The organism is Bradyrhizobium sp. BR2003, assembly GCF_009720285.1.
Classification (GTDB): Bacteria; Pseudomonadota; Alphaproteobacteria; order Rhizobiales; family Xanthobacteraceae; genus Bradyrhizobium; species Bradyrhizobium elkanii.
Window position 1 is genome coordinate 113,388 of record NZ_SMYJ01000028.1, and the last position, 57,671, is coordinate 171,058.

Sequence of the window (57,671 nt, forward strand, 5' to 3'; positions counted from 1 at the left end):
ACCGCTCGGCACTCCATGCATTGCGCGTCCGTCCGAACAGCGGCGAATCGGTCAGGCATTTGCTACCGAACTCCGGCGTCGTGGTCTTGCCGATCAATATGCCGCCCTGGGCACGGAGACGGGCCACCGCGACGGCATCATTGTCGGGCACGTTGTCCCGGTACGGCACTGCGCCGAAGGTCGTCCGGATGTCTTTGGTGTTGACGATATCCTTCACGGTGAAGGGGATGCCGTGGAGCAGACCTAGCGGCTCGCCAGCCGTGATTTGCCGCTCGGCGGCTTTTGCCTGCGCCATCGCCTCATCGCCGCACAGCGTGATGAAGCAGTTCAATTCGGGTTGCAGCCGCTCGGCACGGGCGAGCACCGCGCGCGTAACCTCGACGGGCGAAACCTCCTTGCGGGCGATGCGCCCGCGAAGCTCAACGGCAGACAGCAGACACAGATCGTCGCTCATTCGGGCAAGGACTCGCGTCAGACAGGGTCGACGCCCGCATCGTGCCGCGCGGCATGCGGCAAGTCCATCGGCTCGGACGCATGGCGCAACGCCGCGGCGCCGCGACGGCGCATGGCCTGCCGGGTGCCGGCGGTCCCTTCCCGGCCGCGCGGCTTGGCAGCGACGGAGGATCATGCGACGCTCGATCCGCCATACGGAGGAGCACGTCTTGTATCGCCGCATCGCCCTCGCCGCGCTGATCGTTGCCGGTAGCGTGCACGGCAGCCTCGCGGCGGCCGACCCGGCGCGGTGCCGCGAGCTGATCCGCAAATACGAAACCGACAAGGCCCGGCTCAGCGCGATCGAGATCTCGCTGTCGCTGTTCGCTGCCGCCAATGCCGATTGCATCAACCTTGCCACCGAGCTGCTCGATCACGGCGCCTCGGTCGATGCGCGGGACCGGCTGGGCGCAAGGCCGCTGAGCCACGCCGCCCGCTCCGGCCATCTTGCGATGGTCGACCTGCTGCTGGCGCGCGGCGCGCCGGTCGATGCGCGCAACCTCGCGGGATCGACCGCGCTGTATTTTGCCGCCGAGCGCGGCCATGTCGCGATCGTGCAGCGGCTGATCGACCGTGGCGCCGACGTCAATCTCACCGGACGCAGCGGCGCCTCCCCGGTCGCGGCCGCGGCCTATGCCGGCAGGGACATGGTGGTGCGCATGCTGCTGGCGCACGGCGCCGACGGCCGCAAGGCCGACGACACCGGCAAGCCGCCGGTCGTCTATGCCGCGGCGGGCGGCCAGCTCGGCATCGTCAAGCAGCTGCTCGCGCGCGAGATCGACATCAACGCGCGCTACGCCAACGATCTGACGCTCCTGATGTGGGCGGCCGGGCCGGATGAGACCGTGCCGGAGGCGCAGGCGCTGGAAGTCGTCTCATATCTGCTGGAAGGCGGCGCCAAGGTCGACGACCGCGATGCGCGCGGCCGCACGGCGCTGATGATCGCCGCCGAAGGCAATCATCCGGCGATTGCCAGGACATTGCTGGCGCATGGCGCCGACCCTGCGCTGGCCGACAAGGCCGGCAAGCACGCCGCCGATCTCACCATCCTGTCGGCGCTGCGCGAGGAGCTGACGCCGCGCTGAGGCATGATGAGTTGAATCGAGCAACAAGTTCCGCATCACCTCGCTCCGCTTGCGGGGAGAGGTCGGAACGCATCGTTAGATGCGTTCCGGGTGAAGGGGAGCTTCCACGAGCACGTTTATCACCGTGTTCGCGGAGAGAGCCCCTCACCCCAACCCTCTCACCGTAAGGACGGGGAGAGGGAGATCAGCCGCAACGAGGGGTGAACTTCAGCGCCGCTCACAGCCCCGCCAGATAGTCCACCAGCGCGGCAAGGTCGTCGGGCGACGTTGCCAGCATCAGGTCGGACATGCCGGGATTGTTGCCGCGCGCGCGGGTGCGGAAATCGGCGATGGTCTTGGCGAGATAATCCCGTCCCATTCCGGCCAGCCGCGGCACCGTGCCGTCGCCCTGGAAGCGATCGAGATGGCAGGCCGGGCAGCCGACCGAGCGGCTGGCGCTGACCGCCTTCTCCGCCACGTCCTTGGGCGCGCGCGGCTGGCCGAGGTCAGGCCACGGCTTCTGCGAGAAATATTCCGCGATCGCCAGCATGTCGTCGCGCTCGAACTGCGCCGCGATCGGCTGCATGATCTCGCTCTTGCGATCGCCGCGCTTGAAATCGCGCAGCTGGATATAGAGATAGCCGGCCTGCTGGCCCCAGATCGTCGGAATGGTCTTGTCGACCGGCTTGCCATTCTCGCCGTGGCAGCCGGCGCAGACCTGCACCTTGTCTTCAATCGTCTCCGCGCGCGCCTGTACCGCCATCAGCAGCAGCGCGACGCCGCAAATCATCAATCTACTGAACATCTGCTCATCCGTAGAAAACAGAAGCGGGACCGAACCGGTCCCGCCTCGCCGTCAATGTTCGCACGCGTGCTGACGCATCAGGCCCGGGCTCAGTCGAGCGTGAAGGCGATGATGTTGTTGCCACGCTTGTAGTCGAGCTGGGTGTTACCGCCCGCGCCGACCACCACATATTGCTTGCCGCCGACCATGTAGCTCGACGGCGGCGCGTTGACACCGGCGCCGGCCCGGAAGCTCCACAGCTCCTTGCCGTTCGACGAATTGTAGGCCGCGAACTTGCCGTTGCCTTCACCGGTGAAGACCAGGCCGCCGGCGGTGGCGAGGATGCCGCCGATCATCGGCTCGGGCGTGTTGACCTGCCATTTGATCTTGCCGCTGTTGTAGTTCACTGCGGTGATGTTGCCCGCCTGCTTCTCGCCCGGGATCACCTTGAAGGCGCCGCCCAGCCACAGCTTGCCGTTGGGATAGGCCGAGCTCTCGACGTGGTAGGTCATCGGCTGGTGCAGGTTGATGGCGTAGGCCAGTTCCTGTCCCGGATCGGTCGCGATCGGCGACCATTCGACGCCGCCATTGGCGCCGGGCAGCATGCGCGCGCCTTCCTTGGTCGGCAGCACCCACATGTTCTCCTGCGGCACCATCGCCTCGGAGAAGCGGATCAGGCTGCAGTCCTTGCGATCGTGCACATAGATGTGCCCGGTCTTGCCGGCATGAATGACGCCGGGAATCGTCTTGCCGCTCTTGTCCTTGACGTTGACCAGCACCGTCGGGCTGACCGCGTCGAGGTCCCAGACGTCATGGGCGATGTACTGGAAGTGGCAGACATACTTGCCGGTGTCGAGATCGAGCGAGACCAGCGAGTTGGTGTAGAGGTTGTCGCCGGGCCGGTTCGAGCCGTCGAGGTCGGGCGACGGGTTGCCGACGACGAAGTAGATCCGGTTGGTCGCGAGATCGACCGACGGGTTCTGCCACACGCCGCCACCGAGCTTGGCATAGGGATCGCCGATCTTGGCGAGCATGTCCTTCTCGGCCTGGATATTGCGATGCATGTCGCGGCCGGTGGCATCCTTGGTCGCCCAGACACCAACGGAATTCTCCGGAATGGTGTGGAAATTCCAGAGCTGCTTGCCGGTCTTGGCGTCGTAGGCGCGCACGAAGCCGCGGATGCCGTATTCGCCGCCGTTGGTTCCGATCAGGACCTTGTCCTTCACCACGGTCGGCGCCATCGTCTCGCTGTAGCCGAGCTCGGGATCGGCGATGTTGGTGGTCCAGACCACCTCGCCGGTCTTGGCATTCAGTGCCATCAGCTTGGAATCGAGCGTCGCCAGATAGACTCGGTCGCCGAGCACCTGCACGCCGCGATTGTTGGGACCGCAGCAATAAACCGTAATCGGACCCATCTTGTGGGCATAGTGCCAGAGCTGCTGACCGGTCTTGGCGTCGAGTGCATAGACATGGCTGAACGACGTCGTGACGAACATCACGCCGTCGACGACGATCGGTGATGTCTCAAGCGATTCCTTGACGTCGGTCTGGAAGATCCATGCGACGTGCAGGTCCTTCACATTGTCCCGGCTGATCTGCTTGCCCGGATAGAATCGCGTCTGGGCGTAGTTGCCGTTGGTGAGCAGGAAATCCCTGGTGTTCTTGTCGGCGGCGTTGAGCTGCTCCTGGGTCACCGGAGACACATTGGCGTTGCCGAGGACCGACTGCTTCTCCTGCTTGACTTCCTGCGCGATGGCAGCGCCCGACAACAGGCCAACGCCGAGCGCGGCGGCGAATGCCGCAATCCCTCTCACATACATGTCTTCCCCCGTTATTTCTTGGTTGCAATATTAGGGATGGGTGGCTGCTACTTCCCTTCGAGGCCCGGTTGCCCTGGCGAGCGCGCAACCCGCTGCGTGGCCTGGTTGCGCTGCAATAGACGATCAAAAAAGGACGACGACAGGTATCGATGGATGGGTTGCATGTTAGCGCGGCCTTTCACAAAGACAACCGATGCGCTCAATGCGAAGCGAGAACGGCATGCGTTCGCGCGACCGAAATGCAGCGATCGCGGGTTGGCATCAAATCCGAACGATATCGGGTGCTTCGTACACCTTCACGCATCGCCGGGCAGATTTGCCTTCGCAGGCGCAGCACGCAAAATGAGACTAGGCGTCAAGCGACGGCATCGCGCGAGACGCCGCGCCGGCTGAGGCAGTGCATGGCCTACCAATAGTCGGCCGGCAATTCCCGGCTCCGCGGCGGATCGGCGCCGGGCCGCGTGCAGGTGAAGGCGGCGCATTTGCAAGCAAAGGACAGCGCACGGGTCAGCTCGGCCGCAGAGACGTCGCGCAGCCGCGGTCGCGCGATCCGGCCCAACCGATGCAACGCGGCGAGCAGCGCGGCCTGAAAGCTGTCGCCGGCACCGATCGTATCGACGACGTTCACCACCGGCGCTTCGGCCGCGATCGGTCCGGTCTTGCGATGCCAGGCGCAGGCGCCATCATTGCCGCGCGTGATGACGACAAGCGATGCGCCGCCCGACAGCAGCGCCTCGGCCCTCGCAGCATGGGCCTCGTCACCGAACAGATAGGCGAAGTCGACGTCGGACATTTTCACGATGTCGGCCTTGTCGCAGAACGCCAGCATGCGCGCGCGATAGGCGTCCTTGTCCCTGACGAGATTCGGCCGGCAGTTCGGATCGAGCGAGATCGTCACGTTCGGCCGCGCATCCTCGATCAAGGCCAGCGTCTCCGCCGCACCCTTGTCAGGGACCAGCGTGGTCGAGCCGGTATGCACGCAGGTGACGCCGTCAAGCGCGACCGCATCGCGCCGATAGGTCCAGTTCCGCGATGCGGTGTCGGCGTCGTAGAAGGCGTATTGCGTCTCGGTGCCGGTGACGCGCGCAAAGGCCAGCGTGGCCTGGCGATTGCTGCGCGTGGCGCGGCTAAGATCAACGCCGGACTCTGCGGCATGATCGGCGATCATCCTGCCGAAGGTGTCGGTCGAGATGCCGCCGACAAAGCCGGTCGGAACATCGAGCCGCGCGCTGCCTATCGCGATGTTGAGGCAGGAGCCGCCGACCGCGGGCGTCAGGGCCTCGCGTCCATCCGCCGTCTTCGACGGCAGGAAATCGATCAGCGCATCTCCGCAACTCAGCAGCATGGGACAAACCTTACGTCGGCGCTTCGCCGGGCGCCCGCCTCATCGCCTCGCGGCTGTCGCGGTCCAGCTCTCGCAGCATTTTGTGCACGCGACGCTTCCTGCGGTGGAAATCGGCAAGCTCCGGCCTGGTCGGCTCGCTCAACCGTCCGAGCGCCGACATGCCGGCCATCGCCGCATTGATCGAGTTGTGCGCACCGCTGGCGACCGCGCCCAGCATCGCGGCGCCGAGCAGCACCGGCTCCTCGGTCTGCGGCAGCGCCACGGTGTAGCCCGTGGTGTCGGCCATGATCTGGCGCACCAGGGGGCTGCGGCTCGCGCCACCGCCGATCACGATGGTCTTGCCGCTGACGCCATGCGCCTGCAAGGCGTCGATGACGTCGGCAAGGCCATAGGCAAGCCCGCACAGGCCGGCAATGAACAGCCGCTCCAGCGCTGACACGTCGGTGTCGAGATCGAGCCCCGCGATCGCCGCGCGCGAGCCGGGATCGGCATAGGGCGAACGGTTGCCGAGAAATTCCGGCAAAACGTGAACGTCGCGCGCAAGCAACGCCGCGGCACCGGCATGGCCGCTGCGCGCCAGGATCCGCTTCTCGATGTACTCGATGACGTCGACGCCGTCGCGCTTCGCCGCGAGCACAACCTCGGCATGCGCCGGATGCGACTTGAGCAGGTGATCGATCGCAGCGCCCGCCGCCGATTGGCCGCCCTCGTTCAGCCAGAAGCCCGGCACCATGCCTTCGAAATACGGCCCCCAGACGCCGGGCACGAAGCAGGGATCGACCGTCGTCGCCATGATGCACGCCGACGTTCCCATGATGTAGGCGAGCCGTTGGCAGACATCGACCTCGGCGCCGGAGCCATCGCGGCCGCCGATCGCGCCGACGCCGCCGGCATGCGCATCGATCAAGGAGGCACCGACCGCGATTCCCGGCACCAGGCCGAGATCGCGCGCGGCATCCTCGGACAGCCCGCGGCCGAGCGGCGAGCCGGGCGGCACGATCTCGCTGCCGATCCGCCCAAAGCGGTCGGCCGCGAGCGCCTCGAGGCTGACCCGCCTGAAAAAGGAATCGCTCCAGCCCCCCTCGCCGGCGACATAGGTCCATTTGCAGGTAACAGTGCAGGTCGAGCGCGCCTGCGAGCCGGTGGCGCGGAACGACAGATAGTCGGCAAGATCGAAGAAGTGCCCGGCAGCCTCGTAGGTCGCGGGCAGATGCCGCTTCAGCCAGAGAATCTTCGGGACCTCCATCTCCGGCGAGATGGCGCCGCCGACATAGCGCAGCACCTTGTCGCCGGTCGCGTTGACGAATTCGGTTTCGTCCATCGCTCGGTGATCCATCCAGACCACGACATTGCGCGCGGGATCGCCGGACGGGCTGACGGTGAGCGGCCGGCCCGCCCTGTCGAGCACGACCAGCGAACAGGTGGCGTCAAAGCCGATGCCTTTGACACGCTCGGCGGCAACCGCAGCCTCCCGCATCGCATGGCGCACCGAGGCAACACAGGCCGCCCAGATGTCGTCGGACGATTGTTCGACGATGTCGCCGGGCTCGTGCCAGACCCGGATCGGGTGCCGGGCCGACCCCAAAAGCTTCCCGGTCTCGTCGAATACGCCCGCCCGGGCGCTGGTGCTTCCGACGTCCACCCCGATATAGGCTTGCCGCATGACCGCTCTATCTGCTGTTGAGCATGATCGCCCGGCGCAAGCCTACCAGCAAGTGTAGCCGCCATCGACCAGAACGATGCTTCCGGTCATCAGGCTCGCGGCGTCGGAGGCCAGGAACAAGACGACGGAGGCGATCTCGTCGACCTGCCCCATCCGCGCCATCGGGGTTCCGCCGATCCAGGCGTCGTACATTTTGGGGCTGTTCTTCACGAAGGCGTTCAGCGGCGTCTCGATATAGGTCGGCGCCACGGCGTTGACGCGAACCCCGCGCGCGCCCCATTCGGCCGCGAGCGATTTCGTCAGGTGATGCACCGCGGCCTTGGAGGCGTTGTAGAAGCACTGTTCCTGCGGCTTGTTGACAATGAAGCCGGACATCGAGCCGACATTGACGATGGCACCGGACTTCGCCTTCAGCATGTGATTGCCGAAGGCGCGGCAGCACCAGAAGGTGCCGTTCAGGTTGACGTCGATGACGTTGAGCCAGTGCTCGTCGGTCACCGTTTCCGCCGGCGTCTCGCTGCGCGCGATGCCGGCATTGTTGACGAGGATGTCGACCGTGCCGTACTTGCGCACCAGCTCGTCGGCGACCGCGGCGACGCGGCCGGAATCCGTCACGTCCATCAGCGCGATGTCGGCGTCGAAGCCCTTGGCCTTCAGCGCAGCTAACGCGTCATTGGCGACCTTGGCGTCGCGGTCGCCGATGATGACCTTGGCGCCGGCTTCGGCGAGCGCTTCGGCGCAGGCGAGCCCGATGCCCTGACCGGCGCCGGTGATGATGGCGGTCTTGCCGCCGAGCCTGAATTTTTCGAGATACATTTCTTCTTCCTTAGCTTCTTTTTGAGCATGATCTGTTCGGAAAACCGCTCACACTTTGCGCTAACGCGGCCCTCCGGGTCCGGATCATGCTCTATGCGTGAATCGATTTTCCGCCGTCGTCGAAACGGTGGATGCGCGCCGGATCCGGGATCAGGGACACCCGGTCGCCGGGATGCAGATCAAGCTCGCCGACATAGCGCGCGGTCAGCATTCCCTGCGGTCCGGCGTCGACATAGAGGAAGGTGTCGCTGCCGAGATGCTCGGCGACCGAGACGGTGCCGTGCCAGCCGCCCTGCCCGTCGCGCTCGACCCTCAAATGCTCGGGCCTTACCCCGATGGTCGCGGCGCCCTGCTGCTTCGCGATCTCACCGGTGACGAAATTCATCTTCGGCGAACCGATGAAGCCGGCGACGAAGAGGTTGGCCGGCCTCTCATAGAGCTCGAGCGGCGAGCCATATTGCTCGATCTTGCCGCCGTTCAGCACCACGATCCTGTCTGCCATGGTCATGGCCTCGACCTGGTCGTGGGTGACGTAGATCGCCGTGGTGCCGAGCTGCTTCTGCAACCGCGTCACCTCGAGCCGCATCTGCACCCGCAGCGCGGCGTCGAGGTTCGACAGCGGCTCGTCGAACAGGAACGCCTTCGGCTCGCGCACGATGGCGCGCCCGATCGCGACACGCTGGCGCTGGCCGCCGGACAGCTCGCGCGGCTTGCGATCGAGATAGGGTGTCAGGTTGAGCGTCGCCGCGGCCGCCTCGACCTTGCGGTTAATCTCGTCCTTGGCGATCCCGGCCATTTTCAGGCCGAACGCGATGTTGCCGCGCACGCTCATGTGCGGATAGAGCGCGTAGGACTGGAACACCATCGACAGCCCGCGCTTGGCCGGCGGCACATCGACCACATTGCGCCCGTCGATCAGGATGGCACCGCCGGTGACGTCCTCGAGCCCGGCGATCAATCGCAGCAGCGTGGTCTTGCCGCAGCCGGACGGGCCGACGAAGACGACGAAGGAGCCGTCGGCGATGTCGAGATCGGCGCCCTTGATGATGTGAACCGGCCCGAACGATTTTTGCACACCCTGCAGCGTAATCTGACCCATGGGACAAGCCTTTCTGCTACTTGACCGCGCCGAAGGTCAGGCCGCGGACAAGCTGCCGCTGACTGAACCAGCCGAGCACGAGAATGGGCGCGATCGCGAGCGTCGACGCCGCCGACAATTTCGCCCAGAACAATCCTTCCGGGCTGGAATAGGACGCGATGAACACGGTAAGCGGCGCGGCCTCGAGGGTCGACAGATTGAGGGTCCAGAACGCCTCGTTCCACGCCAGGATCAGATTGAGCAGCAACGTCGAGGCCAGCCCCGGCACCGCCATCGGCGTCAGCACGTAGATCAGGTCGCGCCCGATCGTGGCGCCGTCCATCCGCGCCGCCTCGAGGATGTCCTTCGGGATCTCCTTGAAATAGGTGAACAGCATCCAGATCACGATCGGCAGATTGCCGAGGCACAGGATGAAGACCAGACCGGAGCGGGTGTCGAGCAGGCCGAAGGTGCGGTAGATCAGATAGATCGGCACCAGCACGCCGACCGGCGGCATCATCTTGGTCGAGAGCATCCAGAGCAGCACGTCCTTGGTCCGCTTGGTCGGCGAGAACGCCATCGACCACGCTGCCGGGATCGCGATCAGCATCGCGATCAAGGTCGAGCCGCCGGCGATGATGATCGAGTTGAGCGCATGGTGGAAATAGTCGCTGCGCTCCTGCACCGTGGCGTAGTTCTCGGTGGTCCAGTGGAAGAACAGGAACGAGGGCGGGATCGCGAACGCCTCGAGCTCGGTCTTGAAGCTCGCCAGCACCATCCAGAGGATCGGGAAGAAGATCAGGAAGCCGACCAGCCAGGCCGCCATCGTCGAGATCACCTTGCGCCGTGTCGTGACCATCCGCGCCATGACGTTACGCCTCCAGATTCCGGCCGACGATACGAACGAGGAAGAAGGCGACGATGTTGGCGAGCACCACCGCGACCAGGCCGCCCGCCGAGGCGCTGCCGACGTCGTACTGGATCAGCGCCTGCGAATAGATCAGGAAGGCGATGTTGGTGGTCTGCAGGCCGGGGCCGCCGCCGGTCGTGACGAAGATCTCCGCGAACACCGTGAGCAGGAAGATGGTCTCGATCAGGATCACCACGGTGATCGGGCGCGCCAGATGCGGCAGCGTGATGTAGATGAAGGTCGAGATCGCGCGCGCGCCGTCCATTTCGGCCGCCTCCTTCTGCTCCTCGTCGAGCGATTGCAGCGCGGTGAGCAGGATCAGGGTCGCGAACGGCAGCCATTGCCAGGAGATGATCAGGATCACCGAGAACAGCGGCGCGTCGTTGAACCAGTCGATCGCCGGCAGCCCGAACAGATGCGCGATCCAGGCGAACAGGCCCGACACCGGATGCATCAGCAGGTTCTTCCAGACCAGCGCGCTCACCGTCGGCATCACGAAGAACGGCGCGATCACCATCAGGCGGACGATCGAGAGCCCGACCACCTGCTGGTCGAGCAGCAGCGCCAGCGGCACGCCGAGGATGATCGTGATCGCGAGCACCGAGCCGACCAGCACCAGGGTGTTCTGCAGCGAGGCGAGGAATGCGGGATCGGTCAGGAAGTAGCGGAAATTCTCCAGGCCAACGAACGATTCGGAGCCGGGATCGAGCAGATTGTAGTGCAGGGTCGCGAAATAGATCGTGAGCGCCAGCGGCACGATCATCCAGATGAACAGCAGCGCCACCGCGGGCGTGAGCAGCGTGCGTGCGAGCAGTTGGGTCTGCTGGGTCGCCATCCCCGCCTCCTTCTCAAGGAAAGGAGCGACCATCCCGCTGCGGGACAGGATGGTCGCAAGTACCCAGCTCGGGAGGTCTAAGCTGGTCGGGCGGCCAGGGCGTTTGGCACGCCCTGGCTATCGGGTTGCGCTCTTTGTCTTGAGCATGATCTTTTCGGAAAACCGCTTTACGCTTTGCGCTAACGCGGCCCTCCGGGTCCGGATCATGCTCACTTGATATAGCCGGCGCGCTTCATTTCGCGCTCGGTCGCGGTCTGCGCGGCGGTGAGCGCCGCATCGACGGAGGTCGAGCCCGAGAGCGCGGCCGAGAACTGCTGGCCGACCTGGGTGCCGATGCCCTGGAATTCAGGGATCGCCGCGTATTGCACGCCGACGTAAGGCACCGGCTTCACCGTCGGCTTGTTCGGATCGGCGGCATCGATCGAGGCCAGCGTCAGCTTGGCGAAGGGGGCGACCTTCAGATAGTCGGGGTTCTTGTACAGCGAGCTGCGCGTGCCCGGCGGCACGTTGGCCCAGCCTTCCTTCGACGCGACGAGCTTGGTGTAATCCTTGCCGGTCGCCCAGGCGATGAACTTCTCGGCCGCGTCAACCTTCTTCGAGCCGGCGGGGATCGCGAGACTCCACGCCCACAGCCAGTTGGCGTTCTTGCCGAGCCCGGTGTTCGGCGCCAGCGCGAAGCCGACCTTGTCGGCGACCCTGGAGTCCTTCGGGTTGGTCACGAACGACGCCGCCACCGTGGCGTCGATCCACATCGCGCATTTGCCGGCGTTGAACAGCGCGAGGTTCTCGTTGAAGCCGTTGGAAGAGGCGCCGGGAGGGCCGGCCTGCTTCATCAGGTCGACATAGGTCGTGAGCGTCTTCTTCCATTCCGGTGAATTGAATTGCGGCTCCCACTTCTCGTCGAACCAGCGCGCGCCATAGGAATTGGCCATCGCGGTCAGGAACGCCATGTTCTCGCCCCAGCCGGCTTTGCCGCGCAGGCAGATGCCGTAAACGCCGGCGGACTTGTCGGTCAGCTTCTTGGCGGCGTCGACCACGAAGTCCCAGGTCGGGCTCTCCGGCATCTTCAGGCCGGCCTTGTCGAACAGGTCGGTGCGATACATCACCATCGAGCTCTCGCCGTAGAACGGCGCGGCATAGAGCTTACCGTCGACCGAGACCGCATCCTTGATCTTGGGCAAGAGGTCGCCGACGTCGTAATCGGCGCCAAGCTTGTCGAGCGGCACCAGCCAGTTCTTCTTGGCCCAGATCGGCACCTCATAGGTGCCGATGGTGAGCACGTCGAACTGGCCGCCCTTGGTGGCGATGTCGGTGGTCACGCGCTGGCGCAGCACGTTCTCCTCGAGCGTCACCCATTTCACGGTGATATCGGGATTCTTCGCGGTGAATTCGCTGGTGAGCCCTTGCATGCGGATCATGTCGCCATTGTTGACGGTCGCCACCGTCAGCGTGGTCTGGGCGATCGAGGGGGCAGAGATCAAAACAGCAGCCGCGCCCGCTACGGCGCAAAGGACGTTTTTCAAGGTGACCTCCCTTATGTCACGCTGAGCATATGCCCACGTGTTGAGCGTATGTTCACTCTGTCGCCAAATTTTGTCAAGCGCGCGGGAGCGCCATCCCGCGCGATTGCGGGTTCCACCACAGCCTGGAAGGGAGTTTTTGCGGAAGCGAAGGGAGCGGCTGACTGGAGTTGGATTGAGCTGGAGCGGCACTGAAGGTTTACCTCTCCCGCAAGCGGGAGAGGTAACACAGCGCCAATGACGCTAGGTTTGACCGAATCTCGCAGCAATTACCGATCGAGTACCGCGCGCGCGGTGGCCTCATCGGTGATGAGGCCGTTGATCACCCGGCCCGCCAGTGCGGCCTTGATCGACGGCACCTTGGCGGCGCCGACGGCCGCGGCGATCGTGGTCGCTTCCGCGGGGATCTGCGGCGGAATGCTGGTCAGCCGCTTGTTGGTGCCGCCCTTGATCAGTTTGCCCTTGGCATCATAGGCCCAGCCCGTCACCTCGCCGACCGCGCCGAGCCGCATCATCTCGAGCAGCTCCTCGCGGGTGACGAAGCCGTCGACATGGACCTGGGCCTTCTGGTCCATCTGGCCGATGCCGATCAGCCGCAGATCGGCCTTGGCGGCGACCGCCCTCACCCGCGCGATCGGGTCGATGCGCACCATGCGGTTGCGCTCGTCCTCGCTCGACATCAGGAACGGCAGCGGCATCGGGTAATGGCGCGCACCGGTGCGGTCGGCGAGCCGCCCCACCGTGTCGTAGAAGCTCGCCGAGCCGTCGGCGGAGATGTTGCCGACCAGCGAGACGATCTGGTGATCGGGTCGCTCGATCGGCGAGACCCGCTCGACCGCGGCGCGCACCGCGCGGCCGGTGCCGAGCGCGACGATCACCGGGGTCTCCGCGCGCAGCGTCGTCTCCAGCAGATTGGCGCTACGCTCGGCGATCCCCGCATTCGACAGCGGCGCCGCCGGATCGGTCGGCACGACGTCGCAATGCACCAGATCGAACCGCGCCTTCAGCCGGGACGCCAGCTCCATGCAGGCCGCGATGGGATGTTCGAGACGAAACGTGATCAGCCGCTCGGCCAGGCACAGCGACACCAGGCGCTGCGCGGAGGCGCGCGACACCTGCAGCATTTTGGCGATTTCGTCCTGGGTGTGGCCTGCGATGAAATACAGCCAGCCGGCGCGCGCCGCATCGTCGAGGCGAGACTTTTCGTTGTCGGGCGCAGCCATCGTCTTGCGTCAACCTTCCATCCAGAAATCCGTCATCGCGGCGAAGATTCGATCCGCCCCGGCCTGCCGCAGCAGAGCACTGCCATCCGCCAACCGATAGTGGGCGCCGCCGACAAATCCCCACACTTTCATGCCGGCCGCCTTCGCGGCCATCACCCCGCTGACGCTGTCCTCGATCACGAGCGTGCGGCGCGGCGCGGCGCGCATCGCGCTTGCCGCATGCAAGAACAGATCCGGCGCCGGCTTGCCGTGCTTGACCATCTGCGCGGTGTAGAGCCGCGGTCCGAAGCTGACGGCGAGGCCGGTCAGCTCCAGCGAAAACTTCACCCGCTCGAGATCGCTCGACGAGGCGACGCAATATGGCAGCCGCAATTCCCTGAGCACCGCCGCGATGCCGGCGATCGGCCTCAGCCGGGAGCGGAAGGTCTCACGGACCCGCAGCGCCAGGTCAGGCAGAAACGTCTCGGGCAACGGCTTTCCCACGCCCCGGCAGTAGTCGACCAGGGCCGCGGTGCTGCGGCCGAGGAAGAGTTCGAGCGCCCGTTCGGTGCTCATCTCGATGCCGGCCTGCACCATCGCCTCGGCAAGGCAGCGGCAGCTCAATTCCTCGCTGTCGACGAGCACGCCGTCGCAGTCGAAGATGACGAGGTCGGTCTCGGGAAGCCGCGGATCCATCCGGACATGAGATCATATGCTCATGACATGAGCAATAGATCACAGTTTCGCGCGGAATGCCGCGCCTCAAATGGTCGCGGTGCACCGCCAGGGATGCTGTGCGACAAGGCGAAATGCCGCATGACACACCTCTGATCGCGACCGTCGTCGCGGGTCTCGGACTAGCCTTCGTCTTCGGAACCATCGCCCAGCGCTTTCGGGTTCCGCCACTGGTCGGTTATCTGCTCGCCGGCGTGGCCGTCGGCCCCTTCACGCCCGGCTTCGTTGCCGATCAGGCGCTGGCAACCGAGCTCGCGGAGATCGGTATCATTCTCCTGATGTTCGGCGTCGGCCTGCATTTCTCGCTGAACGATCTGTTGTCGGTGCGCGCGATCGCGGTGCCCGGCGCGATCGCGCAGATTGCGGTCGCCACATTGATGGGCCTCGGCCTTGCGCTGTTGATGGGCTGGACCGTCGGCGCCGGTCTGGTGTTCGGCCTCGCGCTGTCGGTCGCAAGTACCGTCGTGCTGTTGCGCGCGCTGCAGGAGCGTCGCCTGATGGACACCGAACGCGGCAAGATCGCGGTCGGCTGGCTGATCGTCGAAGACCTCGCCATGGTGCTCGCGCTGGTGCTGTTCCCGGCGGTGGCGAGCTTGCAGGGCGGCGATGGGGCAGCGTTCACCTCCGACCCGCTCGCCGCCCGTCTCGGTCTCGGGTTGACCGGCGTGCTGGTGCTGACGCTGATCAAGATCGCCGTGTTCATCGCGCTGATGCTGGTGGTCGGGCGCCGGCTGATCCCGTGGGTCCTGCACTACATCGCGCATACCGGCTCGCGCGAGCTGTTCCGGCTGACCGTGCTCGCGATCGCGCTCTGCATCGCGTTCGGCGCCACCAAGCTGTTCGGCGTCTCGCTGGCGCTCGGCGCCTTCTTCGCCGGAATGATGCTGCGGGAATCGCCGCTCAGCCAGCGCGCGGCCCAGGAAACACTGCCGCTGCGCGATGCGTTCGCGGTGCTGTTCTTCGTCTCCGTCGGCATGCTGTTCGATCCACTCAGCGTGGTCCGCGAGCCCTGGCCGTTCGCAGCGACGCTGTTCGTCATCGTGGTCGGCAAGTCGCTCGCCGCCCTTCTGATCGTCGTGCTGTTCCGTCATCCGATGGCGACTGCCCTGATGATCTCGGCGAGCCTCGCCCAGATCGGCGAATTCTCCTTCATCCTGGCCGAGCTCGGCGTTGCGCTCAATCTGCTGCCGAAGGGCGGCCGCGACCTGATCCTGGCGGGCGCGATCGTCTCGATCATGCTCAACCCGCTGGTGTTCGCGGTCGTCGACTGGCTGACGTCGCGGCTCGAGAAGCCGCAGGCTTCCTCGCCAACCGCCGCAGCTTCTGAACCAATCCCGGTCACCGAATTGCAGGATCACACCATCCTGGTCGGCTACGGCCGGGTCGGCAGCATCGTCGGCGATGCGCTGCATCAACGCAGCGCGCCGTTCCTCGCGGTCGAGGCGTCCGACGACATGGTCGCCAAGCTCAAGGAGCGGGGCATCGAAGCCCTGATGGGCAACGCCGCGCGCGCCAGCGTGCTGCGCGCGACCAATCCGGCCGCCGCGCGATCGCTGGTCATCGCGATTCCCGAAGCCTTCGAGGCGGGCCAGATCGTCGAGCAGGCGCGCGCCGCGAATGCCGATATCCAGATCATCGCCCGTGCGCATTCCGACGCCGAGGTCGATCATCTCAAGGCACTTGGCGCCAACATCGTGATCATGGGCGAGCGCGAGATCGCCCGCGGCATGATCGAGGAGCTCGACAGGGCGCGGCCAGCTGCTATGCAAACCGCCGAGCATGATTCGGCTGCTTGAGATAGATTACGCCCGCCGCACCGATGCACGCCGCGCACCACGCGATGAGGGGAGATCAAAACATGGCCTTCAAGAGCCCGCATATTTCGCTGGTGTCGTTCTCCGTCGAGATCGGCGCCGCGGACACGACAAACGTCATGCAGGTCGAGACCGACCTGCATCTGAACACCCGTCATCCGAGCTATGATGCGGCCGCCGTGGAGCGGCTGGTGCGCGACGCACAAGCCTATCTCGCCGGCAATGCCGGTCAGGTCACCCGGATCCGGCTGGTCTCCACCCGCAGTGGCCAGACCTGACGCCTCTTTGTTTGAGCATGATCTTCGCGCGCACGCTTCGCGCTTGTCGCGAGAGAAAACCTAGCCGCCAAGGAATGCCGGCGCCAGATCTTCCTGCACGATGATGTTGGCGGCTTCCGTCGTCAGCTCGCTGCCGACCAGATCGAGATTCTTGGCAGCCTCGAACAGCATCGAGCGGACGTCGTCCGGCGTCAGCACGCCTTTCGCGATCAGCTTGCGCACCAACGCCTGCAGGATAAGAACGTCGATCTCGCCATGCGCCAGCGGCGTCGGCTTGTCCGTCATGATCGTCTCCCAGGCTGAGTTCGTCGTCTAGCGCGGTGTTGACGCCATATCCTTGTGCAATTGCTCGAACGCGCGGCGCAGGCCGTGCAGCTGATCGACCAGATGAAGGATGACGTCGATGCCCTCGTCGTTGACGCCGAAGTCGCCCTTCAGGTCCTGGATCAGATGCGCACGCGCCACGTCGGTGTCGGAGAAACTGATCTCGCTGGCGGTCTCGTCCGGCACGAGCCATTGCTGCTCGATCCAGAACTCCAGGGTCTGCACCTCCAGACCTGCACTGGTGAGGAACTGCTGCTTGTTCATGATGCACCATCCTCGCGCGGATTGAACGCCTTGCGGTCCCAGTTCGATACAAAAGCCTCGAGCGCGGGATCGGGTCCCTTGGGCAGGACCACCTTGAGCTTGACGAACTCATCGCCATGACCGCCACCGACCTTGGGCGCGCCCTTGCCGCGCAGCCGCATCGTCGTGCCGGTGTTGGAGCCCTTCGGAACCGTCATGGTCACGGCGCCGGTCGGGGTCGGAACATTGACCTTGCCGCCGAGCACCGCCTCGGACAGCGAGATCGGCAATTCCAGCGAGATATCGTCGCCCTCGCGGGTAAAGCGCGGATCTGGCCTGATCTCCACTTCGATCAGCGCGTCCCCGGGGCCGCCCTTGCCGGTACCAGGCATGCCCTTGCCGCGCAGACGAATGACCTGGCCGTCGATCAGCCCAGGTGGAATCGTCACGTCGAGCGTGCCGCCATCGGGGAGCGTCAGGCGCTTACTCGCGCCGGCGATCGATTCCGCGAAATCGATCACGAGGCTGTAGTGCAGGTCGCGGCCGCGCCGGTTCGCGCGCGCCTGCTCGGTGCGCCGGAGCAATTCGGCGAACGCGTCGTCCTGGTCCATATAGTCGGCATAACCCGAACTGTCGGCATAAGGATGCCCCTCACCCGCGGTGGCGAAATCCCTGTAGTAGCGATGCTGCGGCCGCTCGGCGCCATCAGCATCGATCTCGCCGGCGTCGAAGCGCTTGCGCTTCTCGGCATCCGAGAGCAGATCGTTCGCAGCAGCGACTTCCTTGAATTTGTCTTCGGCTGCCTTGTCACCCGGATTGAGATCCGGGTGCAACTTCTTCGCCAGCTTGCGATAGGCCTTCTGGATATCGGCCGCAGACGCCGTCGGGGCAACGCCAAGGACCTCGTACGGATTTCTCACACCCTGCTCCGCAACACCGTGAGTGCACCTGCAATCATCAGGGCGCAAAAGCAGGCGATTTGCAAGTGCGCAAGCGCGCCGCCCGGAAACCGGCGACGCAGCATGCGCTCACGTCACAAGACGAGTTAGGATGTATGTCCGGGGTCCAGATAGCTCGGGATGTTCTTTTGCTGCTGCGGCGTCATCTTGGCGGTATCCGCCTTACCCGGCACGCCCCGCGGACCGAGCAGGGCGCGCTGCATATCGTCCTCGCTGAGGCGCGGCTTGCCATCGTCGAGTTGTCCATCGCCACCGTGACTCTGTGCCATGACCAACCTCCAGTGATGATCGCTTGCGCACAGGCGGCACAATACCGCGCTCCGCCGGAACGAGCCAGCGGAGCGCGGACGCGCCTTAGTGTTGCTCCTACCGCTTCTCCTCCGCGGGATGACCCGCCGCGGGCGCGCCATGCGGAGCGGCGTGCGGCTCCGGACGGGCCGCCGGCTGGGGATGGGTGGCCTGCGGATGCGGCTCGGGGCGCGCCATCGTCTCCGGGCGCGCTTCCGGCCTTGCCGCAGGCTCCGGTCGTGCTTCAGGCTTCGCCGGCTCAGGCCGCGCGACGGGCTTCGCGGCAGGCTCGGGACGCGGCTCTTCCTTGCGCACCTCTTCGGGCCGCTTCTCCTGCACGGCGGGCCGCGCCGTTTCTGCAGGATGCGGCTCAAGCTTCGGCTCGGCGGCCGGCGCTGCGCGCTTCTCTTCGACCGCGGGCCTGTTCGCTTCGGCGGGCGGATGCGCCGCAGCGCCCTTCTCGGGAACCGGAAGCGCGTGGGATCCGGCAGGCGCCGGCGCAGCAGGATGCGGCTCGGCCTTGGTCTCGGAAGCAGGTGCCGCGCGCTTTTCCTCGGCCGCGGGCCTGTTCGCCTCGGCGGGTGGATGGACCGCCGGAAGCTCCTTTCCCGGGACTGGGAGCGCGTGGGAATCAGCGGGTGCCGCTGCAGCCCCCGGGCGCCCCGGCTCCCCGGCCGCGGGCCGCGCAGCGTTGGCAGGCACCGCCTCGCCGGCCGGTCGCGCGCGAACCACGCCCGGTCCCTTCAACTCGCCGGGACGCGCCGTTGCGGCGACAGCGGGCACGCCATTGTTGGTCCGCTTGAACAGGCTCGGATCCTGGCTTGCGGTCTCGACCTGCTTGCGTTGCAACGGCGTCGCTGCGAAGTGCTGCTCCTTGGCGATCGCGCGCTCGGCCGGCGTCGGCCGCACCTCGATGCCGCCGCGGCCGCCATTGTAGCTGACGTTGTTGACGGTGGTCTGATTGATCGTGACGTTCTTTTCGTAGACGTGAGTGATCCGCGCACCCTGCAGATTGTTCACGGTGCGATTGTAGAAGAACGTGCCGTGATCCCAGCGGCCGCCTTCATAGCCGGCCCCGCCATAACCGAAGCCGTAGTTGATGCCGCCATAGAAGCCGACGCGATCACCCCAATAACCGGGATGGAAGATGAAGCCGCCGCCGAACGCGCCCCAGTAGCCGGGCGTCCACAGCAGCCCGACCCGCGGCGGCTGCACCCAGGTGCCCGGCACCCAGTAGTAATCGCCGCGCTCCTCGTCCCACGACCAATTGCCCGGCGACCACATATAGCCGGGACCAGGCACCGGCGGCTGATCGTAAGTCGGCAACGGCGGCGGCGCGGTCTCGACGGCAGAGACCGGCGCGCATGCCGCATCCTGCGCGATTGCGGGCACCGCAGTCGCATAGAACAGCGCCGTGGCAATCGCTGCACACGACACGGTCGAAAGGAGACGAGTTGTCATTGGGAGCCTCTTCGATGAGCACGTTCAACGTGAGACGGAACAAAAGTTCCGTGCATCGGCAATGCACCGACACACTTCATCGCTAGCGCCCTGACCTTACACCAGCCTGAAACGCAGCGACGCAAACGGAAACGCGCTCATGCGGCCATTCATGGTCGGTTCAGAGTGCGCCGTGATGCAACGTTGCGCGATTCAGCCGAACATCTCGCGTTGCTCCTCTGCATCATCGATACGAGCTACGCGAAACGCGACGTGATCGATTCCGATAGCGTCTCCCGATCATGACTTGGGCCTCTGTACGATCACAGCGATCCGTTCCTATCCAGCGCTCGCTTCGCGAGCACAGCGATCCATCGAACCGCAATCAGCGCGATGCGTGCACCCGCTTGCCGGCCCGGCTGTAGCAGTGCTCCCGGCTGAGTGCCAAAGACGAACGTCAGCCCTCGCAACGGCTTAACCGCAGCATCCCAGCGAGCGCGCTCCGCGATTGACACTCCCCCGAAAGGACCACACGATGCGAGATACGGCGGCCTCATGCCGCGGTTTGTCCGGGGGCGCGATTGCACGGGGCTGTTGCATGATGCATGTCATCGTTCCGCCATCTGTCACCGGCGGGACTGCGTGGCATAATGGATCTCGACGAGCCTGCGTTGCCTTGAGGTGCCACGATGAACATAGAAAAATATACCGATCGCGTTCGCGGCTTCATTCAGTCGGCGCAATCGCTCGCGATGCGCGAGTGGCATCAGCAGTTCTCGACGCTGCACATCCTGAAGGTGCTGCTCGACGACAATGAGGGCCTCGCGGCCGGCCTGATCGACCGTGCCGGCGGTAACTCGCGCGCGATCCTCAAGGCGACCGAAGACGCGCTGGCGAAAGTGCCGAAGGTCAGCGGCGCCGGCTCGGGACAGATTTATCTGGCGCCGGAGACCGCGCGCGCCTTCGCCGCGGCGGAACAGGCCGCCGACAAGGCCGGCGACAGTTTCGTCTCGGTCGAGCGCCTGCTGCAGGCGCTCGCGGCCGACAAGGACAGCGAGGCAGGCAAACTGCTCGCCAAGGGCGGCGTCAATCCGCAGAACCTGAATGCGGCCATCAATGCGCTGCGCAAGGGGCGCACCGCCGACAGCGCGTCGGCCGAGAACGCCTATGACGCGCTGAAGAAATACGCCCGCGACCTCACCCAGGCGGCGCGCGACGGCAAGCTCGACCCGGTGATCGGTCGCGACGAGGAGATTCGCCGCACCATCCAGGTGCTGTCGCGACGGACCAAGAACAATCCCGTGCTGATCGGCGAGCCCGGTGTCGGCAAGACCGCAATCGTCGAGGGCCTGGCGCTGCGCATCGTCAATGGCGACGTGCCGGAAAGCCTGCAGGACAAGGCGCTGCTCGCGCTCGATCTCGGCGCGCTGATCGCCGGCGCAAAATATCGCGGCGAGTTCGAGGAACGGCTCAAGGCCGTGCTGCAGGAGGTGACCTCGGCCGAGGGCGGCATCATCCTGTTCATCGACGAGATGCACACCCTGATCGGCGCCGGCAAGGGCGATGGCGCGATGGACGCGTCCAACCTTCTGAAGCCCGCACTCGCCCGCGGCGAGCTGCATTGCATCGGCGCCACCACGCTCGACGAATACCGCAAGCATGTCGAGAAGGACCCGGCGCTGGCCCGGCGCTTCCAGCCGGTGTTCGTCTCCGAGCCGACGGTCGAGGACACCATCTCGATCCTGCGCGGCCTCAAGGACAAATACGAGCAGCATCACGGTGTACGCATCGCGGATTCGGCGCTGGTCGCGGCCGCCACGCTCTCGAACCGCTACATCACCGACCGCTTCCTGCCCGACAAGGCGATCGACCTGATGGACGAGGCCGCGGCGCGACTGAAGATGCAGGTCGATTCCAAGCCTGAAGAACTCGATTCGCTCGACCGCGAGATCATCCGGCTGAAGATCGAGCAGGAAGCGCTGAAGAAGGAGACCGATCTCGGTTCCAAGAGCCGGCTGCAGACGCTCGAGAAGGATCTTGTCGATCTGGAAAAGAAGTCGGCGGACATGACGTCGAAATGGCGGTCGGAGAAGAGCAAGCTCTCCGACGCGCAGAAGATGAAGGGCGAGCTCGAACAGTTGCGCACCGAACTTGCCAATGCGCAGCGCAGAGGCGAATTCCAGAAGGCGGGTGAGCTGGCTTATGGCCGCATTCCCGAGCTCGAGAAGAAGCTCGCGGCTGTCGAGGCCAGCGAGACCTCGTCCGCCAGCGAAACCGTGACCGCCGACAATATCGCGCAGGTGGTGTCGCGCTGGACCGGCGTGCCGGTCGACAAGATGCTGGAGGGCGAGAAGGACAAGCTGCTGCGCATGGAGGAGATGCTCGGCAAGCGTGTCGTCGGCCAGGCCGAGGCGGTCCGCGCGGTGTCGACCGCGGTGCGCCGCGCCCGCGCCGGCCTGCAAGACCCGAACCGGCCGATCGGCTCCTTCATGTTCTTGGGCCCCACCGGCGTCGGCAAGACCGAGCTTGCAAAAGCGCTTGCCGAATATCTGTTCGATGACGAGACCGCGATGATCCGCCTCGACATGTCCGAATACATGGAGAAGCACTCGGTCTCGCGGCTGATCGGCGCGCCGCCCGGCTATGTCGGCTATGACGAGGGCGGTGCGCTGACCGAAGCGGTGCGGCGGCGGCCTTATCAGGTGGTGCTGTTCGATGAGATCGAGAAGGCGCATCCCGACGTCTTCAACGTGTTGCTGCAAGTGCTCGACGATGGCCGCCTGACCGACGGCCAGGGCCGCACCGTCGATTTCCGCAACACGCTGATCATCATGACCTCAAACATCGGCGCCGAATATCTGGTCAACCAGCCGGAAGGCCAGAGCACAAGCGCGGTGCGCGAGCAGGTGATGAACATGGTGCGGGCGCACTTCCGCCCGGAATTCCTCAACCGGATCGACGAGATCATCCTGTTTCACCGCCTGCAGAAGAGCGACATGGGTCGTATCGTCGAGATCCAGTTCTCTCGGCTGCGCAGGCTGCTCGAGGATCGCAAGATCGAGCTGGAGCTCGATCCGAAGGCGCGCGACTGGCTGGCGGAGAAAGGCTGGGATCCGGCCTACGGCGCCCGCCCGCTGAAGCGGGTGATCCAGCGCAGCGTGCAGGATCCGCTGGCCGAGATGATCCTTTCCGGCGACGTACGCGACGGCTCAGAGGTAAAACTCTCGGCCACCAAGGCCGGCCTCACCTTCAACGGCAAGAAGCCGGAGAACGCCGCGGCGGACGAATTCGAACCGGTGTGAGACAGGCTGGATTGCCCACGACGCGCTGTCATCGCCGCGTCGTGTGTCGGCATCATATGCAAGCCGACTATACAGGCTGACCTGCAACCAGGGAGAGCGCCATGACGCAGCACAAGATCAAGGACAACATGGAGGTGATCGGCGCCGATGGCGTGCATGTCGGCACCGTCGACCACGTCGAGGGCAACCGCATCAAGCTCAAGAAAAACGACAGCGACGGCTTCCACAAGGGCCATCACCACTTCATCGAGCTCGGCTTCGTGGCGGGTGTCGAAGGCTCCAAGGTTCGGCTCTCGGCCAACGCCGCGATTGCGGTGACCCTCGAGGAAGAGAAGTCCGGCAAGCCCGTCGATTGAGGCAGGCACCTCTGCAAGCGCGTGAGCCATTCGAGCCCTTGTAAAGGCTCCACCGGCATGCTCCTCTGCCCCTGTCTGGACGCCGATCCGGCGTCCAGCGCCTGCCTTTTGTCCTCGTGGAAGCGCCGTTTTAGTCAAGGAGACATGCGTGCCATCAGCCGTTCCGCAACCGGTCGCTGCGAAGCTGACGCGCGCGGCCATCTTCCTTGCGGTCACGCTCAAGCCCAATCCGGAATATGATGCAATGGCACGGTCGCTGTGCGCCGACCTGGGCGCGCTGCTGCGTGCCGTGGGCTTCCGCGATCTCGAGGGCCGGCTGTCATGCGTCATGGGCATCGGCTCCGACGCATGGGACCGGCTGTTCGGTGCGCCGAAGCCGAAGGGCCTGCATCCGTTCCGCGAGATCAATGGCGTCCACCACGCCGTCGCGACACCGGGCGACCTGCTGTTTCACATCCGCGCCGTGCCGATGGACCTGTGCTTCGAGCTCGCGACCCAGATCATGACGCGGCTCGGCGATGCGGTTGCGACCTCCGACGAGGTGCACGGCTTCAAATATTTCGACGAACGCGACCTGCTCGGCTTCGTCGATGGCACGGAGAATCCGGAGGACCAGGCGGCCACCGACGCCACCATCATCGGCGACGAGGACGCGGCGTTCGCCGGCGGCAGCTATGTGATCGTACAAAAATACCTGCACGACCTGAAGAAATGGAACGAGCTTCCGGTCGAAATGCAGGAAAAGATCATCGGCCGAACCAAACTATCCGACATCGAGCTCGACGATGCGGTGAAGCCGAGCTACGCGCACAACGCGCTGACCACGATCGTCGAGAATGGCGAGGAGCTCGATATCGTCCGCGACAACATGCCGTTCGGCAATATCAGCAAGGGCGAGTTCGGGACCTATTTCATCGGCTATGCCAAATCCCCGCACCGGATCGAGCAGATGCTGGAGAACATGTTCGTCGGCAAGCCGCCGGGCAATTACGACCGTTTGCTCGACTTCAGCCGCGCCGTGACCGGCATGCTGTTCTTCGTCCCGTCGGCGACCTTCCTGGAGGACGTCGCGAGCGAGGCACCGGCAGCTTCGCCCGCCGAGCCGTCGCTGGATGACGCCGGGGCCGACGACACACCTGCACCAGGAATACCGCCGTCCGACGGCTCGCTCGGGATCGGCTCACTGAAAGGAGAGGCTGGACATGAATAATCTTCATCGGGGACTCGCCCCTATCTCGGACGCGGCATGGGCCCAGATAGAAGAGGAGGCCTCGCGCACGTTGAAGCGCCATCTGGCGGCGCGCCGTGTCGTCGACGTCGACGGTCCGAAGGGAACGGATTTCTCCGCGGTCGGCACCGGTCATCTCAAGAAGATTGCAGCGCCGGGCGACGGGGTCGAGGCGACGCAACGCGACGTCCAGGCGCTGGTCGAGCTGCGCGTGCCGTTCGAGCTCTCGCGCCAGGCGATCGACGATGTCGAGCGCGGCGCGAATGATTCCGACTGGGATCCGCTCAAGGATGCCGCACGCAAGATCGCATTCGCCGAGGATCGCGCGGTATTCGACGGCTACGCGGCCGCCGGCATTCAGGGCATCCGTCAGGGCACCAGCAACCCGGTGCTGACGCTGCCGTCGAGCGTCAAGAACTATCCCGCCGTGGTCGCGCAGGCGGTCAGCCAGCTGCGGCTTGCCGGCGTCAACGGTCCCTGTACGCTGCTGCTCGGCACCGAGCCCTATACCGCGATCGGCGGCGCCACCGACGACGGCTATCCGGTGCTGCAGCACATCCAGCGCCTGATCGACGGCAAGATCATCTGGGCGCCCGCGATCGAGGGCGGCGTGCTGCTGACCACCCGCGGCGGCGATTTCCAGCTCTCGATCGGCCAGGACCTTTCGATCGGCTATCTCAGCCACTCGGCGAAATCGGTTCAGCTGTACTTCCAGGAGACCATCACCTTCCTGATGCTGACGAGCGAGGCGTCGGTGGTGCTTGCGCCGGAGGCGAAGAAACCGGCCTAAAGCGCGATGAGATCGTGTCGAATCCACATCGCGCTTTAGGTTCTTTTTTGGAGCATGATCTTTCGGAAAACCGCTTCACACTTTTCCGGATCATGCTCTAGGCTTACCGACGTTCACTCTTCCGGGAGGCTCCGGCCAATCCGTGCCGGAGCTTCCGTTGAACTGCAACGGAGAGGAGGCGCGCAATGCAGGACTATGATCTCTACATCAACCCGAAGAAGGCATCGGTCGGGCTTTATGTCCGCAAGGGCGCCGGTCTTCCCGACCTTGCCGATGCCAAGGACTGGGTGTTCGACGGCACCTCGGCGCAGGCCAATCTGCCGCCGCAGCTCGTGAAGGAAATCGAGGCCAACGGCCACGCCTTTCGCGACATGAATTAATAAGCGCGGGCGCTACTTCTCGCCGACCTTCGCCGGGGCGGTCTCGGGCATCAGGCTCATCGCCACGATGCCGACCGCCGCCGCGAGCAGGAGATACCACGACGGCGCCAGCGGATCTCCTGACACGTGCAGCAGCCACGTGACCACGAGTTGCGCGGTGCCGCCGAATGTCGCGATGGCGACCGCGTAGATCGTGGCGAACACGCCGCCGCGGATGCTCTGCGGCAGCGCTTCGGTGAACGCGGCATAGAACGCCGTGAATGGCAGCGATCCGATGAACGACAGGATGCCGAAGCCGAACAACAGCGACCATGCACCGGGGTCCTGTACGATCCACAGGAAGGCCGGATAGGTCAGCACCAGTACGACCAGCTGCGGCCAGATCATGATCGGCTTGCGTCCGAGCCGGTCGGCAAGCCAGCCGCCCAGCATCGCGCCGATGATCTGCAGTCCGTTGCTGACCAGCGAGACCGTGAACGCCAGCGACGGCGACACATGCAGCGTGTTCCTGGCATAGGTCGTCATGTATTGCGTCACATAGGTCGAGATCGTGCCGCTGGCCAGGATCATCACCGCCAGCGCGATGACGCGAAGATGCCGGCGCGCCAGCGCCACATGGCTCGAGCGTTCGACCTGCCCGGCGACATGCTCGCCGCGCGAGACCGTTTCCGGCAGCGTTCGGCGCATCCAGATGCCAAACGGCAGACAGACGGCCCCGAGCAGGAACGCGACGCGCCATCCATAGGCCTGCAGCATGTCGGGCGCCATCGCGCTGCTCAGGATGACACCGACAAGCGCGCCCACCGTTGCCGCAATCTCCTGGCTGGCGGGCTGCCAGGCGACCACGAGGCCGCGGTTCCTCGGTGCAGCGATCTCGATCAGATAGGCCGTGGTCGGCCCGACCTCGCCGCCGAGCGCAAACCCCTGCACCATCCGCGCCAAGATCACGATGATCGGCGCCACAATGCCGATCGCGGCATAGGATGGCGTCAGCGCAATGGTCAGGTTCGCGCCGCCCATCAGCGCGAAACTCAGCAGCATCGCCGGCCGCCGCCCAACCCGGTCGGAGAAAATGCCAAGCACGATGCCGCCGATCGGCCGCGTCAGGAAACCGGCGCCGAAGGTCGCGAGCGACAGCATGAGGCTGCCGTATTCGCTGTGCGCGGGGAAGAAGGTGCGCCCGATCTCGGTCGCAAAGAAGCTGTAGGTGATGAAGTCGTAGAACTCCAGCATGTTGCCGATGGTCGCGGCGAAGGCTGCGCGCTTGACATCGAACTGTTCCCTGCTTGCAATCTCCGGCAACGCTCTCGGTTCCTTGTCTGCTTGTGCGAGCGGAGTATTATTCCTCGGACCATGTTAGGCAAGGCATGGAGAGCCGCGCGATCTGCATGTGACGCAAGCGACAAGAGGAACAGATCCGATGCCAGCCGACAAACTCTTCATCAATGCCAGGTTCGGTGACGGCACCAGCCGCGATATGCTGGTCCGTGGCGGCCGCATCGTTGCGATCGAGGCGAAAGGCGAACGCCCGAGCGGGATCGAGATCGTCGATCTCGGCAATGCGCTGGTCGTGCCCGGCTTCGTCGAGGGCCACATCCATCTCGACACCAGTTTCTACGGCGACGCCTGGCGGCCGCACCGTCCCTGCACCAACGGATTCGACGTCCACGAGCGGGTGGCGTTTCAGGCCGAGAACCTTGCCGCGGCCGCGCCGATGGACGTACGCGCGCGGAACCAGCTCGACCTCTGCATCGGGCACGGCACGACGCAGATGCGCAGTCACGTCATGGTCGACGGTTCGGTGGGGCTGAAGTCGCTGGAGACCATCCTCGGGGTTCGCGAGGAATACAGGGATTTGATCGATATCCAGCTCGTGGCGTTTCCCCAGAACGGGATACTCACCAGCCCCGGCACGCCGCAACTGCTCGACGAGGCCATCAAGCTCGGCGCCAATGCCGTCGGCGGGCTCGATCCCGCAAGCTTCGACCGGAACGTCGAAGAGCATCTCGACGTCGTGTTTGGCGTCGCGCAGAAGCACGGCATCGATGTCGATATTCATCTGCATGACGGCGGCATGCTCGGTGCCTTCGAGGTCGAGCAGATCGCGGCGCGCACCCGTGCGCTCGGCATGGAGGGCCGCGTCACCGTCAGCCACGCTTACGGGCTCGGCGACATTCCCGCCGACGCTCTGAAGAAGACTGCCGACAGTCTGGCGCGCTCGGGCGTGGCGATCATGACGAATGCGCCGGGCAGCCGGCCGTTCCCGCCCGTCGCCCTGTTGCGGAAAGCCGGCGTCACGGTGTTCAGCGGCAACGACAATATCCGCGACTCCTGGTGGCCCTATGGCGACGGCGACATGCTGGGCCGCGCGATGATGATCGGATACCGCTCGGGTTTCTACACCGATGAGGAGCTCGCGATCGCGTTCGACATGATCACCGCGGCCGGCGCCAAGGCGCTCAGGCTCGAGGACTACGGCCTGCATGTAGGGGCCAAGGCCGATTTCGTGACCCTGAACGCCGTGCATATCCAGGAGGCCGTGGTCGCGCGGCCGTCCGGGCGTTCAGTCTACAAGGGTGGCGTGCTCGCGGCGCGCGACAATCGCGTCGTCAAGGTCGGCGGCCGATCCTGAATCGGACGCGGCGTGCAATCGAGGCGCTTAGCGGACCGGACGGATGATCGCGCGGAGAATGTCCGTCTTCCAGCGTTGCCGGGCGCCGTCGAATGCCGCAAAATCGTGGTCGAACTGCCAGTAAGCCCACGCCCAGCCATTGCGTTCCGCCCGTCTCGCCATGAACGACAGATACGTCGCGCGGCTCTCCGCGGGAGCACGTTCATAGACACCGAACTCGCCCAGATAGACCGGGCGCTGCTCGTTCTCGGACCAGGACCGGATCTTGTCGAAATCGGCCGAGGCCTTGGCCAAGTCTTCCGCAGAGCCCCAGCGCAATGGACCGATTTTCGAGAAGGTCGGCGACCACGGCGCGCCCTGATGGGTGAATTGCAGCGGCAGGTAATAGTGGAATGTGACGATCAGGTTTCGGTCGCCGGCCGGCAGCACCAGCTGATCGATCGGCAGCTCCTCGGTGTTCAGGATCGCGACCACGACATTGCGCTTCGGGTTGGTATCCCGGATGATGGCAAGACAATCGCCGAGTAGCGCATTCCATTCGGCCGAGGTCATGTTGCCGCCGGGCTCGTTCAGGATCTCGAACACCAGCGCCGGGTACTTCCCCGCATAGCGCGATGCGATCTGGCGCCAGAATGCCTTGAGCTTCACGCCGCATTCAGCCACGTCGCGCTGGCAGAGATCGGTGTCGTGCTCATCGAGGATCGGAACGAGCCTGCTCGCCAGCACCTGCTCGATCACGGCATCGAGACGCCGCATGACGGCATCATCGAGGATGTTGCCGGAATCCATATGCCTGAAGCCGAAGAAGTTGATCCGGACATGGGAAAAGCCGGCCCTGCGAATCGCGGCGAGGTTTTCCAGGCGGAACGGCGCGTTCCGGTAGCCTTCCCAGATGCCGTCATAGCCGAGAATATTGATGCCGCGTCCCAATGCCGCGGCGTCCGGCGATGCCCCCTGCCCCGCGGCATTCGCCGGCGCGATCAGCGGGACAGCAAGCGCCGCCAGCATGACGAAGGCGCGTTGCAGAAGCGATCGGAACGTGGTCATGGCTGCTCCAGCTCGCGCGGCTCTACGCGCGATGACGGCACCGGCCGGCAAATGGCGAGGAAGAAGGCGATCAGCAACACCGACGTGAACATCGTCGAGCGAAGGAAGACCGTCTCGGTGAAATTGGTCTGGCAGTTGAGGAAGACGAACCCGATGATCAACGCGCAGTGCAGACGGTCGATCGCCCGCTCTGCGATCAGGCAGAGCATCTTGTAGGAAAACAGGAAGACGCTCGCCGTGAACAGGAAATAGCCCAGGAATCCGGTTTCGACGAGAATGGCGATATAGCCGTTGTGATAATTGTCGAGCACCCAGCCGTGGTTCTGGTTGAAATAGTCGTAGATCGCCGGATTGGTCCAGAATCCGTTGATGCCAAATCCGAACAGCGGCGCGTCATCGAAATGGCTGATGGCGTACTGCCAGATGAAGGTTCGCTCGGTGAAGTCGATCGTCGTGTCGAAGGCATGAATCGAGTCGTATCCGGTCGTGTAGAAATACAGGATCAATAGCGCTGCCGCGACGCACATGACGGATGGCAGGATCGCGTAGACCTGCATGCACCGGACCGACCACAGGGAGGTGAGCAGCAGCGCGCAGGCAACCAGCGACAGGATGCCGGCGCCGCGCGACTCCGAGAGCATGACGCAGGTGGAGGCCAGCACGAACGTCACGAGGAAGGGCAGCCATCCTTGTCCCGTTATCTTTCGATAGCAGGCGAAGAACATGAGATAGGCGCCGGCGAAGCCGAGGGTTTGCTTCGACTCGAAGACGCCCTGCCACTGTCCCTTGTGCATCCAGGTCTGATCGATTCCGATGTCCGGGAGGATCACCGCACAGAGCGCAGAGGCCGCGATCAGCACGAACAGGCCGCGGGTGGCCGATGTCACGATGTCATCGATATCGACGCGGGTGATCATGCAGAACGCGCCAAGCGTCGTGATTGCGAGCGCCGCGGCCTTCATCAGCGCCGCCACGCCGAGGTTGGTCCACAACACGGAGATAGTGGCGAATGCGTAGAACGCGACGATCACGAGCGTGTCGAGATTGAGGGCCAGCCGCAGGCAGGGGCGGATGAACAGGCTTGCGTAGATCAGGACGCCCCACATCAGCAGGGCGACGGCCTGTTGCACCAGGGTCAACTCGGTCGGAAGCAGCGCGGCGTGGAAGGTCCCCATCGACATGATCACATTGATGGTGATCGACCAACCGACGACGGTCCTGGCAAAATTCTCCGCCCCGACGCCGGGTGCCTGCCAGATCGAACCGTCGATCGCACGTCCATCCATTCGGTTGTACTCCGCTCATGGAATGAGCCTGCTGCTCCGGTGGATCGGAGCCGCACATTGCACTCGTTAGAGGCGTCAGTCTTTCGTCGACGAGGATCGGGTCCGGTTGAACAGCAGATAGAGCGCGTGCGGATTGGTCGTCAGATAACGCCAGAACAGCCGCCGCGGCTCGAGCCACAGTCGCCAGGCCCATTCGAGGCCGACGATCTGCATCCATTTCGGCGCACGCGGCCGCGAGCCGGACAGGAAGTTGAACAGCCCGCCCGAGGTCTTGATGACGCCGACATTGCCGAGCCGAGGCATGAATTCGTCGACGAAAGCCTGCTCATAGGGCACGCCGAGCGCGACCCAGAGAAAATCCGGCGCCAGGGCGTTGATCTCGTCGACCTTGGCCCGCAATGCGTCGCCGCGCAGATAGCCGTGCGAATGGCCGACGATCTTGAGTGCCGGATAGGCCCGACGGACATTGGCAATGGCAGCCTTGTTCTCGGCTTCGTTGGCGCCGAACAGATAGAAGGTCAGCCCGAGCTCTTCCGCCTTGCGCGCGACGTCGTGAAACAGATCCGTGGTCGCGACGCGCTCGGGAAGCGGATTCGGTGACCGAAGCCTGGACACCATGACCAGCGGTTGCCCGTCGGCGTTAATCAGGTCTGCGGTACGGAACAGCCGGTCCGTCATCGGCTCGGTCGAGCAGCGCGACAGCACCTCGCCGTTGGCGGAGGTCAGATACAGCGGGCGATTGGCGCGCCGGCTCGGATACACCGCCTCGACCATGAACTCGGCGGTCTGCTCGCGATCGAGCACGGCGAGCCGCAGCCCACCGATGGTTGCCCGGGGAACACCGGCCGTCGCAGCCCTGCCGACAGGATTGATGCGCCGCTCCCGCGCGCCGTGTGGCAATGATCCGATCTGCGCCGGCGCCGAGGACATCTGCTCGGCCCGCGATATGTCGCAAATCCGGACAGGCGGCGCAGCCATGTCCGAATTGGGACGCCGAGGCGGCTTGCGGTCGGCCTGCGGGAACGAAATTGCGTAGGAAGCGCGGGTTTTTTGGCTGTGACTCAGCATTTCGGCGGGACTCCAGGACTTGCGAGCCCTTAACTGCAATATCCGGTCCAGACCGGGTGGATATCTCACCACGGCGCGATTGAGCTGAGCCTTAAAGGATTGTTAACGATGCAGATCCCTCGGACGCGGCGACGTTGAGATGACGGCCGACCGCAGCCGATGCGATGAAGGTCATGGCTCGACCGAGCAACAATGTGCAAAGGTCGAGGCATTGCATTAATACAAATCGTATTCTGCCGCTGCCCGAGCCGATCGACCTTTGCTATAAGGGCGGCGTGCCGGATTCAATCGGCGCTCTGAAACTGTCGATTTGTTTGGTCTCACATGAATAAGAATGATGACGCGTTCGATGTCAGCATCGACGACGCATTCGACTTCCTGTCTGAAGAGTACGTGAAGTTATTTGAAGGCTCGGACGCGACCGCCTTCCAACATCCGCTATGGCTGGACAGCCTCTACCGCAAGCTCGCTCCCGCCGCGTCGGCCAAGCCGCTGGTCGTCGCCGTCCGCCATCGTGCGAACGAGTCGCTTGCGGCCGTGCTGCCGATGCTCCGCGTGCGGCGCGGCCCGATGCGCACCATCGAATTCGCCGATCTCCGCGTGTCCGACTATTTGTCGCCGGTGTGCAGCATCTCGACCTTCGCCGACCTGCTGCAAGACCAGCGTGCCTGTGAAAGGCTTCGACAACTGCTGCGGCCGTTCGACCTGCTGCGCATACCCAAGCTGCTTGATGCAAGGATGCCGATCGAGAATCTGCTCGGAGCGCCCCACCGCAGCCTGATGGATACCAATGCTTACGCGACGGTCCTGGTTGCGCCGTTCGAGCAATGGCAGATCAATGCAATGGGAAAGTCGTACCAGAAGGAGCTGGCAAAGAAATGGCGCCAGATCCATAAGAAGGGCACACTCACCTTCTCATGCTGCGACGATAGCGCTTCGATCGGCGAAGCCATGGAGACGATGAGAAAGTTTCGCGGACCGCGGTTTCACGAACAGGGTGATGGCGACCTGTTGCAGCGACCGGAGTATTTCGATTTCTACTCGAGCGTGGCGCTTCGCGGCGTGGGCTCGTTTACCCGGCTCTACGCCATGAAGATGGACGGCATCGTCATCGCCACCGCGCTTGGGCTGGTCCACCGTGGCAGCGTCCTCGTCGTCATGACGGGGTTCGATGTCGACGGGTACAAGAGCCAATCGATCGGCGCGCTGACATTCGAGGGCGTCGCCAGGGATTGCATCGAGCGCGGGGACCGGGTGCTCGATTTCACCATCGGCGACGAACCCTACAAGATGCAGTTCGGCGGTCAGCCGACGCCGATGTCGGCGGTGACGCAGGCCGGCAGTGCGGCCGGCTCGCTCGCGCTGTTTGCCTTGAAGCAGGCGCCCTGGATCAAGCAGGCCGCCAAGCGTCTGACCGACCTCAGACCGATCCGTACCTCGACGGGCACGCGCTAAAGCGCGATGAGTTTTGGTTAAATCGGCTTGGCGCGCTCTCGCTTCACCTCTCCCCGTCGGGGAGAGGTGAACTTTCGACGCCGCTCCAGCTCAGCTTAATTTCATCGGGTCTAGCGCCGCCCGGCGCTGGCTGCCCGATCAGCGGAGCGCGCTGCGGACGCGCATCACCCATCCCGGATGAATGCGGTCGACCCGGTGGGTGATCGTGCGGCGCAGGAAGTGCAGCTTCCGCCGCAAGTTCCAGCGCATATCGGTGTTCAACGTCAAGGCCTGGCGGAAGCTCGCCAATTGCAGCGAGTGCTGATCGGCGGCGAGCTTGTCCCGATCGGAATAGAACTGCGCAATCTTGTCCACGCCCATACCGGCGGTCTCCAGCCAGCGCGGCACATAGACCGTGCAAAGACGTTCGACGTCCACCAGCAGTCGGCCAACGCCGGTTCCGGCTGCGGGACAGTTGGTCTGAAACGCATCGCCGATCAACACGACGCCCGGCTGCAGATGGCCCTCGGTCACAGTCAGATCCATGACCCAGTTCTGCACCTGGCCGACCACCTCGAAATCGCCGAGATAGGGCTGCAATCCCGGCATCAGGCGAAGCAGCGTCCGTCTGGTGTCGCGGCGCAGTTCGCGCATGATCGGATCGGTCGGATCGCGGAACATGAACAGGTTCGCCCGCATGCCGCCCGACATCGGAAACAGGCTGAGATAGTCGACACCGTCGGCCGCCTCCTCGCCATAGCAGGTCAGTGCATCGAAATCGAACGGCGCGTTGTCCGGCCGTGCGATCGTGAAGCCGAACGAGACCGAGTGGCGCGCCGCAAGCATCTGCCGGCGCATTCCGAGACTGTGGCCGAGCATGTTCGTCATGCCGGTCGCCAGAATGACCAGACGCGAGACGACGCGCTTTCCGGAGGCCAGCGTCAACTGCTGACGTTGCTCGCTGCAGCTGACATTGGTCACCTGGTCGAGCAGGAAGCTCGACGCATCGGGCGTCAGGCCGCGTGCCATGTTGACGAGGTTGGCATAGGAAATCCCGTAGGACCGGCTGACGCCGATATCGACCAGCTTGCCGCTCCTGATGTTGAGCACCCGGTCATAGGGCGCGGCAATGGCCTCGACGTCGTCGATGAAGCCGAGGCGGCGCAGCATATCGATCTGCCGTCCGGCGATCTTCTCGACGCGGAATTCATCCGGCGGGATCGAACGCTTGTCGATCAGGATGACCCGGTACCCGGCCCGGCCGAGCACAGCCCTTGCCAGCGAGCCTGCCAAACCGGCTCCGACAATTGCGACGTCCGCTTCGATGACCTCGGCCTCGCAGGCCACCATCGGCTTGGTCGCACTTTTCTCGGCAATCATGTTTGTCCGCTCCGACGGCTAGAGCGTTTTCGAGCGAAGTGGATACCGGTTCGCGTGAAGAAAACGCGTCAAAACAGGAATCTAGAGCCCCGTTCCGATTCCATCGGAACGGGAAAAGCTCTGGCTGGCCGCAGAACTGCAATTTCCTTGCCCGCGGTGCTGCCTTGCCGATCGAGCACGGCGAGTTCCAGAATCGAGGTTAATGAAAACGTCCGGACCACGATCAGCAGTCTCTCGGCACACGGCTTGCACGACGGTCGGCCATGAAACTGAACCTTTGCAGGCTCCGCAGCAGGATGGCGAGGCAATTGCCAGGCCATCGAGCTGCGACAGATGGCGTTGACGCGCAAGCCCAGTCGTATCCGGCAAGGTCCGCGCCACTGGACCGGGCTCCGGAGGCAAATCCAACCTGCGTCGTTTGGAGACAGGGCAGGCGGCGCCGTTCCAGAATGGAGCAACGCGACCTGGCCCCGTTCACAACTGCGTTGGACCCTGAAGCCATTCGAAAGGAACGGAATCTTAGCAAGAGAACATTAACACTGCAGGCTTCACCGATTGCTACGGTCGACAGCCCGACTGGATATTGAGACGTCTCTGGTGATTGCCTCTGTGCTCCAATTGTTACGGCGCGACGTCACGCGCGGCGTTGCCGGGACCATCCTGCTCAAGGTTGGTAGCGGCGGGCTCGCATTCGCGTTGTTCTCGCTCGCCGCGCGGGCGATGACGCCCGACGCGTTTGGAGACTTCGCAACCCTGCTCTCCGTCGCCCAGATCGCCTCGGTCGTGGGCCTGGTCGGCCAGGAGCTGCTCCTGGTTCGGTTTCTCAACGAATATGATGTGCGCGGCCAGACCGACTTCACCAAGGGCGTGCTGCTGTCCAGCCTGAAGAATTCAGCGATCGGGATGCTGATTTCGATCGCCGCGATCGCCGCGGTGGCAGGCATTCGCGGTGAGTGGTGGCTGTTGATACTGTCGGTCTCGGCCTTTACCGCGGTCAATGCAGGGCTCATGCTCGGCAGCCAGATCGCGCGATCGCTGGTCAGCATCCTGATGGGCGAAGGCAATCGGGAGTTCTTCTGGCGCGTCGCCGTCGTCCTGTTCCTGATCGCGGTGCTGTTCGGCCACCGGCAGCTCACCCCCGCCGAGCTGTTCAGCGCGATGTCGGCCGCGATGGCCCTCGGGCTCGTCGTGCAGATCGTATCGATCGTGCGGGTGCTGCCGAACCTGCGGTCGGTGACGGCGCGCTTCGAGACCTCGCGCTGGAACAAGAGCGCATTCCGGTTCTGGCTCGCCTCCATTCTCGAAGCGGCAAACCAGTATTTCGACGTCATCCTGGTCTACTGGATGCTGGATCCGGCCACCGCCGGCGTCTATTTTGCCGCCTCGCGGCTGGCGAACATCTTCGCCATGCTGTCGGCTGCGCTGTACACGTTCGGCGCGCGCCGGCTCCCCTCGCTGTACTTCAGCAAGAATCACGACGAGCTCGAACATACGCTGAAGCTGATGGCCGAGGTGACCGCGCTCTGCGTGCTCAGCGGCCTCGTCATTGTCTGGGTGGGCGCCCCCCATCTGCTCGGCCTGTTCGGACCGCACTTTGCGGCGCAGCAGTGGGTGTTGATCGTGCTCGCGATCGGAACGGCCTTCCAGGCGGCGGGCGGACCCTCTTCTGCTGTCCTGCAGCTGACAGGCCATGAGCGCGATTACGTTCCCGTCGTCGCAGCCAATGTGGCGCTGCGGCTGCTGGGATTTGTCGTACTGATTCCCTGGCTTGGCGTGCTCGGCGCCGCGATCGCGGCGACGGTTTCGCTGGTCGTCGCCACCATCGCGCTCAACGTGCTGTGCCGGCGGCGGACCGGCGTCGACCCATCCGTTCTGGTGCTGTCGCATCTGTGGCCGTCGAAAGGCGACGCCTACGCGGTCCGCGTTGCGGACAGCAACGACTAGAGTGGGATGAGTCTTGGTTGAGTCGGCTTGGCGCTCCCTCGCTTCACCTCTCCCAGGGGAGAGGTGAACTTTCGACGCCACCCCCAGTTCAACCTGATGTCATCAGGCTCTAGACGTCCCTCACAGCGCAGCCGGACCACCTTCAGCTCGCCAGGCCCAGCGCTTCGCCCTGAGGACCGCGAACGGTCGCATCGACCGCCACGCGGTTGACGACCAGCGCGGTCGGGACCGAACCATACCCGGATAGATCGGCTCGTGCCTTGCCGATCGCAGCCGAGCTGGCAGCACCTTCGCGAACCACGAGGATCACCAGGTCAGCATGGGCAGCCAGCGCCACCGCGGCCGGCTGCAGGGCAAGCGACGACGCGTCGACGATGATCAGGCCGAAATCGGCGCGAATATCGTCCGGCGGATAGGGCGGCGACTTGCTGCTGGCGCCCAGCAGTTCGACGACCGACGGCAGATCGGCCTTGATGATGCCCGATCCTTGCGACGGCGCGGCCTCGGCGCGCCTGGCTTCCATCTCGATCAGGACACTGAGCATGCCATTCTTGACGGCGGATCGGTTCAGCGACCGTGCGACGGTGCTGCCGCCGGCACCGGCCTCAACCGACAGCAGGAGCGCCACCTTGCCGTGGTCTCCCGGAAGCTGCTCGATGTTCTCGATCAGCAGCTGAAGATGCGGACCGAGATCAGGATCGGCCGTCGTCGCGATCGGGGTCTGCCAGACGCTCCTGACGGCATCCGGCAACGCCATGTTGGGAATGCGGGCCAGCACCGGCAATCCCGGCGGCAACGCCGGTTGCGGCGCGGCAGGCGCCGGTGGTGCAGGCGCCTCGGCCCGACGAAGCGGCGGAATGGCCTTGATCGGGAGCTGATTCAGATTGAGACCAGGAACGGCGACGATCGCCGTCGACGTCAGCAGCGAGACGATCGCGAGCGCGACGAGCAACAGCGGAAGCGGCGGCAGCGTCGAGCGCACCGGCGGCGTCGCAGGCGATGCGACCTTGGTCTGCGAGCTCTGCAGCAGCCGCTGCTCGTCGGTGGTCTTGTAGCGCGAGAGGAATTGCTCGTAGATATTCTTGTTGGCATCGGCGTCGCGCTGCAATTCCTGCAGCTTGACGAGCGCCTGACCGTCGATCAGGATTTGCTGTTCGACCGCCTTCTGCTGATCCTCGAGCGCCTTCTGCTGATCGCGCTGCGCTTCATATTCCGACTTCGCGGTGTCGATGTTCTTCTTCCGCTCGATCTCGATCTGCCGGTTGAGATCGCCGAGCTGGCTGAGAGCCATCACGAGGTCCGGATGACGATCGCCCAGCACCCCGCGCTTCTGCGCGATCTGGTCGTTGAGCGCGGAGCGCTGGGCGCGCAGCGCACTCAGCAGGTCCTGCTTGACCGGCCCGTCGACATTGGCCTTCAGGTCGCGTTGCAGCTGCTCATAGCGGACCTTGGCCTCCTCGGTGCGGGCGCGTGCGGCGGCGACCTGCTGGGTCAAATCGGTGACGCGCAATTGCTGCGTTGTCGATTCCTTGCCGGCATTGACGATCCGGTGCTCGAGCTTGAACTTCGCAACGGCGTCTTCCGAAGATCGCAAGCGGTCGTTCAATGTCTTGAGCCGGCTCTTCAGCCAGTCGGCGGCTTCATCGGTCGCCACGCTGCGCGTGCCGCGCTGGCTGGCGACGAACGCCTCAGCCACCGCATTGGCGTAATACGCCGCACGCTGCGGGTCGTTGGACGTGAACTTGATGGCGATGACATAGGTCAATCCGCGCCGGGAGATGTCGAGCCGGTTGCGAAATCGGTCGAGCAGGCGCGTGGGGTCGGTCCTGCCGCCGGAGATGTCGCTGTCCTCGGCGACCTTGAGCTGCTCGATCAGCGGCCCGAGAAATCCGTCGGATTTGGCGATCTCGACATAGCTCTGCAGTGCTGCGGCATCCTGACCGATTCCCGGCAGGACGTCCTGATCGGTGGTCACGCGCTGCTCGCGCGGGTCGACCACGACGAGCGCGGTCGCGGCATAGCGCGCCGGAATCAACATCAGCAGAATGACGCCGACCGCGAAGATCACCGCGGCGAGCATCAGAATGCGTTGACCGTTCTCGCGGAAAAAAGCCACCACGCCGGCAATGCTAAGCACGCCCTTGGTGGTTTCCGCCGAGGATCGGCTGGCCGGCACGCCGGCAGTTTCCCACGACGCGGCGGGTTCCGTGGCTTCGGAACGTCTCGAGCCTACGCGGTTACCGAACTTCATGAGGCTGTGACTCGAATTCAACTGACAGTACTGCTCCAACGTAAATATCTATGGTTAATCCACGGTTACCCCCTCTCGATGCGGGCGTAACCAATTAGTTAACGAGCCGGCTGTACCCTCTGTGTGAGACAATGGCTCTCGATTGCTGGCGATGTCTGACCGCACTAAATGAGCAGTAACCTCAACACGCGCTACTCGGTGTACGAGCGCGCTTCGCGTGATAAGCACGCGCGCAATATCGAGGGAGACGACTCCATTCCTTCGACGGGTGAGGAAGCCGTGCTCCATTACAGGCCAAGCACAGAATTGCGCGGGGCATCGACCGCATCGCGCAATCAATCGAACCAGAGCAAGCCAAAGCTACGCGTCGTCCTGGTGCAGACCCAGGCCGAGAACGCCGGCGCGCAGGAGATATCGCGGCTGCTCGGTGCGGGCCTCAGCGCGCGCGGCTACGACGTCGCCAACCTGTTCTTCTTCCGCAAATCGGATTCCTTCGACGAGCCGCCCAATACATTCTATTGCGCGCCGAGCCGCCCGGGAAATCCGCCGGCGCTGCTGCGGATGCTGTGGACGCTCGCCGGTCACCTCAAGACCATCAGGCCCGATGTAGTGCTGACCTTCCAGCACTTCGGCAATGTGATCGGCGGAGGCGTGTCGCGCCTCGTCAGCCGCGCCCCGGTGATCGCCAATCAGGTGTCCTCGGCGATGTCGATGAGCATGCCGGTGCGCGCCGCCGACATCATCATGGGCTCGACCGGCTTCTTCCAGTGCATCACGCTGAATTCGCGCGACATGGAACGTGAATACGCCCGCTATCCTGCGCCGTATCGCTCGCGCATGACGCACGTCCCGCATGGCTTCGACGACAAGTCGCACAGCCTGCCGAAGGACGTCGCGCGGCAGCAGCTCAAGCTGCCGCCGGATCGCACGCTGCTCGGCTGCGCGGCAAGGCTGCATCCGCACAAGCGGCTCGATGCGGCAATTCGCCTGCTGGCCGCCGATCAATCCTGGCATCTTGCCCTCGCCGGACAAGGCGCGGATGAGGATCGGCTGCGAGCCCTGGCGAACGAGCTGAAAGTCTCGGACCGGCTGCACTTCATCGGCGAGATTCCACCGCGCCAGATGGCCGATTTCCTGGCCTGCCTCGACGTCTTCGTCTTCCCGACGCAGGCCGAAACCTTCGGCCTCGCCGCGGTGGAAGCCGCGAGCGCCGGCATTCCCTGCGTCGTCAACGATCTGCCCGTGCTGCGCGAGGTGCTGTCCTACCAAGGGCAGCCGGCGGCGGTTTTCGTCGACGCGGCGAACGAGGTCGAGTTTTCGGCCGCCGTGTCGAAGGTCCTGACCGATCGTTTGTTGAGCGACCAGCTGCGGCAAAGCGCCGTGGGTCTGAAGTCGCGCTATTCGTTGGATGCCATGATAGAGGAATACGTCCGCATTCTCGGCAATGCCGTGGGAGTGGACGCGCACTAGGAAATTGGGCTGGACATGATTATCGAGTTTCGCTGCGATCGTGCGCAGGCGCGGCTCTGGATGCGTCGCGAGACGCTGCGCGTCAGCGATCAGGATATTCCCGTTCAAATCGCCTGGACTACGACGCCGGGGCCGGGGCCCGCCGGCCTCGACATGCTGTTCGAGCTCGAACGTATCGTGCTGCGCAAGGGCAAGGCGGGCGGCGCCGACAGGCTGAAGACGATTGCGGAACGGCCGCGCATGGGCAACCCCGACGCGGTGGTCGACTTCACCACGGCCGAGCGAGACCCGAACTGCTCCGCCGGGCTCTATCTCCGGCCACGCTTCAACGGACAGGTCGGAGAAACCGCCGCACTGGCCGCCATTCTCGCCGGCGACCTGCCGGTGATTGAGATCGTCAACGAGCTCGACGGCATGGTGATGGACCGCGGCCATCCCTCAGCGGAAATCGCCGCCGGCCTGAGCGGCGGGCTCGAAACGGTCATGGCGCGCACGCTTTCCATGCTGCCGCCGATCCTGTCGGGCGCTCCGCGGCTGGTCCCGCAACTGGCTGCGCCCGCGGCCGGCAGCGCGCCGCGAAATCCCGCGCCTTTTGTCCTGCGCGGCGTCGCGACCTCGATCGCGAAGGAAATCTACCGTCTCTGCTGCTACGCGCCGCATTGGCATGTCGGATGGCGCTACGCCGACAACGCGGATGTCTGGCGGACCGGTGACCTGTCGGGACCTGCCTGGAACGTGCTCGGCGATCCCGGCAATCACTTCTATGCCGATCCCGTCCCGGTGAAATGGCAGGGCAGGACCTTCGTGTTCTTCGAGGACCTCGACCACCGCACCGGCAAGGGCATCATCTCCGCGATCGAATTCGACGGCACCGGACCGGTCGGCACGGTGCTGCCTGTGCTCGAAGAGCCGTGGCACCTGTCCTACCCGTTCCTGATCGAGAACAGCGGCGAACTGTGGATGATCCCGGAAAGCACCGCGCATCGGGATGTCCCGATCTACAAATGCGTCCGCTTTCCCGACAAGTGGGAACGGCAAGGCACGCTGTTGGCCGGGCTCGAACTCGCCGACGCGACCATCACGCAGCATGACGGCCTCTATTACATGTTCGGCGCCTGGCGCGACGGCACCGGCGGATATTCCGACACGCTGGCGATCTATTACGCCGAGCAGTTGTTCGGCCCCTGGCGGCCGCATGCAAGCAATCCGATCCTGATGGATCGCACGACGACGCGGCCGGCCGGCAATTTCGTGACCATCAATGGCAAGCTGTGGCGGCCGGTGCAGGACTGCACCAACGGATACGGCGCGGCGCTCGGACTTGCGGAAGTGCTCGAACTGTCGCCGACGACCTACCGGCAGGCCGTGCGCCATCTGCTCAAACCCGGGCCGCTGTGGACCGGACGCAAGCTGCACACGCTCAACCGCTGCGGCCAGCTCGAGGTGATCGACGGCTCGCGGGTGCAGCCGAAGACCACCGCGTTGCTGAATAGCCTGCGGTCGAGCGACCGGTCGGCGCAGCGGGAGTGGCGAGGCACGCTGGCGAAGCCGATCGCACGCCGGCTGCACTAGCGCCTCGTTGGCGATCGACCCGGTTCAGTTCAGGTCGGCGCTCAGCACGCCGCCGAACTGCTCCCAAGAGCTTCCGGTCCAGCGTTGCAGCTGCAGCTGCGTATAGGCCATGCTGTTGTCCGGACCTGTGTTGATCGCGATGCCCGGCATCAGGGTCGGCAGCACGAGCCCCCTGATGTTGCGCGCCTGCTTCACGATGTTCTCGCGCGACAGGTCGTCGCCGCACTGCTTCAGCACCTGTTCCAGGATCTGACCCTGCTGGGTGCCGAACAGATAATTGTTGTCGCCGATGTCGGCGCCGGGAAGATATTTCTCGAAATGGGCGCGATACCATTTCATGCCGGAATCGTCGGCCCACTTCTTGTCGTTCGGATCTTTGGTGATGGTCGCCACGACAACGCCCACCGCCTTGTCGGCTCCCGCCGGCACGATGGTCGCGGACACCGAGCTCGACACGTAGTTGACGATGGTCAGCGGCGACCAGCCGATCTCGTTTGCCTTCTTGATCGCCTGGGCCGCGAATTTCGGCGTGCCGGCGATCAGGAACGCCTGCGCGCCCGACGCCTTCAACGTCACCACGCGGGATTCAATGGTCGGCTCGGTAACTTCATAGGGCGACGTCACCACCTTCTTGTCGAAATCGGCCTTCAGTACCTCCTTGAACGCGGCCACGAAATCGCGGCCGAGATCGTCGTTCTGGTAGAGAATCGCGATCTTCGCGTCGGGCGCCGTCTGCGTGATGTATTTTGCGTAGATCTTTCCTTCGGTGTTGTAGCTCGGCAGCCCCGTGGTGGTCAGCGGAAATTCGATGAAGTTCGCAAACTTGGTCGCGCCACTGACGACGAACAGATGCGGCACCTTCTTCGCGGTGACGTATTTGATGGTCGCGCCGATGCCGGGCGTGCCGAGCGGGCTGAACAGGAACGCCACCTCGTCGCTCTCGATCAGCTTGCGGGTCTGCTCCACGGCCTTGGGCGGCGTGTAGGCATCGTCATAGGTGATGAGGTTGATCTTGCGGCCGTTGATGCCGCCGCGGTCATTGACGGAATGCACGTAGGCAATGAGGCCCCTGCCGGTGTTGCTGAGCGGAGACGCCGGGCCGCTGAACGGGAACGTCGCCCCGACCTTGATTTCCGACTCCGACACCCCCGGCGTTTCGGCGCGGACTGGAGCCGCGGCAAGCGCCGCGAGCATCGCAACGGACACGGCAAACGTCGTCAACAGCATGAAATTCCTCCTGAGCTTTTATGAATCGACCAATTCCTGCAACCGGCGCGCGGCGCTACCAGACTTCGCCGAACGGCCTGATCTCGACATTGAACGACCACGCGCTGCGATCCTGATGGGCGACGTGCCAGACCTCGTCCGCGATCGCTTTCGGCTTGATGAAGAAGTCGTCCGGCCGATCCGGCCAGCGCTTGCGCGTCCACTCCAGATCGATCACGGCATCGATCACGAGATAGGCGACGTGCACGCCTTGCGGCCCGAGATCGCGGGCCATCGCCTCGGCGAGAATCCGCTGCGCGGCCTTGGTCGGCGCGAACCCTGCGAAGCCGGCCTTGCCGCGCAATGCCGAGGTGTTGCCGGTCGCGACGATGGCGCCCTTGCCCGCACCGATCATCGCCGGCGCGAACCGCCTTGCCAGGTACAATAGTCCCATCGTGTTGACCTGGAAGTTGCGATTGAGAATCTCCGGATCGATCTCGCGGAAGGTGCCGAACGCCCCACCGACGGCGTTATGAATGACCACGGCGGGATTACCGAGATCGCGCTCCACGGCGGAGGCCACCGCCTCGACCTGCGCGGGATCGGACACATCGCACCGATAGGCCTTTGCGCCCGGCAGCTGCTGCTCGAGCGCGGCGAGGCGCGCCTCGTTCCTGGCGAGCAGCGCGACGCGGTAGCCGCCCTCAGTGAATCGCCTGGCGAGCGCCGAACCGGTGCCGGGCCCGACGCCGGATATCAGACAGACAGGTGCGGTCATGCGATCAATCCTCCGCGTTGCGGTCCCGTGGCCTTCATGGTCAGGCGGCCGCCATCGACAGCAGCTTCTCGACATAAGGCTTGAGGTCCGGCCCGACATGCTCGTGCGCGACCAGGCGGTCAAAGTGGGCAAACATCAGCGGATACTCATCCTGCACGCCCGGATGCAGGATCTTCGCCAATCCCTGCTTACGCAACTGCTCGGCCCGCGCGTGTTCGTTCATGAACAATGCGAGTTCGGCGGCGAAGCAGATGTCGGCCATCGAGATGCCGTTGCCGACCAGCGTGTCCCGCCCCGGGGACAACGCCTGCTCAATCCCGGAGGCGTAGATCGCGAACGCATCTCTGGCCCGCGCATGAATGGCCGCATCGACGGTGCCGCCCGATAACGCCAGCAGATAGATTTGCGAGTCCCGCGCGAACACCAGGCTGACATCGAGAAAGCTGTCGATCCTGGACGCCTCATAGGCGTCGCGCCCGTAGAGCGGGAACGCGGCCTCGCCGAGCCGCGCCACCGCGCGCATGATGCTGTTCGATTCGAATATCCCGACCTTGCCGTCGGCGCCGAATGCCGCCGGCACATTGCCGAACGGCTGCGTCGCCATGAACGCATCGGTCTTGAACAGCTGCGCGCCGGTCAGGCCAGCACGCCCGGTTCGTGCCAGCGACGACAGCGAGGCGCGCTCATGCTCCGCCAGCGGGCGGGCATCATAGTCCCACAACCAGTCGCGCAGCTCTTTGCCGGAGGCGCCCCTGACCTCGACATCGACACCGCAGAACCGCGCCGCGATGGTTGCCTTCCAGACGCGCGGGTTCGGCAGATAGGAGAAAATGCGCAAGGCGGCCATGGCGGCTGCTCCGGGTTGCGGTTGCCTCAGGCGGCGAGCTTCAGGATCTTGACGACGTCGGCGGGCTCGCGGATCGGCTGCGGGTTGGCGCGGGTGAAGATCGACAGCATGGCGTTCCGGCCGATCAGCTCGAAGCGATCTTCGCCGACGCCGACATCGGCAAGACGCCGCGGCAGGCCGAGCTCCGCGATGAACGCCGCAAACGCCTCGCCGGCATCGCGCCCCGGCGCGCCGAGCGCGGCGGCGATCGATTGCTGGGCGGCTTCCGTCGCCGGGCGGTTGTAGCGCAGCACGCTCGGCATCATCACCGCCGTGCAGAAATAATGCGGCACGTCGCAGGTGCCGCCGAGCACATGGCCGATGGCATGGCTGGCGCCCATCGGCACCCGCGACTGCAATCCGAACGCCGACAGCCAGGAGCCCAGCTGGCAGCTCAGCCGCGCCGCCGTGTCGTCGGGGTGGGCCTTGGTGCGCAGCAGGCCGTCGCGCAGGTAGCGCAGCCCCTGCTGGCACGCCGCATCGACCAGCACGTTGGGGCGGCTGGAACAGATCGCCTCGATGCCGTGATCCATCGCCCGCGTCCCGGAACCGAGCCAGAGCTTCTCGGGCGTATATTTCGTGATCGCGGGATCGAGGATGATGCTGCGCGGCATCATCATCGGATGGTTGAAGATCTGCTTCAGCTTGCGGCTGGAATCGGTGACCAGCGCGCCGGAATTGTATTCGCCGCCGGACAGCGTGCTCGGGATCGCGATCATCCGGACCTTCGGCGAGCGGAACGGTCCGAAGCGGCGGTCCGGCGTGGTCTCGAAGCCGTCGAGGCCATCAGGTTCGAAGATCTCGTGCTCCATGCACATCAGCACGATCTTCGCCGCATCGACCACCGAGCCGCCGCCGATCGCGACGACGAGGTCCGCCTTGGCCTCGCTGGCTTGCCGCGCGATCTGGGTCACCACGTCCCGCGTCGTATGCTGCGGCACGCCGTCGAAGGTCGCGGCATGGCGGTCGCCGAGGGCTTTGCGGATCTTCTCGATCTCGTCGGTCGTGGCGTTCAACGTCCGGCTGACGATCAGATAGACGCGCCTGGCGTCCAGCCGCTCGGCCTCCTCGCGCAGCGCTTCGGCCGCCGGCTTACCGTAGATCACGGATTCCATGGTCGGGTATTGATGGCTGCCGGTGACGCGCATGCTTTCACTCCCTCGATGTGTCCGTGAATTCCCGGTTGTCAGGCCGGCAGCTTGGTGAAATCAGGCTGACGCCGTTCGGCGAAGGCGGCGAAGGCCTCGCGTGCCTCCGGCGTCGTCAACCGCTCCTTGAACAGCACGCCTTCCTCGGCGATCTGCGCCGCGATCCGTTGCTGCTCGCGCATCAGCTTCTTGGTCATGCTGAGCGACCCTGCCGGCCGCCTGGTCAGCGCGATCGCCGCGTCATGCGCCTTCTTGCGCAACTCGCTCTGCGGCACCACGGCATTGGCGAGGCCCGATGCCAGCGCGCCCTGCGCGTCCATCGGTTCGCCGAGCGCGAACATCGCATAGGCGCGCGCATGCCCGATCCTTAAGGGAAGCAGCCAGCTCGACGCCGCCTCCGGCACCAGCGCGAGGTTGACGAAGGGCGTGATCAGCCGCGCGTTCTCGGCGAGATAGACCAGGTCACAATGCAGCAGCATGGTGGTTCCGACGCCGACCGCATTGCCCTGCACGGCCGCAACCAACGGCTTGCCAGCCTTGCTGATGGTCTCGATGAAGCGATGGGCCGGGCTGTCGACCGCGCTCTCGCCGCGTGCCTGGCTCGCGAAGTCGGCCAGATCATTGCCCGCGGTGAAGCTGTCGCCATCGCCCTGGAACAGGATGACGCGGACGGCCGGATCCGCCTCGGCCTGCTTCAGCGCGTGCGACATCGCGTCATACATCGCGCCGGTCAGCGCGTTCTTCTTCTCCGGCCGCTGCAAGGTCAGCGTCATGACGCCGGCGGCGATCTCAACCTTGACATGCTCGGTCATGGCACTCTCCCGTCAGGCGACCGCGCGGGCCGGCGTGGTTTCGAATTTGCCGTCGAGGAAGCCGGTCAACCGCTGCCGGATGATCGCTTCGGCCTCGGTCATGATGCGGTCGATCAGCTCCTTGACGGTCGGAATGTCGTTGATCAGGCCGACCACCATGCCGCAGCTCCAGGCGCCGGCATCCATCTCGCCGTCGATCATCACCTTCGGGTAGACGCCGGCGACCTGCTCGTGGATGTCCTCGATCTTCAGCTTGGCGCCCTTCTCGCGCTCGATCTCGAGCAGCTCATCGACGCCCTTGTTCTTCAGAACCCGCTCGGTGTTGCGCAGCGCGCGCATCACCAGGCGCGTATCGAGCTCGTCGGCGTCGAGCAGCGCCTGCTTCACATTGGGATGAACCGGCGCTTCCTTGGTCGCGATGAAGCGGGTGCCCATGTTCATGCCGGCCGCGCCCATCGACAGCGCGGCGACAAGGCTGCGTGCGTCCGCCATGCCGCCCGAGGCGACGAACGGGATCTTCAATTCGTCCGCCGCGCGCGGCAGCAGGATCATGTTCGGGATGTCGTCCTCGCCGGGATGGCCGCCGCACTCGAAACCGTCGACGCTGACGGCGTCGCAGCCGATCTTCTCGGCCTTCAGCGAATGCCGCACCGAGGTGCATTTGTGGATCACCTTGATTCCGGCCGCCTTCAGCGCCGGCATGTACTGCTCCGGGCTGCGGCCCGCGGTCTCCACCGCCTTGACGCCGCCCTCGCGGATGACAGCGATATATTCCGGATAGGGCGGCGCGGTGAAGCTCGGCAGGAAGGTCAGATTCACGCCGATCGGCTTGTCGGTCATGTCGCGGCAGCGCGCGATCTCCTTCGCCAGCAGCTCCGGCGTCCTCTGGGTCAGGCCGGTGATGATGCCGAGGCCCCCGGCGTTGGACACCGCCGCCGCCATCTCGGCGAAGCCGACATAATGCATGCCGCCCTGGATGATCGGATGCTGGATGCCGAACAGTTCAGTGATTGCTGTCTTCACAAGTCTCTCCCGCGTTGCCGATCAGTGGACGATTTCGAACAGGCCCGCCGCGCCCATGCCGCCGCCGATGCACATGGTCACCACGCCGTATTTCGCCTTGCGCCGGCGGCCCTCGATCAAGAGGTGGCCGGTGAGCCGCGCCCCGGTCATGCCATAGGGATGGCCGATCGCGATCGAGCCGCCGTTGACGTTGAGCTTGTCCGGATCGATGCCAAGCTTGTCGCGGCAATAGATGACCTGCACCGCGTAGGCCTCGTTGAGCTCCCAGAGATCGATGTCGTCGATCTTGAGGTTATGCCGTTTCAACAGCCGCGGAATCGCGGCGACCGGGCCGACGCCCATCTCGTCCGGCTCGACGCCGGCGGCGACGAAGCCGCGGAAGATGCCGAGCGGCTTCAGGCCCTTCTGCGCGGCGACCTTGTCGCTCATGATCACGCAGGCCGAGGCGCCATCCGAGAGCTGGCTGGCATTGCCGGCGCTGATGGTCTTGCCCTCGAACACCGGCTTGATCTTGGCGAGCCCGTCCGCCGTGGTATCGGGCCGCGGACCTTCATCCTTCGCCAGCGTCACTTGCTGGTAGCTGACGTCCCTGGTGTCCTTGTTGACCACGGCCATTTTGGTGGTGATCGGCACGATCTCGTCGTTGAAGCGGCCGCCCTGCAGCGCGGCGCCGACGCGGCGCTGGCACTCCAGGCTGTATTCGTCCTGCTTGTCGCGGCCGATCCGGTAACGCTCGGCGACGACCTCGGCGGTCTCCAGCATCGACATGTACATCTCGGACTTCATTGCCATCAGCTCGTCGTCGACGGCATGGAAGCGGTTCATGTGCTCGTTCTGCACCAGGCTGATCGACTCGATGCCGCCGCCGATCGCGATCTCGACGCCGTCTGATATCACCGAGCGGGCGGCGACCGCGATCGCCTGCAGCCCGGAGGCGCATTGCCGGTCGATGGTGGTGCCGGCGACCGTCACCGGCAGCCCGGCGCGGATGGCCCCCTTGCGCGCGACGTTCATCACCATGGTGCCCTGCTGCATGGCGCAGCCCATCACCACGTCCTCGACCTCATCAGGCGCGATGCCGGCGCGCTTCACCGCTTCGGCCATCACATGGCCGGCCAAAGTCGGGCCGTCGGTGTTGTTCAGCGCGCCGCGATAGGCCTTGCCGACGCCGGTGCGCGCGGTGGAAACGATGACTGCATCCTGTGACATGCTTGCCTCTCTGGCTTTAAGCGACCGCGTCGAGCTGCGCATAGCGCAGCACGTGGTAGGCGGGATCGCCGAACTGGATGTTGATGGAGGAAATCCGCTTGAAGTAGTGGCCGACATTGAGCTCGTCGGTCATGCCCATGCCGCCGTGCAGCTGCACCGCCTGATCGGCGACGAATTTCCCGGCATAACCGATCTTGGATTTTGCACCGGATGCCAACCGGGAGACGCCGGCCTCGTCGTCGCTGAGACTGAGGCTGAGGTGCTGCATCAGCGACAACGCCTCCTGATGCGCGATGAACATGTCGACCATCCGGTGCTGCAGCACCTGGAAGCTGCCGATCGCGACGCCGAACTGCTTTCGCGTCTTGGAATAGTCCAGGGTCGCCGCGTTCAGTTCGCCGATCGCGCCGACCGCCTCGGCGCAGAGCGCGCCGATGGCGCGGTTGCGGCAGGCCTCCAGCGCGGCGACGCCCTCGCCCTCCTTGCCGAGCAATTCCGCGCGCACGCCGCGCAGGCTGATCTCGGCCGCCCGCCGGCCATCGATCGTCTTGAAGCTTTGCAGGTCGAGATTGGCCGCCCGGCGATCGACCACGAACAGGCTGACCCCGCCACGATCATGGCGATGGCCCGAGGTGCGCGCGGAGACGATCAGATAGTCCGCCCACGGCGCGGCCAGCACCGCCGTCTTCTCGCCGGTGAGGACATAACCGTCGCCCTCGCGGCGCGCCGTGGTGGTGACGGTGGCGAGATCGAAGCGCGAGCCCTTCTCGGTCCAGGCCAGCGCCCAAAGCTTCGTGCCTGCGATGATGTCGGCAATGAACGCTTGCCTCTGCGCGTCGGAACCGGCCTGCTCGATCAAGCTACCCGCGACGACGACCGTCTCGACGAACGGCTCCACGACAAGGTGCCGGCCGAACTCCTGCATGATGATCATGGTCGACAGCGGCCCGCCGCCGAGCCCGCCGACCGCTTCCGAGAACGGCGCGGCGAGCAGGCCGAGCTCGGCGAATTCAGCCCATTGCTGGCGGCCAAAGCTCTCCTCGCTCGCGACGATCTTGCGCCGGGCATCGAAATCATACTGGTCGCGCAGCAGCCGCTGGACGCTGGACCGCAACAATTCCTGCTCTTCCGTGAACTGGATATCCATCCGATCCTCTCGCGCGGTTGCTAGAGCCCAAGCACTGCCTTGGCGATGATGTTGCGCTGGATCTCGTTCGACCCGCCGTAGATCGAGAGCTTGCGCGAGTTCAGATATTTCTCAGACGCGGTGTGGCTGTAGTCGGGGCCCGGCATGAAGTGGTTGGCGCTGACCGGATGCTCGCGGATCGCGAGCCCGTAATTGCCGATCGCCCGATGCGTCAGCTCGGTGATATCCTGGAAGATTTCGGTGCCGCGGATTTTGAACAGCGACGCCGCCGGTCCCGGGTCGATGCCGCGCGCCATCTGGGCGACGACGCGAAGCTCGGTCGCCTCCAGCGCCAGCACATCGAGCTCGACGCGGGCGATGTCCCTGATGAACTCCAGATGCGCCGGATCGTCTTCCGGAATCTCCGCTTTGACGATCCTCTTCAACCGTTCGAGATAGCGTGTCGAGCGGCCGATGCCGGCCATGCTGGTGCGCTCGTTGCCGAGCAGGAATTTGGCGTAGGTCCAGCCCTTGTTTTCCTCACCGATCAGGTTCTCGGCGGGGACACGCACGTTCTCCAGGAACACGTCGTTGACCTCGTGCGAGCCGTCGATGGTGATGATCGGGCGCACGGTAACGCCCGGCGACTTCATGTCGATCAAGAGGAAGGAAATGCCGGACTGCGGCTTGGCTGCGGGATCGGTACGAACCAGGCAAAAGATCCAGTCGGCGTGCTGCGCCAGCGTGGTCCAGGTCTTGTGGCCGTTGACGATGTAATGGTCGCCGTCGCGCACCGCCTTGGTGCGCACGGTGGCGAGGTCGGAGCCGGAGCCCGGCTCCGAATAGCCCTGGCACCACCAGTCCTCGCCGGACAGGATACGCGGCAAGAACTTCTTCTTCTGCGCATCGTTGCCGAAGGTGTAGATGACCGGGCCGACCATGGTGACGCTGAATGCCAGTGGCGGCATCGTGCCGGCGCGCGTCGTCTCCTGCTCGAAGATGAAGCGGCGGGTGATCGACCAGCCGGGCCCGCCGTATTCTTTTGGCCAGAGCGGCGCGATCCAGCCCTTGTCGTGCAGGATGCGATGCCACAGCAGCATCTGCTCCTTCGAAAGATCGGTCTCCGGATTGGCGACGCGCATCTCCGCCGGATAATTGTCCTTGATGAAGGCGCGAACCTCATCGCGGAACGCCGCATCTTCAGGGGATAGCGCGAGCTCCATCTGCAGTGCTCCCTACCACTTCTCGCCGAAGGGCCGGATTTCCAACTCGAAGGTCCAGGCGCTCTTCGGCTGCTGATAGAGCTGCCAATAGGCGCCCGCGACCGATGCCGGCGGCATCAAGAGATCGGGATTGTCGAGCGCGTTCGGGCCGAGCGCCTCGATGCGGCGCTGCCGCACCCATTCGGTGTCGACACCGGAATCGATGATCAGATGCGCGACATGGATGTTCTTCGGGCCGAGCTCGCGGGCCATCGCCTGCGCCACGGCGCGCAAGCCGAACTTGGCGCTGGCAAAGGCGGCATAGCCGCTGCCGCCGCGGAGCGAGGCGGTGGCGCCGGTGAAGAAGATGTTGCCCTCACCGCGCGGCATCATCAGCCGCGCCGCCTCGCGACCGGCCAGGAAGCCTGAATAGCAAGCCATCTCCCAGACCTTGCGGAACACGCGCTCGGTGGTCTCCAGGATCGGGAAATTGACGTTGGCGCCGATATTGAAGATGCAGACCTCCAGCGGCGCATGCTTGTCGGCGTCGTTGAGGAAGGCCGTGATCTCCTCCTCCTTGCGCGCATCGAGCGAACGCGCGTGGATCTCGCCACCGGCCGCCTCGATCTCCTTGACCAGCGGCGCCAGCTTGTCGCCGTTGCGGCGGCCGGCGAAGATCGTGAATCCCTCGGAGGCGAACTTCTTGGCGATCTCGCCGCCGATGAAATCACCGGCACCAATGACGGCCACTGTCCTGTTTCGCTTCTGCATGGTGTACTCCGGTCTTGTTTGAGTGAACTGGCTCGCGACGACGGCTCAGCCTCAGCCGCGCAGCGATTCCGCCAGCTTGTGCTTCAGCAGCTTGCCCGTCGATGTCGCGGGCAGCGCGTCCATCAGGATAATCTCCGACGGCCGCTTGTACGAGGTGAGTTGCGGGGCAATATGGGCCATCAGGTCCTGTACCGTGGCTGTCGAGCCCTTGATCAACTGCACGAAGGCGACCACCTCCTCATTGCCCTCGACCGGCCGGCCGACCACGGCGCACTGCACCACGGCGTCGTGCGTGCTCAGCACCGCCTCGATCTCGGCCGGATAGACGTTGAACCCGGAGCGGATGATCATCTCCTTGGTTCGCCCGACGATGTAGAGCGCATCATTCTCGAAGCGGGCCAGATCCCCGGTATTGAACCAGCCGTCGGGATCGATCGCCTTCGCCGTCAGGTCGGGCGCGCGGTAATAGCCGCGCATCACGTTGGGGCCGCGGACATGGAGCTCACCGACTTCGCCTGCCGCAACCGGCTTGAGGTCGCGGCCGACCAGCTTGGCTTCGAGGCCGGGCATCACGGTGCCGACCGCATGGTCGGCCCGCGGGTTATCCGGCCGGACGCCGGAGATGCCCGGCGAGCATTCGGTGATGCCATAGCCGTTGAGCAGCGGCAGCCCGAGCTCCTGCTCGACCCGTGATTTGAGATCGAGGTCGAGCGGCGCGCCGGCCACCGAGATCACCCGCAACCGGCCGCGATCGAGCTTCGGCAGGCCGGCATTGCGCCGATATTCGAGCAGACGCTGGTAGGTCGCGGGCACGCCGTTCAGGATCGTGATGCCCTCCTCGGCCATCGCCTTGACCAGCGCGGCCGGATCGTATTTCGCCACCAGGCGCACGGTGGCGCCGATCATCAGGGTCATCGTCAGCAACGAGATGCCGACGATATGCGAGATCGGCAGCACGCAATACTGCACGTCATCGGCCGCCATCTTGCGGAAGCTTGCCGTCGCCCGGGCGCTGAACAGGAGATTGCGATGGGTCAGCATCACGCCCTTTGGCGTGCCCGTGGTACCGGAGGTGTAGATGAGGACCGCAACCTGATTGGCGCCGTCGGCCTCGACCGGCTCCGCCACGGTTGCCAGGTTCAGGCCAGTGACGGCGATGCCGCGGAGCGGCCCGACATCCTGCACGGCCGCCTCGTAGCGCGCGGCATGCGTAGCCGCCTCCTGCGAGACGTCGGCGGTCAGCAGCACGCGGCGGGCGCCGCTGTGATCCCTGATCTGATCCAATTCACGCGGCGAGAGCCGCGGATTGACCACGATGGACCAGACATCGAGCCGGCTCGCCGCCAGCAGCAGGCAGGCCAGCGGAATCGAGTTCTCGCTCACGATCATCATGCGGTCGCCGGCGCGGATGCCGAGTGCCCGCAGCGCCTCCGCGACGCGACCGACCGTTCGATCGAGCTCGCGGTAGGTTAGCTGCGTCTTGTCGTCGATCAGCGCCGGATGATCCGGCGTCGCTCCGAGGTGGTGATCGATCACCTCGTGGATGCGGTTCGGCAAGCCTTCCACACTTCCTTCAAACTGGGTCGACGCCTGCACTGAAACCTCCCTGTGACAGCCCTTTGGGCCTGATTTGTCGTCTTGAGGAACTTTCCCGCTCAGGCGGTCTTGCGCTGCCCCGCGGCCAGCTGCGCGACGATCTCGTCCTCGACCTCGCGCAGCTTGTCCTTGCCGAAGTAGATCTCGTCGCCGACAAAGAAGGTCGGCGAGCCGAACGAGCCGCGCGCCACCGCGTTGCTGGTGTTGTCGATCAGCTTCTTCTTCACCTCGTCCTGCTGGGCGCGGGCTATGATGCGGTCGATGTCGAGGCCCGATGACAGGAACGCTTCGCGGAACACCTGCGGATCGTCCATCTTCTTGGGCTCGGACCACATGTGGTGATAGGCGGCGCGAAAGTACGGCTCGAACAGCCCTTCGAAATCGGCAGCGACGACGCCGCGCATCAGCATCAGCGTGTTGACCGGAAAGAACGGGTTCGTCCTGAACGTCGTGATGTTGTGGCGGCGCAGGAAGCGCTCGGTCTCGAGCGCGTTGTATTCGGGCTTGTTCTTGATGCCGCGCAGCGACTCGCCGGGCGACATGTTGCCGGTCGCCTTGTAGACGCCGCCGAGCAGCACCGGGATGTAGTCGAATTTCACGCCGGTGCGCTTCTCGATGCCGGGCAGCGCCAGTTCCGCGAGATAGGCGTTCGGACTTCCAAAATCGAAATGGAATTCGACCTTGAGCGGAGCAGCCATGGAACGCCCTTCCCTTCGATTGCCGGCGACCGTCAGCCGCCGCGTTGATCGAGCCGAGACCTTAAGTTCTATTTTAGAACTGTCAATATGATATTTGTCATCCAATGACCAAGCCGTGGCTTCGTGCAGGGCATCCTATTGAAATAATGTTAGTTCTGTTTTAGAATTTAATTAGCGATGTCGACGCAGACCGCAGGAGATGCTGATGAAATGGGATGCCCTCGAGGAGGAGCCGTGCTCGGTGGCCCGCACGGTGGCCGTCATCGGCGACCGCTGGAGCCTGTTGGTCCTGCGCGAATGTTTCCTGCGCATCCGCAGGTTCGATGACTTCCAGGCGTCGCTCGGGATCACGCGGCATCTGCTTGCCGACCGGCTGAAGAAGCTGGTGCGGTTCGGCGTGCTGCGCAAGATTCCCTATCAGGAAGCGCCGAAGCGCTACGAATATATCCTCACGCAGAAGGGGCTCGACCTCTATCCGATCATCATGTCGATCGTGCACTGGGGCAACGTCCACATGGTCGATTCGCGCGGCCGGCCGATGCTGCACGAACACAAGACCTGCAAGAAGATGTTCGACCCCGTCATGGTCTGCTCGGAATGCGGCGAGCCGCTGAGCGCGAAGGCGGTCCACGTCCATCCGGGCCCCGGTGCGCGGAAATCCTCACCGGTGCACGCCAAGGCGCAGGAGCGGGCCAGGCGAGTCGCTGATTAGACCGGGATGCTGCTTGCGAAGCTGTTTGCGAAGCCGGCTTGCCTTGCGCTGGCGGCTGCTCAGAGTGACGGCGCGGCCATCAGCGCGACATCGCCGCCAAGCAGGCAGCCGACGGGACGACCGCCGGCGAAGCCGATGCGGACCCGGATCTCGGACAGGCGCCCCATTGCCCTGCCCTGCAGGATTCGGATCTCGCCGTCATCAGGAGCGACCAAACCGTAGTCGAGCAGACCGAACGCCAGCGCCGCGGCCGCAATGCCGGTTGCGGCATCCTCCCGATAGCCGGAGGAGCGCGGGAATTGCCGTGCCTCGAACAGGCGAGCGTTTCGGTCGATCACGGCGAATGGATAGAGACCGGTCGATCCGATCCGGCCGCAGACCGCCTCGACGTCCCCCATCGCGGGATCGAGCGCATTCAGCGCTTCGGGGGAGCGCATCGGAACGAGCGTCTTGATCCGCGATGTGACGGCATTGCACGGTGTTGCCGCGTCGATCGCTTCCGGCCCGACCGCGAGCGCCCGCAGCACGTCATCGCGTTGCCCCGTGGTGAGCGGAACGGTCTTCCCGACCGGCTGGGTGATCTCGACACTGGGCTCGCCGTGACGATCACGGCTGATGAAGCCGGTGACCGGACCGCTGCGCGTCGAGATCCGGACGGTGTCGCCCGGCAGCCTTCCCTGGCGCGCAAGCAACCAGAGCGCACCGATGGTGGCGTGGCCGCACATTTCCATTTCGTGGTTCGGAACGAAGAAGCGGAACGTGGCGTCGAAGTCGTCGCTCTGCGCCGGCAACACGAAGCCGGATTCATGACCGTGGCGGCGCGCAATATCCTGCATCTCGGCGGCGCTCATGCCGCTTGCATCCACCACGATCGGACAGGGATTGCCGCCCTGCCCATCCTCCGTGAACACGCTGACCAGTTCGGCTGTCGCCATGATGTCGCTCGCTCGTTTCACCGTCCCTATTTGACCAGCGTCGCGCCGGTCTCCGGATGCTGCAGCCAGCCGAGCAGCGCCTCGTGGAAGCGTGCCGGCGCCTGGATCTGCGGCGAATGGCCGAGGTCGGGGAATTCGATCAGCTGCGCATGCGGGATCCGCTTGGCGGCCTCCTTGCCCAGCACCGGATAGTTGCCGAGCGTCTTGCGGATCTCCGGCGGCGCGGTGTCCTTGCCGATCGCGGTGGTGTCCTTGTCGCCGACAAAGAGCAGCGTCGGCGGCTTGATCTGCTCGAACTCGTAGAACACCGGCTGGGTCGCGATCATGTCGTAGAGCCGCGCCGAGCTCGACGCCACGGCGGCGCGGCCCGGACCGCGATACATGCCGGCCAGCATCTGCACCCACGTCTCGTAGGACGCATCCCAGGTGTCGGCGTAATAGGTGGCGCGCTCATAGGCGCGGATGCTGTCGGCGGTGACGCGCGTCTCGCGCTGCATCCAGCCGTCGAGGCTGAGCCACGGCACGCCCTTGGCCTTCCAGTCCTCCAGCCCGATCGGATCGACCAGCACCAGCTGGTCGGTTGCCTCCGGATACATCAGCGCATAGCGCATCGCCAGCATGCCGCCGGTCGAATGGCCGACCATGATCGAATGCGCGATCCCGAGCGAAGCGAGCAGCGCGCGGCTGTTGCCGGCAAGCTGCTGGAAGGTGAACTGATAGCGCTCCGGCTTGCTCGATTTGCAGAAGCCGATCTGGTCCATCGCGATCACGCGATAGCCGGCGCCGCTGAGCGCCTTGATGGTGCCGTCCCAGGTCGCAGCGCAGAAATTCTTGCCGTGCAGCAGCACCGCGGTCTGCCCGTTCGGCGTCGCCGGCTTGACGTCGAGATAGGCCATGTCGAGCTCCTGCCCCTGCGAGCTGAAGCGATAATGCTCGACCGGATAGGGATAGTCGAAGCCCTGCAGCTCCGGTCCATAGGCCGGCTCGGCGGCCGATTGCGCCCATGCGCTGGACGAACCGAACGCGACGGTCGCGGCGACGGCAAGGTGAAACAGGGTTTTCAGGTGCATCTCAGCAAATCCAGATCTCAGGGACGACTTCGTGATGCCGTAGCCGAACGGTTCGGCGCCATCCAGCGGCCGACCGATGATTTGTTCGTGATCGGCCGTTAGCCCTGCGGCTCTTTGTTTTGAGCATGATCTGTTCGGAAAACCGCTTCGCACTTTTCCGGATCATGCTCTACGCCGGATCGAACGCCCGGATCGGCGGCAGATTGCCGTTGAACCGCTCGATCTCGACGCTGGTGAGCTGGCCGGTGCAGCCCTGCGCGAAGGATGACGTGCCGATGTCGCGCGTCAGCACGTTCGGATTGCCGTGCACGCAGAGCGGCGCCTCCTCCTCGGGATCCATTGGATCGTACCAGGCGCCGGTCGGCAGCTGCACCACGCCGGGCGCGATGCCGTCGGTGACATGCACCGCGGCAAGGCAGGCGCCGCGCGCATTGAAGATGCGGATGATGTCGCCGTCGGCGATGCCGCGCGCGGATGCATCGTGCGGATTCATGCGCGCGACCTCGCGGCCGCGATGCTTGGCGTCGAGCGAGTGACCGCCGAAATCGAGCTGGCTGTGCAGGCGCGTCACCGGCTGGTTGGCGACGAGGAAGCACGGCGCGCCGGATGTCGGCGTGTCGGTCTTCTCGAGCCAGACCGGATGGCCCGGACAATCCGCATCGCCATGGCTAGCGATCTTCCGCGAGAAGATCTCGATGCGCCCGCTCGGCGTCGGCAGCGGCCGCGCGACCGGGTCTTCGCGGAAGCGA

At 64.8% G+C, this 57,671-nt stretch carries 52 protein-coding genes (2 of these 52 cut by a window edge); 14 read left to right on the forward strand and 38 right to left on the reverse strand.

Annotated features, from left to right (window positions below):
• Positions 1–454 carry the start of an amidase gene (locus E2I15_RS22910; RefSeq protein ID WP_137477995.1) on the reverse strand. 968 nt of this gene lie to the left of the window's left edge, so 454 of the gene's 1,422 nt are visible here — the first part of the coding sequence; the start codon lies at positions 452–454; the stop codon falls past the left edge of the window.
• 208 nt (positions 455–662) lie between these two features.
• On the opposite strand from E2I15_RS22910, the gene E2I15_RS22915 reads away from it, so the two are divergent.
• Positions 663–1,577: an ankyrin repeat domain-containing protein gene (locus E2I15_RS22915; RefSeq protein ID WP_170991455.1), complete on the forward strand. Its 915-nt coding sequence runs from the start codon at positions 663–665 to the stop codon at positions 1,575–1,577.
• 217 nt (positions 1,578–1,794) lie between these two features.
• On the opposite strand, the gene E2I15_RS22920 is transcribed toward E2I15_RS22915, so the two are convergent.
• The 11 genes from E2I15_RS22920 to E2I15_RS22970 form a co-directional block, all read right to left on the reverse strand.
• The gene (locus E2I15_RS22920) at positions 1,795–2,361 is read right to left on the reverse strand and encodes a c-type cytochrome (RefSeq protein WP_246667985.1); all 567 of its coding nucleotides are present in this window, start codon (positions 2,359–2,361) and stop codon (positions 1,795–1,797) included.
• Between the two features lie 89 nt (positions 2,362–2,450).
• On the reverse strand, positions 2,451–4,160 hold the full coding sequence (locus E2I15_RS22925) for a pyrroloquinoline quinone-dependent dehydrogenase (RefSeq protein ID WP_137477997.1): 1,710 nt from the start codon (positions 4,158–4,160) through the stop codon (positions 2,451–2,453).
• Between the two features lie 406 nt (positions 4,161–4,566).
• Entirely contained in the window at positions 4,567–5,505 is a 939-nt protein-coding gene (locus E2I15_RS22930; RefSeq protein WP_137477998.1) for a carbohydrate kinase family protein, read from the reverse strand.
• A gap of 10 nt (positions 5,506–5,515) precedes the next feature.
• Positions 5,516–7,168, reverse strand: coding sequence for an FGGY-family carbohydrate kinase (locus E2I15_RS22935; RefSeq protein ID WP_137477999.1), 1,653 nt, complete (start codon positions 7,166–7,168; stop codon positions 5,516–5,518).
• Between the two features lie 42 nt (positions 7,169–7,210).
• Entirely contained in the window at positions 7,211–7,984 is a 774-nt protein-coding gene (locus tag E2I15_RS22940) for an SDR family NAD(P)-dependent oxidoreductase (RefSeq protein ID WP_137478000.1), read from the reverse strand.
• Between the two features lie 91 nt (positions 7,985–8,075).
• Positions 8,076–9,083, reverse strand: coding sequence for an ABC transporter ATP-binding protein (locus E2I15_RS22945; protein WP_137478001.1), 1,008 nt, complete (start codon positions 9,081–9,083; stop codon positions 8,076–8,078).
• 16 nt (positions 9,084–9,099) lie between these two features.
• A complete protein-coding gene (locus E2I15_RS22950) occupies positions 9,100–9,930 on the reverse strand; it encodes a carbohydrate ABC transporter permease (RefSeq protein ID WP_137478002.1) in 831 nt (276 codons plus the stop codon).
• A gap of 4 nt (positions 9,931–9,934) precedes the next feature.
• Positions 9,935–10,807 (reverse strand): carbohydrate ABC transporter permease, encoded by an 873-nt coding sequence (locus E2I15_RS22955; RefSeq protein WP_069279506.1) that lies wholly within the window; start codon positions 10,805–10,807, stop codon positions 9,935–9,937.
• A gap of 209 nt (positions 10,808–11,016) precedes the next feature.
• The gene (locus E2I15_RS22960) at positions 11,017–12,330 is read right to left on the reverse strand and encodes an ABC transporter substrate-binding protein (protein WP_137478004.1); all 1,314 of its coding nucleotides are present in this window, start codon (positions 12,328–12,330) and stop codon (positions 11,017–11,019) included.
• A gap of 266 nt (positions 12,331–12,596) precedes the next feature.
• Positions 12,597–13,550, reverse strand: a complete 954-nt coding sequence (locus tag E2I15_RS22965; RefSeq protein ID WP_137478005.1) for a sugar-binding transcriptional regulator — start codon at positions 13,548–13,550, stop codon at positions 12,597–12,599.
• Positions 13,551–13,559: 9 nt separating this feature from the next.
• Entirely contained in the window at positions 13,560–14,225 is a 666-nt protein-coding gene (locus E2I15_RS22970) for an HAD family hydrolase (RefSeq protein ID WP_137478006.1), read from the reverse strand.
• 113 nt (positions 14,226–14,338) lie between these two features.
• Between E2I15_RS22970 and ybaL the strand changes: the two genes are divergently transcribed.
• Positions 14,339–16,060 carry a YbaL family putative K(+) efflux transporter gene (gene ybaL, locus E2I15_RS22975; RefSeq protein WP_137478007.1) on the forward strand — a complete coding sequence of 574 codons (1,722 nt, stop codon included), beginning with the start codon at positions 14,339–14,341 and terminating at the stop codon, positions 16,058–16,060.
• A 62-nt stretch (positions 16,061–16,122) separates the two neighbouring features.
• A complete protein-coding gene (locus tag E2I15_RS22980; RefSeq protein ID WP_137478008.1) occupies positions 16,123–16,356 on the forward strand; it encodes a hypothetical protein in 234 nt (77 codons plus the stop codon).
• A gap of 60 nt (positions 16,357–16,416) precedes the next feature.
• On the opposite strand, the gene E2I15_RS22985 is transcribed toward E2I15_RS22980, so the two are convergent.
• The 5 genes from E2I15_RS22985 to E2I15_RS23005 form a co-directional block, all read right to left on the reverse strand.
• On the reverse strand, positions 16,417–16,641 hold the full coding sequence (locus E2I15_RS22985) for a hypothetical protein (RefSeq protein WP_016843345.1): 225 nt from the start codon (positions 16,639–16,641) through the stop codon (positions 16,417–16,419).
• Between the two features lie 27 nt (positions 16,642–16,668).
• Positions 16,669–16,944, reverse strand: a complete 276-nt coding sequence (locus E2I15_RS22990) for a chaperone modulator CbpM (RefSeq protein ID WP_137478009.1) — start codon at positions 16,942–16,944, stop codon at positions 16,669–16,671.
• The gene (locus E2I15_RS22995) at positions 16,941–17,843 is read right to left on the reverse strand and encodes a DnaJ C-terminal domain-containing protein (RefSeq protein ID WP_137478010.1); all 903 of its coding nucleotides are present in this window, start codon (positions 17,841–17,843) and stop codon (positions 16,941–16,943) included. The genes E2I15_RS22990 and E2I15_RS22995 overlap by 4 nt, the downstream gene beginning before the upstream one ends.
• 125 nt (positions 17,844–17,968) lie before the next feature.
• Positions 17,969–18,151 (reverse strand): hypothetical protein, encoded by a 183-nt coding sequence (locus E2I15_RS23000; RefSeq protein WP_137478011.1) that lies wholly within the window; start codon positions 18,149–18,151, stop codon positions 17,969–17,971.
• A 97-nt stretch (positions 18,152–18,248) separates the two neighbouring features.
• Positions 18,249–19,631, reverse strand: a complete 1,383-nt coding sequence (locus E2I15_RS23005; RefSeq protein ID WP_137478012.1) for a YXWGXW repeat-containing protein — start codon at positions 19,629–19,631, stop codon at positions 18,249–18,251.
• 668 nt (positions 19,632–20,299) lie between these two features.
• On the opposite strand from E2I15_RS23005, the gene clpB reads away from it, so the two are divergent.
• The 5 genes from clpB to E2I15_RS23030 all read left to right on the forward strand — a co-directional run bounded on the left by clpB (position 20,300) and on the right by E2I15_RS23030 (position 25,666).
• Positions 20,300–22,912: an ATP-dependent chaperone ClpB gene (clpB, locus tag E2I15_RS23010; RefSeq protein ID WP_137478013.1), complete on the forward strand. Its 2,613-nt coding sequence runs from the start codon at positions 20,300–20,302 to the stop codon at positions 22,910–22,912.
• Between the two features lie 101 nt (positions 22,913–23,013).
• Positions 23,014–23,268 (forward strand): DUF2171 domain-containing protein, encoded by a 255-nt coding sequence (locus tag E2I15_RS23015; protein ID WP_137478014.1) that lies wholly within the window; start codon positions 23,014–23,016, stop codon positions 23,266–23,268.
• A gap of 148 nt (positions 23,269–23,416) precedes the next feature.
• Positions 23,417–24,478, forward strand: coding sequence for a Dyp-type peroxidase (locus E2I15_RS23020; protein ID WP_137478015.1), 1,062 nt, complete (start codon positions 23,417–23,419; stop codon positions 24,476–24,478).
• The gene (locus E2I15_RS23025; RefSeq protein WP_137478016.1) at positions 24,471–25,286 is read left to right on the forward strand and encodes a family 1 encapsulin nanocompartment shell protein; all 816 of its coding nucleotides are present in this window, start codon (positions 24,471–24,473) and stop codon (positions 25,284–25,286) included. The genes E2I15_RS23020 and E2I15_RS23025 overlap by 8 nt, the downstream gene beginning before the upstream one ends.
• 185 nt (positions 25,287–25,471) lie before the next feature.
• Entirely contained in the window at positions 25,472–25,666 is a 195-nt protein-coding gene (locus tag E2I15_RS23030) for a hypothetical protein (RefSeq protein WP_137478017.1), read from the forward strand.
• A 12-nt stretch (positions 25,667–25,678) separates the two neighbouring features.
• Here E2I15_RS23030 and E2I15_RS23035 read toward each other — a convergent pair whose 3' ends face one another.
• Positions 25,679–26,968 carry an MFS transporter gene (locus E2I15_RS23035; RefSeq protein ID WP_137478018.1) on the reverse strand — a complete coding sequence of 430 codons (1,290 nt, stop codon included), beginning with the start codon at positions 26,966–26,968 and terminating at the stop codon, positions 25,679–25,681.
• A gap of 118 nt (positions 26,969–27,086) precedes the next feature.
• Here E2I15_RS23035 and E2I15_RS23040 point away from each other — a divergent pair, with 118 nt between their 5' ends.
• Positions 27,087–28,298 carry an amidohydrolase family protein gene (locus E2I15_RS23040; RefSeq protein WP_137478019.1) on the forward strand — a complete coding sequence of 404 codons (1,212 nt, stop codon included), beginning with the start codon at positions 27,087–27,089 and terminating at the stop codon, positions 28,296–28,298.
• A 27-nt stretch (positions 28,299–28,325) separates the two neighbouring features.
• On the opposite strand, the gene E2I15_RS23045 is transcribed toward E2I15_RS23040, so the two are convergent.
• The 3 genes from E2I15_RS23045 to E2I15_RS23055 all read right to left on the reverse strand — a co-directional run bounded on the left by E2I15_RS23045 (position 28,326) and on the right by E2I15_RS23055 (position 31,561).
• Entirely contained in the window at positions 28,326–29,345 is a 1,020-nt protein-coding gene (locus E2I15_RS23045) for a glycoside hydrolase family 5 protein (protein WP_246667986.1), read from the reverse strand.
• Positions 29,342–30,631: an O-antigen ligase family protein gene (locus E2I15_RS23050; protein WP_137478021.1), complete on the reverse strand. Its 1,290-nt coding sequence runs from the start codon at positions 30,629–30,631 to the stop codon at positions 29,342–29,344. Before E2I15_RS23050 ends, E2I15_RS23045 begins: the two co-directional genes overlap by 4 nt.
• Positions 30,632–30,706: 75 nt before the next feature.
• Positions 30,707–31,561, reverse strand: coding sequence for a WecB/TagA/CpsF family glycosyltransferase (locus E2I15_RS23055; protein ID WP_137478022.1), 855 nt, complete (start codon positions 31,559–31,561; stop codon positions 30,707–30,709).
• A 462-nt stretch (positions 31,562–32,023) separates the two neighbouring features.
• Between E2I15_RS23055 and E2I15_RS23060 the strand changes: the two genes are divergently transcribed.
• Entirely contained in the window at positions 32,024–33,154 is a 1,131-nt protein-coding gene (locus E2I15_RS23060) for a GNAT family N-acetyltransferase (RefSeq protein WP_137478023.1), read from the forward strand.
• Positions 33,155–33,292: 138 nt separating this feature from the next.
• Here E2I15_RS23060 and E2I15_RS23065 read toward each other — a convergent pair whose 3' ends face one another.
• Entirely contained in the window at positions 33,293–34,513 is a 1,221-nt protein-coding gene (locus E2I15_RS23065) for an FAD-dependent oxidoreductase (protein WP_137478024.1), read from the reverse strand.
• A 597-nt stretch (positions 34,514–35,110) separates the two neighbouring features.
• On the opposite strand from E2I15_RS23065, the gene E2I15_RS23070 reads away from it, so the two are divergent.
• Positions 35,111–36,457, forward strand: a complete 1,347-nt coding sequence (locus tag E2I15_RS23070; RefSeq protein WP_137478025.1) for a lipopolysaccharide biosynthesis protein — start codon at positions 35,111–35,113, stop codon at positions 36,455–36,457.
• Between the two features lie 142 nt (positions 36,458–36,599).
• On the opposite strand, the gene E2I15_RS23075 is transcribed toward E2I15_RS23070, so the two are convergent.
• Complete coding sequence (locus E2I15_RS23075) at positions 36,600–38,708, reverse strand: GumC family protein (protein WP_422109823.1); 2,109 nt, start codon at positions 38,706–38,708, stop codon at positions 36,600–36,602.
• Between the two features lie 279 nt (positions 38,709–38,987).
• On the opposite strand from E2I15_RS23075, the gene E2I15_RS23080 reads away from it, so the two are divergent.
• A complete protein-coding gene (locus E2I15_RS23080; RefSeq protein WP_137478234.1) occupies positions 38,988–40,178 on the forward strand; it encodes a glycosyltransferase family 4 protein in 1,191 nt (396 codons plus the stop codon).
• A 15-nt stretch (positions 40,179–40,193) separates the two neighbouring features.
• A complete protein-coding gene (locus tag E2I15_RS23085) occupies positions 40,194–41,750 on the forward strand; it encodes a glucosamine inositolphosphorylceramide transferase family protein (RefSeq protein ID WP_137478026.1) in 1,557 nt (518 codons plus the stop codon).
• A gap of 24 nt (positions 41,751–41,774) precedes the next feature.
• Here E2I15_RS23085 and E2I15_RS23090 read toward each other — a convergent pair whose 3' ends face one another.
• The 12 genes from E2I15_RS23090 to E2I15_RS23145 are packed head-to-tail and all read right to left on the reverse strand — an operon-like array spanning position 41,775 to position 54,205.
• Entirely contained in the window at positions 41,775–42,977 is a 1,203-nt protein-coding gene (locus E2I15_RS23090) for an ABC transporter substrate-binding protein (RefSeq protein ID WP_137478027.1), read from the reverse strand.
• Positions 42,978–43,032: 55 nt separating this feature from the next.
• On the reverse strand, positions 43,033–43,734 hold the full coding sequence (locus E2I15_RS23095) for an SDR family NAD(P)-dependent oxidoreductase (protein ID WP_137478028.1): 702 nt from the start codon (positions 43,732–43,734) through the stop codon (positions 43,033–43,035).
• 40 nt (positions 43,735–43,774) lie between these two features.
• Positions 43,775–44,581 (reverse strand): glutathione S-transferase family protein, encoded by an 807-nt coding sequence (locus tag E2I15_RS23100; RefSeq protein ID WP_137478029.1) that lies wholly within the window; start codon positions 44,579–44,581, stop codon positions 43,775–43,777.
• A gap of 26 nt (positions 44,582–44,607) precedes the next feature.
• Positions 44,608–45,768 carry an iron-containing alcohol dehydrogenase gene (locus E2I15_RS23105; protein WP_137478030.1) on the reverse strand — a complete coding sequence of 387 codons (1,161 nt, stop codon included), beginning with the start codon at positions 45,766–45,768 and terminating at the stop codon, positions 44,608–44,610.
• A 38-nt stretch (positions 45,769–45,806) separates the two neighbouring features.
• A complete protein-coding gene (locus E2I15_RS23110) occupies positions 45,807–46,580 on the reverse strand; it encodes an enoyl-CoA hydratase-related protein (RefSeq protein ID WP_137478031.1) in 774 nt (257 codons plus the stop codon).
• 12 nt (positions 46,581–46,592) lie between these two features.
• Positions 46,593–47,603: an NAD(P)H-dependent flavin oxidoreductase gene (locus E2I15_RS23115; RefSeq protein ID WP_137478032.1), complete on the reverse strand. Its 1,011-nt coding sequence runs from the start codon at positions 47,601–47,603 to the stop codon at positions 46,593–46,595.
• A 21-nt stretch (positions 47,604–47,624) separates the two neighbouring features.
• Positions 47,625–48,812 carry an acetyl-CoA C-acyltransferase gene (locus E2I15_RS23120; RefSeq protein ID WP_137478033.1) on the reverse strand — a complete coding sequence of 396 codons (1,188 nt, stop codon included), beginning with the start codon at positions 48,810–48,812 and terminating at the stop codon, positions 47,625–47,627.
• Positions 48,813–48,828: 16 nt separating this feature from the next.
• A complete protein-coding gene (locus tag E2I15_RS23125; RefSeq protein WP_137478034.1) occupies positions 48,829–49,959 on the reverse strand; it encodes an acyl-CoA dehydrogenase family protein in 1,131 nt (376 codons plus the stop codon).
• Between the two features lie 20 nt (positions 49,960–49,979).
• Positions 49,980–51,161 (reverse strand): acyl-CoA dehydrogenase family protein, encoded by a 1,182-nt coding sequence (locus E2I15_RS23130; RefSeq protein WP_137478035.1) that lies wholly within the window; start codon positions 51,159–51,161, stop codon positions 49,980–49,982.
• A gap of 12 nt (positions 51,162–51,173) precedes the next feature.
• Positions 51,174–51,911: an SDR family oxidoreductase gene (locus E2I15_RS23135; RefSeq protein ID WP_016845326.1), complete on the reverse strand. Its 738-nt coding sequence runs from the start codon at positions 51,909–51,911 to the stop codon at positions 51,174–51,176.
• Between the two features lie 51 nt (positions 51,912–51,962).
• On the reverse strand, positions 51,963–53,507 hold the full coding sequence (locus E2I15_RS23140; RefSeq protein ID WP_246667987.1) for a class I adenylate-forming enzyme family protein: 1,545 nt from the start codon (positions 53,505–53,507) through the stop codon (positions 51,963–51,965).
• A gap of 59 nt (positions 53,508–53,566) precedes the next feature.
• On the reverse strand, positions 53,567–54,205 hold the full coding sequence (locus E2I15_RS23145) for a 2-hydroxychromene-2-carboxylate isomerase (protein ID WP_137478036.1): 639 nt from the start codon (positions 54,203–54,205) through the stop codon (positions 53,567–53,569).
• A 205-nt stretch (positions 54,206–54,410) separates the two neighbouring features.
• Here E2I15_RS23145 and E2I15_RS23150 point away from each other — a divergent pair, with 205 nt between their 5' ends.
• On the forward strand, positions 54,411–54,917 hold the full coding sequence (locus tag E2I15_RS23150) for a winged helix-turn-helix transcriptional regulator (RefSeq protein WP_170991457.1): 507 nt from the start codon (positions 54,411–54,413) through the stop codon (positions 54,915–54,917).
• Between the two features lie 59 nt (positions 54,918–54,976).
• Here the strand turns inward: E2I15_RS23150 and E2I15_RS23155 are convergent, their stop codons facing one another.
• The 3 genes from E2I15_RS23155 to E2I15_RS23165 form a co-directional block, all read right to left on the reverse strand.
• Positions 54,977–55,852: a PhzF family phenazine biosynthesis protein gene (locus tag E2I15_RS23155; protein ID WP_137478038.1), complete on the reverse strand. Its 876-nt coding sequence runs from the start codon at positions 55,850–55,852 to the stop codon at positions 54,977–54,979.
• Between the two features lie 26 nt (positions 55,853–55,878).
• The gene (locus E2I15_RS23160) at positions 55,879–56,922 is read right to left on the reverse strand and encodes an alpha/beta fold hydrolase (RefSeq protein WP_137478039.1); all 1,044 of its coding nucleotides are present in this window, start codon (positions 56,920–56,922) and stop codon (positions 55,879–55,881) included.
• Between the two features lie 169 nt (positions 56,923–57,091).
• On the reverse strand, positions 57,092–57,671 hold the 3' end of the coding sequence (locus E2I15_RS23165) for a molybdopterin guanine dinucleotide-containing S/N-oxide reductase (RefSeq protein WP_137478040.1). The gene runs 1,742 nt beyond the window's last position; 580 of the gene's 2,322 nt are visible here — the last part of the coding sequence; the start codon falls outside the window, past its right edge; it ends in the stop codon at positions 57,092–57,094.

Coding starts and splice junctions, on each gene's coding strand:
- E2I15_RS22920 (WP_246667985.1), bottom strand. CDS start 2,361: ATGTTCAGTAGATTGATGATTTGCGGCGTCGCGCTGCTGCTGATGGCG.
- E2I15_RS22925 (WP_137477997.1), bottom strand. CDS start 4,160: ATGTATGTGAGAGGGATTGCGGCATTCGCCGCCGCGCTCGGCGTTGGC.
- E2I15_RS22930 (WP_137477998.1), bottom strand. CDS start 5,505: ATGCTGCTGAGTTGCGGAGATGCGCTGATCGATTTCCTGCCGTCGAAG.
- E2I15_RS22935 (WP_137477999.1), bottom strand. CDS start 7,168: ATGCGGCAAGCCTATATCGGGGTGGACGTCGGAAGCACCAGCGCCCGG.
- E2I15_RS22940 (WP_137478000.1), bottom strand. CDS start 7,984: ATGTATCTCGAAAAATTCAGGCTCGGCGGCAAGACCGCCATCATCACC.
- E2I15_RS22945 (WP_137478001.1), bottom strand. CDS start 9,083: ATGGGTCAGATTACGCTGCAGGGTGTGCAAAAATCGTTCGGGCCGGTT.
- E2I15_RS22950 (WP_137478002.1), bottom strand. CDS start 9,930: ATGGCGCGGATGGTCACGACACGGCGCAAGGTGATCTCGACGATGGCG.
- E2I15_RS22955 (WP_069279506.1), bottom strand. CDS start 10,807: ATGGCGACCCAGCAGACCCAACTGCTCGCACGCACGCTGCTCACGCCC.
- E2I15_RS22965 (WP_137478005.1), bottom strand. CDS start 13,550: ATGGCTGCGCCCGACAACGAAAAGTCTCGCCTCGACGATGCGGCGCGC.
- E2I15_RS22970 (WP_137478006.1), bottom strand. CDS start 14,225: ATGGATCCGCGGCTTCCCGAGACCGACCTCGTCATCTTCGACTGCGAC.
- ybaL (WP_137478007.1), top strand. CDS start 14,339: ATGCCGCATGACACACCTCTGATCGCGACCGTCGTCGCGGGTCTCGGA.
- E2I15_RS22980 (WP_137478008.1), top strand. CDS start 16,123: ATGGCCTTCAAGAGCCCGCATATTTCGCTGGTGTCGTTCTCCGTCGAG.
- E2I15_RS22985 (WP_016843345.1), bottom strand. CDS start 16,641: ATGACGGACAAGCCGACGCCGCTGGCGCATGGCGAGATCGACGTTCTT.
- E2I15_RS22990 (WP_137478009.1), bottom strand. CDS start 16,944: ATGAACAAGCAGCAGTTCCTCACCAGTGCAGGTCTGGAGGTGCAGACC.
- E2I15_RS23000 (WP_137478011.1), bottom strand. CDS start 18,151: ATGGCACAGAGTCACGGTGGCGATGGACAACTCGACGATGGCAAGCCG.
- E2I15_RS23005 (WP_137478012.1), bottom strand. CDS start 19,631: ATGACAACTCGTCTCCTTTCGACCGTGTCGTGTGCAGCGATTGCCACG.
- clpB (WP_137478013.1), top strand. CDS start 20,300: ATGAACATAGAAAAATATACCGATCGCGTTCGCGGCTTCATTCAGTCG.
- E2I15_RS23015 (WP_137478014.1), top strand. CDS start 23,014: ATGACGCAGCACAAGATCAAGGACAACATGGAGGTGATCGGCGCCGAT.
- E2I15_RS23025 (WP_137478016.1), top strand. CDS start 24,471: ATGAATAATCTTCATCGGGGACTCGCCCCTATCTCGGACGCGGCATGG.
- E2I15_RS23030 (WP_137478017.1), top strand. CDS start 25,472: ATGCAGGACTATGATCTCTACATCAACCCGAAGAAGGCATCGGTCGGG.
- E2I15_RS23040 (WP_137478019.1), top strand. CDS start 27,087: ATGCCAGCCGACAAACTCTTCATCAATGCCAGGTTCGGTGACGGCACC.
- E2I15_RS23045 (WP_246667986.1), bottom strand. CDS start 29,345: ATGACCACGTTCCGATCGCTTCTGCAACGCGCCTTCGTCATGCTGGCG.
- E2I15_RS23050 (WP_137478021.1), bottom strand. CDS start 30,631: ATGGATGGACGTGCGATCGACGGTTCGATCTGGCAGGCACCCGGCGTC.
- E2I15_RS23055 (WP_137478022.1), bottom strand. CDS start 31,561: ATGTCCTCGGCGCCGGCGCAGATCGGATCATTGCCACACGGCGCGCGG.
- E2I15_RS23060 (WP_137478023.1), top strand. CDS start 32,024: ATGAATAAGAATGATGACGCGTTCGATGTCAGCATCGACGACGCATTC.
- E2I15_RS23065 (WP_137478024.1), bottom strand. CDS start 34,513: ATGATTGCCGAGAAAAGTGCGACCAAGCCGATGGTGGCCTGCGAGGCC.
- E2I15_RS23075 (WP_422109823.1), bottom strand. CDS start 38,708: ATGAAGTTCGGTAACCGCGTAGGCTCGAGACGTTCCGAAGCCACGGAA.
- E2I15_RS23085 (WP_137478026.1), top strand. CDS start 40,194: ATGATTATCGAGTTTCGCTGCGATCGTGCGCAGGCGCGGCTCTGGATG.
- E2I15_RS23090 (WP_137478027.1), bottom strand. CDS start 42,977: ATGCTGTTGACGACGTTTGCCGTGTCCGTTGCGATGCTCGCGGCGCTT.
- E2I15_RS23095 (WP_137478028.1), bottom strand. CDS start 43,734: ATGACCGCACCTGTCTGTCTGATATCCGGCGTCGGGCCCGGCACCGGT.
- E2I15_RS23100 (WP_137478029.1), bottom strand. CDS start 44,581: ATGGCCGCCTTGCGCATTTTCTCCTATCTGCCGAACCCGCGCGTCTGG.
- E2I15_RS23105 (WP_137478030.1), bottom strand. CDS start 45,768: ATGCGCGTCACCGGCAGCCATCAATACCCGACCATGGAATCCGTGATC.
- E2I15_RS23110 (WP_137478031.1), bottom strand. CDS start 46,580: ATGACCGAGCATGTCAAGGTTGAGATCGCCGCCGGCGTCATGACGCTG.
- E2I15_RS23120 (WP_137478033.1), bottom strand. CDS start 48,812: ATGTCACAGGATGCAGTCATCGTTTCCACCGCGCGCACCGGCGTCGGC.
- E2I15_RS23125 (WP_137478034.1), bottom strand. CDS start 49,959: ATGGATATCCAGTTCACGGAAGAGCAGGAATTGTTGCGGTCCAGCGTC.
- E2I15_RS23130 (WP_137478035.1), bottom strand. CDS start 51,161: ATGGAGCTCGCGCTATCCCCTGAAGATGCGGCGTTCCGCGATGAGGTT.
- E2I15_RS23135 (WP_016845326.1), bottom strand. CDS start 51,911: ATGCAGAAGCGAAACAGGACAGTGGCCGTCATTGGTGCCGGTGATTTC.
- E2I15_RS23145 (WP_137478036.1), bottom strand. CDS start 54,205: ATGGCTGCTCCGCTCAAGGTCGAATTCCATTTCGATTTTGGAAGTCCG.
- E2I15_RS23150 (WP_170991457.1), top strand. CDS start 54,411: ATGAAATGGGATGCCCTCGAGGAGGAGCCGTGCTCGGTGGCCCGCACG.
- E2I15_RS23155 (WP_137478038.1), bottom strand. CDS start 55,852: ATGGCGACAGCCGAACTGGTCAGCGTGTTCACGGAGGATGGGCAGGGC.
- E2I15_RS23160 (WP_137478039.1), bottom strand. CDS start 56,922: ATGCACCTGAAAACCCTGTTTCACCTTGCCGTCGCCGCGACCGTCGCG.